Annotated in this window: 47 protein-coding genes and 1 pseudogene (1 of these 48 running past the window's edge); 23 read left to right on the top strand and 25 right to left on the bottom strand. The window is 34.0% G+C overall.

Features of this window, described 5'->3' with window-relative positions; genetic code table 11:
- The 4 genes from CSW08_RS17875 to CSW08_RS17860 all read left to right on the top strand — a co-directional run.
- Window positions 1-528, top strand: partial view of an ABC transporter permease gene (locus CSW08_RS17875; RefSeq protein WP_106661286.1) — the 3' portion only. Its footprint begins 708 nt before the window's first position; the window shows 528 of its 1,236 coding nt (coding positions 709-1,236); the start codon falls outside the window, past its left edge; its stop codon occupies window positions 526-528.
- A gap of 69 nt (window positions 529-597) precedes the next feature.
- Complete coding sequence (locus CSW08_RS17870) at window positions 598-1,197, top strand: SprT-like domain-containing protein (protein ID WP_106661285.1); 600 nt, start codon at window positions 598-600, stop codon at window positions 1,195-1,197.
- A 64-nt stretch (window positions 1,198-1,261) separates the two neighbouring features.
- Window positions 1,262-2,341, top strand: coding sequence for a mannose-1-phosphate guanylyltransferase (locus CSW08_RS17865; RefSeq protein ID WP_106661284.1), 1,080 nt, complete (start codon window positions 1,262-1,264; stop codon window positions 2,339-2,341).
- A 70-nt stretch (window positions 2,342-2,411) separates the two neighbouring features.
- On the top strand, window positions 2,412-3,872 hold the full coding sequence (locus CSW08_RS17860) for a DUF389 domain-containing protein (protein WP_106661283.1): 1,461 nt from the start codon (window positions 2,412-2,414) through the stop codon (window positions 3,870-3,872).
- Here CSW08_RS17860 and CSW08_RS17855 read toward each other — a convergent pair whose 3' ends face one another.
- Together CSW08_RS17855 and CSW08_RS17850 are read right to left on the bottom strand one after the other, a co-directional pair.
- On the bottom strand, window positions 3,873-4,640 hold the full coding sequence (locus CSW08_RS17855) for an ABC transporter ATP-binding protein (protein WP_106661282.1): 768 nt from the start codon (window positions 4,638-4,640) through the stop codon (window positions 3,873-3,875). It abuts the gene before it with no gap.
- Window positions 4,640-5,377 (bottom strand): MlaE family ABC transporter permease, encoded by a 738-nt coding sequence (locus tag CSW08_RS17850; protein WP_106661281.1) that lies wholly within the window; start codon window positions 5,375-5,377, stop codon window positions 4,640-4,642. Before CSW08_RS17850 ends, CSW08_RS17855 begins: the two co-directional genes overlap by 1 nt.
- A gap of 109 nt (window positions 5,378-5,486) precedes the next feature.
- Between CSW08_RS17850 and pafA the strand changes: the two genes are divergently transcribed.
- Together pafA and CSW08_RS17840 are read left to right on the top strand one after the other, a co-directional pair.
- Window positions 5,487-7,157 (top strand): alkaline phosphatase PafA, encoded by a 1,671-nt coding sequence (gene pafA, locus CSW08_RS17845; RefSeq protein WP_106661280.1) that lies wholly within the window; start codon window positions 5,487-5,489, stop codon window positions 7,155-7,157.
- A 1-nt stretch (window position 7,158) separates the two neighbouring features.
- A complete protein-coding gene (locus CSW08_RS17840; protein ID WP_106661279.1) occupies window positions 7,159-7,968 on the top strand; it encodes a DNA/RNA non-specific endonuclease in 810 nt (269 codons plus the stop codon).
- 95 nt (window positions 7,969-8,063) lie between these two features.
- Here the strand turns inward: CSW08_RS17840 and CSW08_RS17835 are convergent, their stop codons facing one another.
- Together CSW08_RS17835 and CSW08_RS17830 are read right to left on the bottom strand one after the other, a co-directional pair.
- On the bottom strand, window positions 8,064-8,912 hold the full coding sequence (locus CSW08_RS17835; protein ID WP_106661278.1) for a glycosyltransferase family 2 protein: 849 nt from the start codon (window positions 8,910-8,912) through the stop codon (window positions 8,064-8,066).
- A 15-nt stretch (window positions 8,913-8,927) separates the two neighbouring features.
- A complete protein-coding gene (locus CSW08_RS17830; protein ID WP_106661277.1) occupies window positions 8,928-9,455 on the bottom strand; it encodes a methyltransferase domain-containing protein in 528 nt (175 codons plus the stop codon).
- A gap of 195 nt (window positions 9,456-9,650) precedes the next feature.
- Here CSW08_RS17830 and CSW08_RS17825 point away from each other — a divergent pair, with 195 nt between their 5' ends.
- Window positions 9,651-11,114, top strand: a complete 1,464-nt coding sequence (locus CSW08_RS17825) for a lipopolysaccharide biosynthesis protein (protein WP_106661276.1) — start codon at window positions 9,651-9,653, stop codon at window positions 11,112-11,114.
- Here the strand turns inward: CSW08_RS17825 and CSW08_RS17820 are convergent.
- Complete coding sequence (locus CSW08_RS17820; protein WP_106661275.1) at window positions 11,098-12,156, bottom strand: 3-oxoacyl-ACP synthase III family protein; 1,059 nt, start codon at window positions 12,154-12,156, stop codon at window positions 11,098-11,100. The genes CSW08_RS17825 and CSW08_RS17820 overlap by 17 nt on opposite strands.
- A 101-nt stretch (window positions 12,157-12,257) precedes the next feature.
- Window positions 12,258-15,107 (bottom strand): aminomethyl-transferring glycine dehydrogenase, encoded by a 2,850-nt coding sequence (gene gcvP / locus CSW08_RS17815; protein ID WP_106661274.1) that lies wholly within the window; start codon window positions 15,105-15,107, stop codon window positions 12,258-12,260.
- 123 nt (window positions 15,108-15,230) lie between these two features.
- On the opposite strand from gcvP, the gene CSW08_RS17810 reads away from it, so the two are divergent.
- Window positions 15,231-16,064 carry a UbiA prenyltransferase family protein gene (locus CSW08_RS17810; RefSeq protein ID WP_238987311.1) on the top strand — a complete coding sequence of 278 codons (834 nt, stop codon included), beginning with the start codon at window positions 15,231-15,233 and terminating at the stop codon, window positions 16,062-16,064.
- Here the strand turns inward: CSW08_RS17810 and CSW08_RS17805 are convergent.
- From CSW08_RS17805 to CSW08_RS17785, 5 genes are all read right to left on the bottom strand, one after another.
- Complete coding sequence (locus tag CSW08_RS17805; RefSeq protein WP_238987310.1) at window positions 16,052-16,315, bottom strand: hypothetical protein; 264 nt, start codon at window positions 16,313-16,315, stop codon at window positions 16,052-16,054. The genes CSW08_RS17810 and CSW08_RS17805 overlap by 13 nt on opposite strands.
- A 2-nt stretch (window positions 16,316-16,317) precedes the next feature.
- The gene (locus CSW08_RS17800; protein ID WP_106661272.1) at window positions 16,318-16,869 is read right to left on the bottom strand and encodes a sigma-70 family RNA polymerase sigma factor; all 552 of its coding nucleotides are present in this window, start codon (window positions 16,867-16,869) and stop codon (window positions 16,318-16,320) included.
- Window positions 16,870-16,973: 104 nt separating this feature from the next.
- Window positions 16,974-19,022 carry a M3 family metallopeptidase gene (locus CSW08_RS17795; protein WP_106661271.1) on the bottom strand — a complete coding sequence of 683 codons (2,049 nt, stop codon included), beginning with the start codon at window positions 19,020-19,022 and terminating at the stop codon, window positions 16,974-16,976.
- Window positions 19,023-19,168: 146 nt separating this feature from the next.
- Window positions 19,169-19,651 (bottom strand): 5-(carboxyamino)imidazole ribonucleotide mutase, encoded by a 483-nt coding sequence (gene purE / locus CSW08_RS17790; protein WP_106661270.1) that lies wholly within the window; start codon window positions 19,649-19,651, stop codon window positions 19,169-19,171.
- A gap of 81 nt (window positions 19,652-19,732) precedes the next feature.
- Entirely contained in the window at window positions 19,733-20,887 is a 1,155-nt protein-coding gene (locus tag CSW08_RS17785; RefSeq protein WP_106661269.1) for a 5-(carboxyamino)imidazole ribonucleotide synthase, read from the bottom strand.
- A gap of 126 nt (window positions 20,888-21,013) precedes the next feature.
- On the opposite strand from CSW08_RS17785, the gene CSW08_RS17780 reads away from it, so the two are divergent.
- From CSW08_RS17780 to CSW08_RS17760, 5 genes are all read left to right on the top strand, one after another.
- On the top strand, window positions 21,014-22,123 hold the full coding sequence (locus CSW08_RS17780) for an adenylate kinase (RefSeq protein ID WP_106661268.1): 1,110 nt from the start codon (window positions 21,014-21,016) through the stop codon (window positions 22,121-22,123).
- Window positions 22,124-22,159: 36 nt separating this feature from the next.
- Window positions 22,160-22,522, top strand: coding sequence for a four helix bundle protein (locus tag CSW08_RS17775; protein ID WP_106661267.1), 363 nt, complete (start codon window positions 22,160-22,162; stop codon window positions 22,520-22,522).
- A gap of 33 nt (window positions 22,523-22,555) precedes the next feature.
- On the top strand, window positions 22,556-23,554 hold the full coding sequence (obgE, locus tag CSW08_RS17770) for a GTPase ObgE (protein WP_106661266.1): 999 nt from the start codon (window positions 22,556-22,558) through the stop codon (window positions 23,552-23,554).
- A gap of 91 nt (window positions 23,555-23,645) precedes the next feature.
- Entirely contained in the window at window positions 23,646-24,167 is a 522-nt protein-coding gene (locus tag CSW08_RS17765) for a DUF4136 domain-containing protein (RefSeq protein ID WP_106661265.1), read from the top strand.
- A 75-nt stretch (window positions 24,168-24,242) separates the two neighbouring features.
- Window positions 24,243-24,965: an SDR family oxidoreductase gene (locus tag CSW08_RS17760; RefSeq protein ID WP_203226925.1), complete on the top strand. Its 723-nt coding sequence runs from the start codon at window positions 24,243-24,245 to the stop codon at window positions 24,963-24,965.
- A 194-nt stretch (window positions 24,966-25,159) separates the two neighbouring features.
- Here CSW08_RS17760 and CSW08_RS17755 read toward each other — a convergent pair whose 3' ends face one another.
- From CSW08_RS17755 to CSW08_RS17735, 5 genes are all read right to left on the bottom strand, one after another.
- A complete protein-coding gene (locus CSW08_RS17755) occupies window positions 25,160-26,575 on the bottom strand; it encodes a T9SS type A sorting domain-containing protein (protein WP_106661264.1) in 1,416 nt (471 codons plus the stop codon).
- Between the two features lie 2 nt (window positions 26,576-26,577).
- A complete protein-coding gene (locus CSW08_RS17750) occupies window positions 26,578-27,078 on the bottom strand; it encodes a hypothetical protein (protein ID WP_106661263.1) in 501 nt (166 codons plus the stop codon).
- 47 nt (window positions 27,079-27,125) lie between these two features.
- Complete coding sequence (locus CSW08_RS17745; protein ID WP_106661262.1) at window positions 27,126-27,596, bottom strand: hypothetical protein; 471 nt, start codon at window positions 27,594-27,596, stop codon at window positions 27,126-27,128.
- 59 nt (window positions 27,597-27,655) lie between these two features.
- The gene (locus CSW08_RS17740; RefSeq protein ID WP_106661261.1) at window positions 27,656-28,033 is read right to left on the bottom strand and encodes a DoxX family membrane protein; all 378 of its coding nucleotides are present in this window, start codon (window positions 28,031-28,033) and stop codon (window positions 27,656-27,658) included.
- Window positions 28,034-28,108: 75 nt separating this feature from the next.
- Window positions 28,109-34,495: an alpha-2-macroglobulin family protein gene (locus CSW08_RS17735; RefSeq protein WP_203226924.1), complete on the bottom strand. Its 6,387-nt coding sequence runs from the start codon at window positions 34,493-34,495 to the stop codon at window positions 28,109-28,111.
- Between the two features lie 229 nt (window positions 34,496-34,724).
- On the opposite strand from CSW08_RS17735, the gene CSW08_RS17730 reads away from it, so the two are divergent.
- The 3 genes from CSW08_RS17730 (at window position 34,725) to CSW08_RS17720 (ending at window position 38,740) form a co-directional block, all read left to right on the top strand.
- A complete protein-coding gene (locus tag CSW08_RS17730) occupies window positions 34,725-35,681 on the top strand; it encodes a tetratricopeptide repeat protein (protein WP_106661260.1) in 957 nt (318 codons plus the stop codon).
- Window positions 35,682-35,833: 152 nt separating this feature from the next.
- The gene (locus tag CSW08_RS17725) at window positions 35,834-37,189 is read left to right on the top strand and encodes a UDP-N-acetylmuramate--L-alanine ligase (protein WP_106661259.1); all 1,356 of its coding nucleotides are present in this window, start codon (window positions 35,834-35,836) and stop codon (window positions 37,187-37,189) included.
- 162 nt (window positions 37,190-37,351) lie between these two features.
- Entirely contained in the window at window positions 37,352-38,740 is a 1,389-nt protein-coding gene (locus CSW08_RS17720; protein ID WP_106661258.1) for a hypothetical protein, read from the top strand.
- A 186-nt stretch (window positions 38,741-38,926) separates the two neighbouring features.
- Here the strand turns inward: CSW08_RS17720 and CSW08_RS17715 are convergent, their stop codons facing one another.
- The 3 genes and pseudogenes from CSW08_RS17715 to CSW08_RS17705 all read right to left on the bottom strand — a co-directional run bounded on the left by CSW08_RS17715 (window position 38,927) and on the right by CSW08_RS17705 (window position 41,724).
- Window positions 38,927-39,991: an alpha/beta hydrolase gene (locus CSW08_RS17715; RefSeq protein ID WP_106661257.1), complete on the bottom strand. Its 1,065-nt coding sequence runs from the start codon at window positions 39,989-39,991 to the stop codon at window positions 38,927-38,929.
- An 18-nt stretch (window positions 39,992-40,009) separates the two neighbouring features.
- The gene (locus tag CSW08_RS17710) at window positions 40,010-40,783 is read right to left on the bottom strand and encodes an NIPSNAP family protein (RefSeq protein ID WP_106661256.1); all 774 of its coding nucleotides are present in this window, start codon (window positions 40,781-40,783) and stop codon (window positions 40,010-40,012) included.
- Window positions 40,784-40,837: 54 nt separating this feature from the next.
- Window positions 40,838-41,724: pseudogene (locus tag CSW08_RS17705) on the bottom strand (dienelactone hydrolase family protein).
- A 71-nt stretch (window positions 41,725-41,795) separates the two neighbouring features.
- On the opposite strand from CSW08_RS17705, the gene radC reads away from it, so the two are divergent.
- From radC to CSW08_RS17685, 4 genes are all read left to right on the top strand, one after another.
- On the top strand, window positions 41,796-42,494 hold the full coding sequence (gene radC, locus CSW08_RS17700; protein ID WP_106661313.1) for a RadC family protein: 699 nt from the start codon (window positions 41,796-41,798) through the stop codon (window positions 42,492-42,494).
- An 83-nt stretch (window positions 42,495-42,577) separates the two neighbouring features.
- On the top strand, window positions 42,578-43,879 hold the full coding sequence (locus CSW08_RS17695) for a polysaccharide deacetylase family protein (protein WP_106661255.1): 1,302 nt from the start codon (window positions 42,578-42,580) through the stop codon (window positions 43,877-43,879).
- Entirely contained in the window at window positions 43,869-44,558 is a 690-nt protein-coding gene (locus CSW08_RS17690) for a YjjG family noncanonical pyrimidine nucleotidase (protein WP_106661254.1), read from the top strand. Before CSW08_RS17695 ends, CSW08_RS17690 begins: the two co-directional genes overlap by 11 nt.
- Window positions 44,559-44,651: 93 nt before the next feature.
- The gene (locus tag CSW08_RS17685) at window positions 44,652-45,509 is read left to right on the top strand and encodes a hypothetical protein (RefSeq protein ID WP_106661253.1); all 858 of its coding nucleotides are present in this window, start codon (window positions 44,652-44,654) and stop codon (window positions 45,507-45,509) included.
- An 88-nt stretch (window positions 45,510-45,597) separates the two neighbouring features.
- On the opposite strand, the gene CSW08_RS17680 is transcribed toward CSW08_RS17685, so the two are convergent.
- Complete coding sequence (locus tag CSW08_RS17680) at window positions 45,598-46,875, bottom strand: replication-associated recombination protein A (protein ID WP_106661252.1); 1,278 nt, start codon at window positions 46,873-46,875, stop codon at window positions 45,598-45,600.
- Window positions 46,876-47,042: 167 nt separating this feature from the next.
- Here CSW08_RS17680 and CSW08_RS17675 point away from each other — a divergent pair, with 167 nt between their 5' ends.
- Window positions 47,043-47,768: a rhomboid family intramembrane serine protease gene (locus tag CSW08_RS17675; protein ID WP_106661251.1), complete on the top strand. Its 726-nt coding sequence runs from the start codon at window positions 47,043-47,045 to the stop codon at window positions 47,766-47,768.
- A 53-nt stretch (window positions 47,769-47,821) separates the two neighbouring features.
- On the opposite strand, the gene rlmB is transcribed toward CSW08_RS17675, so the two are convergent.
- From rlmB to CSW08_RS17650, 5 genes are all read right to left on the bottom strand, one after another.
- Complete coding sequence (rlmB, locus tag CSW08_RS17670) at window positions 47,822-48,559, bottom strand: 23S rRNA (guanosine(2251)-2'-O)-methyltransferase RlmB (RefSeq protein ID WP_106661250.1); 738 nt, start codon at window positions 48,557-48,559, stop codon at window positions 47,822-47,824.
- A gap of 66 nt (window positions 48,560-48,625) precedes the next feature.
- The gene (locus CSW08_RS17665) at window positions 48,626-49,363 is read right to left on the bottom strand and encodes a hypothetical protein (protein ID WP_157831532.1); all 738 of its coding nucleotides are present in this window, start codon (window positions 49,361-49,363) and stop codon (window positions 48,626-48,628) included.
- Between the two features lie 29 nt (window positions 49,364-49,392).
- Entirely contained in the window at window positions 49,393-51,333 is a 1,941-nt protein-coding gene (locus CSW08_RS17660) for a S8 family serine peptidase (RefSeq protein ID WP_106661248.1), read from the bottom strand.
- A gap of 77 nt (window positions 51,334-51,410) precedes the next feature.
- Window positions 51,411-52,844, bottom strand: a complete 1,434-nt coding sequence (locus CSW08_RS17655) for a RagB/SusD family nutrient uptake outer membrane protein (protein ID WP_106661247.1) — start codon at window positions 52,842-52,844, stop codon at window positions 51,411-51,413.
- 11 nt (window positions 52,845-52,855) lie between these two features.
- Window positions 52,856-55,975, bottom strand: a complete 3,120-nt coding sequence (locus CSW08_RS17650) for a SusC/RagA family TonB-linked outer membrane protein (protein ID WP_106661246.1) — start codon at window positions 55,973-55,975, stop codon at window positions 52,856-52,858.
- Window positions 55,976-56,401: 426 nt separating this feature from the next.
- Between CSW08_RS17650 and CSW08_RS18320 the strand changes: the two genes are divergently transcribed.
- Both CSW08_RS18320 and CSW08_RS17645 read left to right on the top strand, forming a co-directional pair.
- A complete protein-coding gene (locus CSW08_RS18320) occupies window positions 56,402-56,836 on the top strand; it encodes a transposase (protein WP_203226826.1) in 435 nt (144 codons plus the stop codon).
- Window positions 56,836-57,671 (top strand): IS3 family transposase (locus CSW08_RS17645; protein ID WP_203226825.1); only part of this gene is annotated, 836 nt, incomplete at its 3' end. The genes CSW08_RS18320 and CSW08_RS17645, both read left to right, overlap by 1 nt.

Genomic DNA, 57,671 nt, shown 5'->3' with positions numbered 1-57,671 from the left:
AACGACCTTGACAATAAAGGCATTGAAATTTTTAAAGCCATTCCCTCAACGCTTGATGCCAAAACCATCAGTGAAAGCTATTATTCCATTTTTGAATGGATTAAAATATTCGATAAAAACATTTACGGCATTATAGGCATCATGATTTTAGTCGCTGGCATTAACATGATAACCGCTTTGCTGGTGCTGATTTTAGAGCGCACGCAAATGATTGGTATTTTGAAAGCCTTAGGCAGTAACAATTGGAGCATAAGAAAGTTGTTTTTATATAACGCCTCTTATTTAATTATTCTAGGCTTATTTTGGGGAAATCTGTTGGGCTTAGGCTTGCTATTTGCCCAAAAGCAGTTTAAACTCTTCCCGCTAGACCCTAGTGTGTATTACGTAACCGAAGCTCCAGTGTATATTAATTTCACCTATATTTTAGGCTTAAACATTGGCACCTTAGTATTGTGTTTATTGATGCTTTTGGTGCCTTCTTATATTATTACTAAAATATCTCCGGTTAAGGCGATTAGGTTTGAGTAGGCTAAAGGTAATATCCTCGTTTCCCAAATCCATGCTTTCATGCTAATAGAATAATTGTATTTTTGTGCCATGCAAAACACGCTTCAAGATTTTATACCCATAAGGGCACTAAACCCTGTTTTAGAACTTTTAAAGCATGAAAATTTAACGGTTACCGTGAAGAATGAGCGTAAAACACGTCATGGTGATTATAGGCAATTGCCTAATGGAAAACATCAGATAACAGTGAATTCCAATTTAAATCACTATCGATTTTTAATTACCCTTATACATGAAATCGCCCATTTTGAAGCTTATAAAACCTGCGGAAAATTTATAAAACCCCATGGTGTAGAGTGGAAACGTACCTTCCAGCATTTAATGTTGCCATTTTTAAATCCAGATGTTTTTCCTTCATCACTCTTGCCCTTATTGGCAAAGCATTTTAAAAATCCTAAAGCGACCAGTGATACCGATACTAAATTGGCATTGGCATTAAAACAATACGACCAACCTAATGATAAAACATTTATTTTTGATGTACCGTTTGGAAGCATGTTTAAATTATACAATGGTAAGATTTTTAAAATGGGACCATTGCGGGTAAAACGTTACGAGTGTTTGGAGATTAAAACAGGAAAGTTGTATCTTTTCAATCCGAATGCAGAAGTAGAACTAATTGCTTTATAAAGTAGGAATCAAATAAAAATATATAAACACATTCTTAACTAATGGGAATGAGAATACATTTAATATGAACAAAAATTATTACGCTATATTAATGGCAGGCGGAGTAGGATCTCGGTTTTGGCCAGTAAGTACAGAAAGCTTTCCAAAGCAGTTTCATGATATGTTAGGAACTGGCGATACGCTTATTCAAAAAACATTTCACCGTTTGGCACATTTAATTCCGAAAGAGAACATTTTCATTTTAACCAATGAAAAGTATAACGATTTGGTATTAGAGCAACTTCCTGAAGTAACCCAGCGCCAAGTGGTTTTAGAACCGGCCATGAGAAATACAGCACCATGTATTTTGTATGCCTCATTAAAAATACAAAAGGAAAACCCAAATGCGGTGATGATTGTGGCGCCCAGCGACCACTGGATTGAAGATGAAATAACCTTTTCTAAAAACGTGGAACAAGCTTTTGATTTTTGTTCAAAAAATGATGCCCTTGTGACGCTTGGTATTCAGCCAACTTTTCCAAACACCGGTTTTGGTTATATTGAGTTTGATAAAAATACATCTGATACCATCAAATCTGTTAATCAGTTTAGGGAAAAACCCGATTATGAAACCGCTAAATCATTTATAAAACAAGGGAATTTTCTTTGGAATGCCGGTATTTTTATGTGGAGTGTTAAAAGTGTGGTGGAAGCTTTTAAAACTAACCAACCTCGTTTGTACGGTCTTTTTGAAAATGGTATGCATGCTTATAATACAGATGGTGAGGACGAATTCATTCTACAGAATTATCCAAAGGCTGATAATATTTCGGTAGATTATGCCATCATGGAAAAATCCAGCAATGTATATGTCATTGGGGCAGAATTTGATTGGAACGACCTAGGAACCTGGGGTAGTTTATATGATAAATTGGATAAAGATAATAGTGGGAACGCCGTTGTTAATGCTAGAACTTTAACAGAAGATGCCTCGGGAAATATGATTAGAACCAAAAAGAATAAAATTGTGGTTGTTGATGGTTTAAACGATTATATTATTGTAGATAAAGAAGATGTGTTACTTATTTATCCGAAATCCAAAGAACAGGATATTAAAAAAGTGTTACAAAAAGTAAAAGATGCTTTTGGAGTAGAACATGGTTAAAAATGGATGTAAATCCGGATAATTTATTTTTTATATTAGTGTCTTGTGACTAAAAATGAGTTCTATATAAATGGAAGAAAACAAATTCAATTTTTCTGATGATGAAAACGGAAAAGAAGCATCGGTTGAGCAATCCAAAAAGAATTTAAAAAAGGAAGCTCTAGGGTTGTTTTTAAGTATAAATAAGTTTCTGAAAGAATTATTAGATTTTAGAGAGGATACCGACAGGGATGCCACAATACAGGCTATAAAAAACGACATTCCTTTTAAAGGCGCCACAGCTTGGATTTTAATATGTTCTGTTTTTGTGGCTTCCATAGGTTTAAATGCGAATTCCACTGCAGTTGTTATTGGAGCCATGTTAATATCCCCGCTAATGGGGCCTATTTTAGGGGTTGGTTTGTCTATAGCGATTAATGATGTTGATACATTAAAGCGATCACTCATTAATTTGGGTATTATGATTGTTCTTAGTTTACTAACGGCATTTTTGTTTTTTTATTTATTTCCATTAAGTGAAGATACCTCAGAACTTTTAGGGCGTGTAAAACCAGATATTCGCGATGTATTGATTGCTTTTTTTGGTGGTTCTGCATTACTTATCGCTCGAACTAAAAGAGGTACCATAGCGTCTGCCATTTTTGGAGTAGCTATTGCCACCGCTTTAATGCCGCCTTTGTGCACAGCAGGTTACGGCTTGGCTAAAGGTAACTGGCAATATTTTGGTGGGGCCATGTATTTGTTTTCCATTAACACTATTTTTATTGGTCTTGCGACTTTCATCATTTTAAAAGTATTACGCTTTCCTATGCTTAAGTATGTTAATTCTGCTAAGCGGAAACGTATTGGGAGATTAGCTTCATTGCTAGCCATTGTGGTGATGATTCCAGCCCTTTGGACGTTTATAAATGTATTGGAAGAGAGTAATTTTATGAAAGATGCCAGAGCGTTTGTTACGAATGAATTAACGGCATTACCTCATTCTGAATACATTAAAAAGAACGCTATTTATAATTATACAGATGGTAAAACAACCATAGAACTAAACACATTTGGTCTTGATGACATTCCTGAGACTGCTATAGAACTACTAAGGGTAAGGATGAGTGATTATACTGCATTGAAAAATACCGAACTAATTTTTAATCAAAACAAATCCAGAAATTTAGATAGCTTTAAATATATGGAGGAGTTGCGCTCAAGAGATTCCTTGGATTTATTATCCCAAACTCAAAAAATCACATTTCTGGAAACTAAATTAAAGCAGTTGTCAAAGTATGAGCGTAACCAAATTCCTTTTGATGATATAGCAAAAGAAGTGAAAATAAATTACACCAATTTAGATCATTTTTCGTATGCTATTGAAATAAAAACCAATTTCACTAAAATTGATACTATTCCTGTTTTTGAGGTAAAATGGAATAAATCTTTAGAGAAAGAAGCTGCAATTTTAAATGAAAGGCAAAAATTGGAAAGATGGTTAAAACAACGTTTATCTTTAGATACTTTGGTGGTTAGGCGCGTGTATTAATCACTGTTTTTCTTCAATATACATTTGGCGTACTTTTTTCATTAATTCTGAAGAATACACAAAATCGGTAACAACCTCATTATCGGTTTTAAATATGGTGTCTTTAGATCCTTCCCAAGCTTTTAAGCCATCTTTTAAGAACACGATTTTTTCACCAATTTCCATAACCGAATTCATGTCATGGGAATTAATAACGGTTGTAATATCGTATTCATCTGTAATTTCCTTTATCAGATTATCAATAATAATAGCCGTTTTTGGGTCTAGACCGGAGTTGGGTTCATCACAAAATAAATATTTAGGATTGTTTACAATGGCACGCGCAATGGCAACACGTTTTTGCATGCCGCCTGAAGCCTCACTGGGCATTTTATGATGGGCATCAATGAGGTTAACACGCTTTAAAACAAAATCCACCCTATCTTCCATTTCACTTTTGCTTTGCTTGGTAAACATTTTTAAAGGAAACATAACATTTTGTGCAATGGTCAAAGAATCAAATAGGGCACTACCTTGAAATACCATGCCAATCTCACCTCTTAAATCACGTTTTTGGTCTTCTGTTAATTCTGAAAATATTTTACCATCATAAGAAATACAACCCTGTTCATACGGAAAAAGACCTAATAAGCACTTTATAAAAACCGTTTTACCCGAGCCGCTTTGTCCAATAATAAGATTGGTTTTCCCTTTTTCAAAAGTGGTGCTAATGCCTTTTAAAACTTCTACGCCAGCAAATGATTTATGTAAATCTTTAACCTCTATCATTAGCTCAACAACATTTGGGTTAGTAAATAATTTAAAAGAATAATAACCACACTGGTCCAAACAAATGATGTGGTACTGGCCTTTCCAACTTCTAGAGCACCACCTTTCATATAAAAACCATGAAAGGAGGGAATAGTTGCTAAAATAAAAGCAAATACAGAGGTTTTAATAAAAGCGTAGGCAACGTGAAAAGGTTTAAAATCTAATTGGATTCCTGCAATATAGTCCTCCGCAGTACTAAAACCACCATAAACACTGGCGACCATACCTCCAAAAATTCCTAAAAACATAGCGATGGAAATCACAAACGGGTATAATAGTAAGGAAATAAATTTTGGAAACACGAGGTAGTTTAAAGAATTTATACCCATAACTTCCAAAGCATCAATTTGCTCTGTAACACGCATAGTACCTATGCTAGAGGTGATGAACGACCCTACTTTTCCCGCCATGATTATGGATATGAATGTTGGTCCAAATTCTAAAACAATAGATTGCCTGGTAGCAAAACCAACTAGGTTTTTAGGAATTAAAGGATTGCTAATATTTAATGCTGTTTGAATGGCAACCACACCACCAACAAAAAATGATATAAAAGCAACAATGCCTAAAGAGCCAATGATTAAATCATCTATATCTTTTAAAATCAATTGTTTCATGACCCCCCATTTGGTGGGTTTTCGAAACATTTCGACAATCATTAAAAAATAAGTGCCAATATTGTGTAGGTATAACATATCAAAATTTAATAGTGCTAAAGTAAAAAAAAGTTAGAGGTATTTAACCTTAATTTTAAATTAAGATATTTTTAAAACTGTATTTTTGACAATCGAATAATAAGTAGATATGAAAAACATTTTATACCTGATAGTCGTTTTTGTTGTGAGCCTGTCTTGCAAAGCTCAAAATAATGTTTCTAAAGTAGTGGAAACAAATACCTCAAATCCGAAATTGGTCGTTGGCATAGTTGTAGATCAAATGCGATATGATTATTTAACGCGTTTTTATAATAAATATGGAGAGGGTGGTTTTAAGCGTATTATAAACGAAGGATTTAACTGTAAAAACAACCATTTTAATTACGTGCCAACAAAAACGGGACCAGGACATGCCTCTGTTTTTACAGGAACTACCCCTAAATATCATGGGATCATTGGTAATGATTGGTACGATAAAAAGTTGAAACAAAAAGTGTATTGTGTAGAAGATGATTCGGTTACGTCTGTTGGTTCCAATGACGCAGAAGGCAAAGTATCTCCACACAGGTTATTAACAACAACGTTTGCTGACGAGAATAGATTATTTACCCAAATGCGTGGAAAAACTATAGGGATTGCTTTAAAAGATAGAGGTTCTGTTTTGCCAGCGGGACACACAGCGAATGCTGCTTACTGGTTTAATTATGAAAATGATGGAAATGGTAATTGGATTTCGAGTTCTTTTTATATGAATGAAATGCCTAAATGGGTTAAAGATTTTAACGATTCAAATATCACGGAATCTTATTTTAAAGAATGGAATACCTTATATGACATTAATACTTATACCGAAAGCGGCAGCGATTTAAACACTTTTGAAGGTGGTTTTAAAGGGAAGGAAACAGCGACGTTCCCTTACGATTTGGCTGGTTTGAAAGATGATAATGGCGGGTTTAATATCATTGCCGAATCGCCTTATGGTAATAGTTTAACGTCCGATTTTGCCATTGCAGCCATTAATGGAGAAGAATTGGGTGCGGATGATATTACAGATGTTTTAACAGTTAGTTATTCCAGTACTGATAAAGTAGGACATAATTTTGGACCAGATTCCAAAGAAATTGAAGATACCTATTTACGTTTAGATAAAGATTTAGAACGTTTATTAAATGCCTTGGATAATAAGGTTGGAAAAGGAAATTACACCCTATTTGTAACGGCTGATCATGCAGCTCCAAATGCTATAAATTATATGAAATCTGTTAAAGTGCCTTCTGGGTTTTTTAATGAGAGTGTTATGCAAAAGGAATTGAATGCATTTTTAAATGGTAAATATGGTCTTTCTAATGTTATCCTTAGCAGAATAAATAATCAGTTGTTTCTTGATTATCAACAATTGGAAGAACACAAATTAGATTTACAAACAATAAAAAAAGAAATTGCTCTAAAATTGTTAAGCTATGAATTGATTGATAAAGTGTATGTTACATCAGCAATTAATCATTTTGAAAATACTTCGGGAGATATAGAATTGTTGTTAAGTAACGGGCATAATCAAAAGCGATCGGGCGATATTTTATATGTATTTGATCCTTTTGTTCTTAATAGTGCCTCTTGGAATAAAACTGGTACAGACCATGGAACCGGATTAAATTACGACACCCACGTACCACTTTTGTTTTTTGGTAAAGGTATTAAACACGGTGAGACACTTCAAAAAACGGAGATAACCGATATTGCTCCAACCATGTCGGCACTTTTAGGAATAAGTTTCCCAAATGCTTCCATAGGTAAACCCTTAGAATTTGTTTTAGAATAGTTTGAACAAAAAAACGATATATTCTTTAATTGCTATTGCCCTTGTTTTAAGCATATATGGCTACGAGCATTTTTTAAAAGGTGAAGAGAAAACCATATTGGTTGATTCAGGCAAAAAACCTAAAGATGATACTAACGAATATTTTCTTCCAACAAGTACAACGGGACAAGTAATTCATCACCAAGGGTACTCGTTGTCGTATAGTGAACCGTACGAGCAAGCCGAATGGGTGGCATACGAATTAAAGAAAGCACATCTTTCCAACAGTCATTTTAAACGCCCTTATTTTGAAATTGATGAGGCTGTAAAAACGGGTGCAGCCGATTGGAGAAATTATAAAAATTCTGGTTATGACCGCGGACATCTTTGTCCTGCAGGCGATAGGAATTACAGTGAGTTTGCGCACGATGAAACCTTTTTAACCAGTAATATTAGTCCACAACAACATGATTTCAATTCTGGAATTTGGAATCGGTTGGAGCAAAAAGTACGCTATTGGGCTAGCAAATATGATGGCGTTTTTGTGGTTACGGGCGGTGTTTTAAAAGGACAAATGAAAACGATTGGTTATGAAAATGTTGCTGTTCCCAATCAGTTTTATAAAGTGTTGATTGATAATAATACCGGAGACACCAAAATGATTGGTTTTTTAGTGCCACATGAAGCATCCAATAAACCATTGTATGAGTTTGTGGTGCCTGTTGATTCTATTGAAGCATTAACAGGCATTGATTTTTTCCCAGAATTGGAAGATATTTTCGAAAATAGACTGGAAGCGTCTAGTAATTATAAAGATTGGAGTTTTAATTAGGTTTGTTAGTTGTTAGTTGTTAGTTGTTAGTTGTTAGTTGATGGTTCTTGGTTGTTTGTCATCCTAAACTTGTTTCAGGATTTCAAATAAATGAATTACTTCATTTTATTCAACATCCCTTTCCAACGTAAATTTCTAATGAATTTGCCTTCTTCTTCCGTAACTAAAAAGTCTGTATTATTTTTTTTCGCTTCAAAATAACCCGCCATATAATCCTTAAATAAATCAAACCTTCTTTTTTTATACGCTAGTTTTATGGCTGAAATTAAAGTAATCGTAAAGCCATACCGCATTTTGTACATGGCTTCGCCTTGCAAATATTTTGATGCTTTGTTATAGCTTATTCCAGTAGGTTTTAAGTGTTTTACCTTTAAAGAGTCATCGGTTAAAAGTTCCCAGCCATAATATTTGGCAAGCAGTTCGTCCACCGTATCCCAACCCATGGATGGTTTTAATTTCCCAATTTGCAGAAAACATTCTTTTCTATAAGCTTTTAAGGCCCCTCTTATATGGTCTTTTCGGGTTAAGTTTTCTAAAATCCAATGCCCATTTTTTTCTATATAGCAAAATCCAGCGACCATACCTAGTTTGTCATTTTTCCTAAAATGTATGGAAAGTTGCTCTAGATAGTTATTCGGGAAGATTAAATCGGCATCAAACTTACAAATCACATCATAATTACTGTCTAAAACCGCATATCCTTTATAAAATGCATTGATGATTTTTGAACCCGGTAAATGTTCGTTTGTGGATTTAGAATTGATTAACTCAATCCAAGAATATCTAGTACGATAGGCTTCTACAATATCTCGAGTGCCATCCGTAGAATTATCATTTACCACCACAATACGTTTTGGTTTTAATGTTTGTTTCACTAAAGAATCGAGGGTTAAACCAATCGAACTTTCTTCGTTATGCGCTGGTATGATGATATAAAAATTCAAAAAATGAAATGTATTTTAGTGTTTGATTTTTTCTGCATAAACAATGTAATATCTAGGCGTAAAAAACCTTAAAATCGGTCTTAAACCCAATTTTTTAGTTGGGTTCGTCCATTTTTCAGTAGCGATGATTTTCCACCCGGTTTTTTCCAATAGCCAATCAAATTGCCAATCTTCAAATTCATGATAATGCCTATCAAGCATATCGGTTTTACTTCTATATGCAGGTGAAAACCATAATTTAAGGGGCACGCTTGCAACAAGTTTATCTGTTGGAATAGATTTTAAAACTGTAAAGGGTGATAATAAATGTTCGAAAATCTCAAAAGCGGTAACCACTTGGGCCTCAGAATATTTTATGGCAGACGTATCAATATCCAAATCCTCACCCAAAGTATTACTTACTTTATAACCATGTTCTTGCATCACTTTTGTAAACGGATTTTCAACACCTAAATCTAAAATAGTTTCAGTATTGGAAATGTATTTTTTTAAGAAGTTAATGGTATGTTTATAGCGTTTATCTGGATAACTGTTCTGGTACATTCGTTATATTTATTTCAAAGATATTAAATAAGCAGAAATTGAGCAGGTAAATCAATTTCATATTTAAAATGTTTTATATTATAAAGTATTCAAAGTAATTATAAAAAGTGTATAGTTTTATTAGAAACCTTTACTTTTGAAAGTATTAAAAATAAATGACGTGTTTGATTATTACAAGTTATTCAAAACCAACTTTTGAAAAGAAATAAAACACATAAACAAGTCTTTTGGTTCACCATAATTAATTATGTTGGTGTAGTCATAGGCGTTATTTCTACGGTATTTATTTATCCTTATGACAAGGAGTTTCTTGGCATGGTTCGTTATGTTGATAGCATGGCGCAAATGCTTTTTCCTATAATGGTTTTTGGTGGTGCACAGGCACTTATTCATTTTTATCCGTCACTCACGAAGCATAATAAAAATCGACTTTTTAAGTATGGTATTGTTACTGTTTTGGGCTTAAGTTTGGTGATTTTGGTAGTTCTTTTATTTGGAAAGACATTTATTGATTGGGATAATTACAAATATGTATTTTATGCGTTTCCTCTAGCATTTTCCTTAGCTTTTGTTGAATTATTTAAAAGGCAGGCCACCAATATTGAGAAATTGGAAATACCTACTTTGTATGAAAAAATAATTCCGAAAGTCAGCCTACCCATCATATTCTTGCTTTTAATAGCTGAACATTTAGATAAAATAAGTGCGTTGGTTGCATTTATCGGTTCTTATTTTATTTTACTTCTGCTAATGGTCCTATATGTATTGAGGCATTATAGATTACATAGCGGTTATAATTTTAAATCGCTTTTTAATGAAGTGCCCAAAATGGAATATTATAAATACAGTTTTTATAGTTTTTTAGGGAGTTTTGGTGCGCTTTTCGCTTTTAGAATAGATGCTTTTATGATTCCAGAGTTTTTATCTTTTGAAGCCAACGGAACGTTTAATATCGGAGTGGCGTTGGCAACATCATTAGCCATACCAGCGACTGGTATGTTTGCCATTTATGCCCCTAAAATCTCGGCTTATTTAAAGAATGACGGTATTGTTGAATTAGGAAAAAAATATATAGAAACGGCTAAATTGTTATTTTTTATTGGTGCCATTTTATACACCGCTGTTATTTTGGGAATTGAGTCGTTTTTTAGAATGTTGCCTACGTATGATAATTTGGTAGATTCCATTCCCATAATTATGCTCCTTGGTTTCAATGTGCTTTTTAACATGTCCACAGGTTTTAATTCTGAAATTATTTCTTATTCAAAATATTATAGGTTTAACATTATTGCGATACTTGTGTTATCTGTATTAAACATATGTTTAAATCTATTCTTTTTAACACAAACCAATCTGGGAATTATAGGTGTAGCCTATGCGTCTTTAATTGCTATGATAAGTTTTAACTGTTCCAAATTGATTTTTATTCATAAGAAATTTGGAATTCTACCTTTCGACAAAAACTATTTAAAACTTATTGGAATGGTGAGTGTGGTGTTTTTGATATGTTATTTACTGCCCGAAAACTCAAGTACAGTTTTAAACCTACTGTTAAAAGTAGGCTTAAATACATGTGTCATTATTTTGGTGACTTATAAAATGGAGTGGGTTTACAGCTTAAATTATTGGGTTGATAAACTAATTAAACCTGATAAATAATCGCATTAATATTCATGCCGGCACCCACGCTTGCAAACATAATGATGTCTCCTTTACTTATAGATTGATTTTCGAGTTCGCCTTTTAGAATTCTATCGAATAAAGTTGGGATGGTTGCGACACTGGAATTGCCCAGTTCTGTTATGGTCATGGGCATAATGCCTTTAGGCATATCCATATTATATAACTTGAAAAAACGTTGAACGATAGCCTCGTCCATTTTTTCATTGGCTTGATGAATCAGTATTTTTTTAAGGTTTTTAATATCTACACCACTTGAATCCAAACAGGATTTCATAGCAGCAGGAACATTTGTAATGGCGAATTCGTAAATTTTTCTACCATACATTTTTATGTAACGCCTTTTGCTTTTTGATTCTTGATTATTGGTTTCGCCAAAATAAATATAGTGAGCTTCATCAAATGCATATGTAACAGTTTCATGAGCAAGAATACCGCCTTCCAAATTCGTGGATTCTACAACAACGGCACCAGCACCATCGCTATAAATCATGGAATCCCTATCATGTTTATCAAGAATTCTAGATAATGTTTCAGACCCGATGACCAAACATTTTTTAGCCATGCCTGCTTTAATAAAAGCACTTGCTTGAATAACGGCTTCTACCCATCCCGGACAACCAAATAAAATATCATATCCAACACATTTAGGATTTTTAATTCCCAATAAATGTTTTACTCTGGAAGCCATACTTGGTACGGTGTCACTTTGGTGGGAATCATGCCTCACATCACCATAATTATGAGCCACAATAATATAATCCAATTCTTCCGGATTTATCTTAGAATCTACAATGGCACGTTCAGCAGCAAAAAAAGCCATGTCCGATGAATTCAAATGGGGTTTAGCATAACGTCGTTCCCGTATACCTGTAATGGCCTTGAATTTTTCAATAATAATGGTGTTTGAATGATTTATTGTTGAACCATCACTATTTAAGAATTCATGGTTTTGGAAGTTCTCGTTTTTCTCGACAATGTCTGGAATATAGCTTCCAGTTCCGGTAATTTTGATATTCATAAAAGAGAATTTGCCTAAAATAATTTTATTGTTGCAAGATAGTTTGTTTTGATTAAAAGTAAATTCAATCTTGTTTTATTTTACGATGTTCAAAGTCGATTTTAAGCTTCCATATAGACTTCGATTGGGGCACAGGTACAAATTAGGTTTCGGTCTCCATAGGCATCATCTACACGTCTTACACTAGGCCAAAATTTATTGTTTTTTACATAGTCTAGAGGATAAGCTGCTGTATTTCGGGAATATGGAAAATACCACTCATTGGCTGTTAGCATCTCTAAAGTATGTGGCGCATTTTTAAGCACATTATTGTCATCGTCTTTAGAAGCATTATCAATTTCTTTTCGAATGGAAATCATGGCATCACAAAATCTGTCCATTTCAGCCTTACTTTCGCTTTCGGTAGGTTCAATCATTAATGTGCCAGCGACAGGAAACGATACGGTTGGCGCATGAAATCCATAATCCATCAAACGTTTTGCAATATCAGTCACTTCAATGCCGCTCACCTTAAAAGCTCTGCAATCTACTATCATTTCATGGGCAGCTCGTCCGTTTTCACCAGAGTATAAAGTATCGAAATAACCTTCCAGTCGGCGTTTGATGTAATTAGCGTTTAATATCGCAATTTTAGTCGCTTGTGTTAAGCCTTCGGCACCAAGCATTTTTATATACCCATAAGAGATTAAACACACTAAAGCAGATCCAAAAGGTGCTGCTGAAATGGCCGTTATTGCTTTTACTCCGCCTACTTTTTTAATAGGATTACCCGGTAAAAAAGGGGCCAATTGTTTGGCTACACATATAGGGCCAACACCTGGGCCACCACCACCATGGGGAATGGCAAAGGTTTTATGTAGGTTTAAGTGGCACACGTCCGCACCAATATTTCCAGGATTTGTTAATCCGACTTGCGCATTCATATTGGCACCATCCATATACACTTGGCCACCATGATCATGAATAATTTTGGTGATATCTTTTATCGCAGACTCGTAAACTCCATGTGTAGATGGGTAAGTAACCATTAAACATGATAGATTATCTTTATGAAGTTCTGCTTTTTCGCGTAAGTCGTCAACATCTATATTGCCTTCTGGAGTTGATTTTGTAACCACAACCCGCATGCCAGCCATTACGGCACTTGCCGGATTTGTACCATGGGCAGATGACGGAATCAAACAAATATTTCTATGATGATCCCCTCTAGATTCGTGATAGGCTTTTATGACCATCAATCCTGCAAACTCACCTTGTGCACCAGAATTTGGTTGTAATGATGTAGCAGCAAAACCAGTAATTTCGGTTAGTTGGTCTTCCAATTCTTTTAAAACCGTTAAATACCCTTGCGCTTGTTTTGATGGCGCAAATGGGTGAATATTGGTCCATTTAAACCAACTTAATGGCAACATTTCTGAAGCAGCATTTAATTTCATAGTGCAAGACCCTAATGAAATCATGGAATGGTTCAGTGATAAATCTTTACGTTCTAATAACTTTATATAACGCATCAATTCTGTTTCAGAATGATAGGTATTAAATACATCTAGCGTTAAAAAATCGGATTGACGTTGTAAGGCTTCAGCAATATTATTGGCTTCGGTAATGGATGAAATTATAATTGTTTCTTTTTTTGCAGCTTCAGCAAATATTGAAATTAGATAATTAATATCTCTTATGGCCGTCGTTTCATTTATGGAAATAGTAACGGTTTCACTATCTGGGTAATAAAGATTCACCTTTTTTTCTTTAGCGATTTTCTTTATTTTTTTAGCATTGGTTTTTATTTGAAGCGTATCAAAATAAGACGTGTTAATTTGATTGTAACCTAATTTTTCCAAAGCTTTTGCCAAAGTGGTCGCTTTGTTGTGAATTTTGTCCGCAATAAATTTCAAGCCTTTCGGACCATGATAAACCGCATACATACTTGCCATAACCGCCAACAACACTTGCGCTGTACAAATATTCGACGTGGCTTTGTCACGTTTAATATGTTGCTCTCTAGTTTGCAGTGCCATACGCAAAGCTCTGTTGCCATCAATATCTTTTGTAACGCCAATGATACGTCCAGGTAAATCACGTTTATAAGCGTCTTTAGTTGCGAAATAAGCTGCGTGAGGCCCGCCATAACCCATAGGGATTCCGAAACGTTGGGTGGTACCTAATACAACATCCGCTCCAAATTTTCCGGGAGCTTCCAGTTTAATTAAACTTAAAATATCGGCAGCTACTGCGACTTTAATTTGAGCATTTTGAGCTTTGCTTATAAAGGTTTTAATATCCGTAACTTGTCCGTCTTTGCCAGGATATTGTAAGATAGCCCCAAAAAATTCCGAAGAAAAATCAAAAGTAGCTTCGTTACCAACAATCAGTTTTATACCAATAGGAATGGCTCTGGTTTCAAGTAACGAAAGCGTTTGTGGCAATATATTTTCTGAAACAAAAAATTTATTTACTCCAGCTTTTTTTTGATCACGTTCACGAACAGCAAATAGCAAGCTCATGGCTTCGGCAGCAGCGGTACTTTCATCAAGCAACGATGCATTGGCGATTTCCATACCTGTTAAATCCGTAATCATGGTTTGGAAATTAAGCAACGCTTCCAATCTTCCTTGTGCAATTTCAGCTTGATAAGGCGTATAGGCTGTGTACCAACCTGGATTTTCTAATATATTTCTTTGTATAACGGCAGGCAGAATGGTTGGGTGATAGCCTAAACCAATATAGGTTTTGTAAGCTTTATTTTTTTTAGATAATTCATGGATATGAAGCAAATAGTCGTGCTCGGTCATGGGAGCATCTAAATGCAACGCTTTTTTTAATCGTATATCACTTGGAACGGTTTCATTAATGAGTTGGTCTAAAGAGTCTACTCCAATGGTTTTCAACATTTGGATTTGGTCATTTTCATTCGGACCAATATGACGCAGGGCAAAAGCGTTTGTATTCATATAAATTGATAGAATTAAGGGGCAAAATTACGCAATTAATGATGCCTATTTCAGTGCTTAAAATGAAAGTTTTTAACCATTTGAATACGTTATTAACACTTTACTTATTTTTGTAAGATGACCATGTTAAAAAAGCTTTTTGATTTTTACATAAATAGTAGTATCCATGTGGCATTATCTGTTTTTTCACTCACATGGATTACACTATTGGAATACGATATTCCTTATGATACAGATGTTCTTTATTTTGTTTTTTTTTCATCTATAACGGGCTATAATTTTGTAAAGTATTTTGGGATATCCAAATTTCACATAAGGTTGGCAACCTGGTTAAAAGCCATTCAAGTGTTTTCGTTTTTTAGTTTTTTAATGTTGTGTTATTATATACTTAAATTAAATACGGCTAGCTTGCTTTGTATTGTTGGGTTCGGACTTGTAACGTTCTTTTACACTATGCCTTTTTTGCCAACACGATTTTTTATAGAAAATCAGTATAACCTAAGGCGTATAAGTGGCTTAAAAGTGTACTTTATTGCTTTCGTTTGGAGTGGCGTGACCGTTTTTCTACCATTAATAAACAATGATCGTTCTATAGATGGGGATGTTGTAATAACCAGTATTCAGCGGTTTCTTTTTGTCATCGTTTTAATGTTGCCATTTGAAATAAGGGATTTGCAATATGATAGTTTAAAATTGGCCACCATTCCGCAGAAAATAGGCGTGCGGTGGACTAAAATTATCGGTGCATTACTTTTAATATGTTTTTGTTTTTTAGAATTTTTTAAAAATAACGTCACATTAAATTACCTCATTGTTTTATTTGCGATTGCTTTAATAACGATGCTATTTGTAATTGTTTCTAAAAAGAATCAGGGGATATACTATAGCTCTTTTTTTGTAGAAGGATTGCCAATCTTATGGTTGATAATGCTATTGTTTTTGAATTATTTTAACTGATCTTTTAAGGCTTTTTCAAATTCTAGTTTCATAGCTTCTTTGCACTTTTTATCCAAACATTCAACTTTAGCTTTATGAATCGTCGTGGACAGCTTTTTATTGTTTTTTGAATATTTTCTACAAGTTTTACAATAGATTAAATGAATGTAGAGCTTTAATTTTTCCCAAAGAGACGCTTCTTTATATTGGGATTTATCGCAAACATGATGAGCTTCATTGCAAGGAACCATAATTTTCATTTTTTTACTCATAATTAAAACCAATTTTTTTCTAAGCAACTTGCCATAGCAGTTCTAGCACGGTGAATTATAACCCAAAGGTTAGACGGATTGATGTTCAATTCTTTACAAATATCCTCAGTTTCATAGCCTTCAATGGTTTTCATTCTAAAAACTTCGGCTTGTTTTTCGGGTAATTTGCTTAGGCAATCAAAAATGGCATCGCCAAGTTCGCTATTCTGCATGAGGTCTTCGGCAGTTTTATCAAACGGGTCTGCAACACGTTCTTCAAGCCAATCGCCTTCGCTTTCATCATCATTATAGGTGATTCTAACTTCAGCTTTCCCTTTGTTGGAATTTATTTTTCGGTAGTGGTCTATTATTTTTCTTTTTAAAATGGAAATAAGCCAAGTGCGTTCGCTGGCTTCACCCTTAAAATTCTTCATGGATTTTAACCCAGCCAAAAACGTGTCTTGCACCAAATCTTGCGCCATATCCCTGTCACTTACACGTGTGATGGTGTAATTGAATAGGTAATCGGAATATAAATCAATCCATTTATTTGGATTTAATTGATGTTCTGGCATTGCAGTGCGATTTTTTTGGTAATCAAAAATAAGGTAAAAATTTTATATTCTTTATCATCTAATAGTCTAACAATCTAAGTAGTCTAATTATCTAACAATCTAAATTAAATCAACCCTGCCCGTTTCAACAAGGCCTCGGGTTTTGGTTCTTGTCCTCTAAAACGTTTGTAAAGCACCATCGGGTCTTCTGTGCCGCCTTGCGATAACACGTGGTCTTTAAATTTGGTTGCTACATCTTTATTGAAAATACCTGATTCTTGGAAGTATTCAAAAGCATCAGCATCTAACACTTCTGCCCATTTATAGCTGTAATAGCCAGACGAATAGCCACCCTGAAAAATATGGGAAAACGAGGTGCTCATACAATTTTCAGCAACATCTGGAAACAATTGTGTGCCAGCAAACGCTTTATTTTCAAATTCCTTTACAGATTTTATAGATTCGGGCGATTCGCCACCGTGCCAACTCATATCCAATAAACCAAAACTTATTTGACGTAAGGTTTGCATGCCTTGTAAAAAGGTAGCCGATTCTTTTATTTTTTCAACCAAATCCATCGGGATCACTTCGCCAGTTTCATAATGTTTGGCAAATAACTCTAAAGCGTCTTTTTCGTAACACCAGTTTTCCATAATCTGACTAGGTAATTCCACAAAATCCCAATACACACTGGTGCCAGATAAACTAGGGTAGGTGGTGTTGGCCAACATGCCATGTAAGGCGTGACCAAATTCATGGAACAGCGTAGTCACTTCATTAAAAGTTAAAAGCGATGGTTTACTTTTCCCTGCCTTCGCAGGGATGGGCTTGGTAAAGTTGCAAACTATGGAAATATGTGGTCTTTCAACATTTCCGTTCTTAACATATTGATGTTTATAAGAAGTCATCCATGCGCCATTCCGTTTTCCCGCCCTTGGGAAAAAATCAGCGTAAAAAATGGCAATAAACTCATCATTGCTGTTTGTAACTTTATAAGTCAGAACATCTTCATGGTATTTGTCAATAGTCTGTATTTCTTCAAAATGCAGATCGAACAATGTATTGGCAACAGTGAAAGCGCCGTTTATGACGTTTTCCAGTTTGAAAAAAGGTTTCAGTTGTTCATCATCAAGACTGAATAATTTTTGTTTTAATTTTTCAGAATAATAAGTGCCGTCCCATTTTTCAAATTGTTCAATACCATCTAATTCTTTGGCAAAATCTTGTAGATTTTTAAACTCTTTTTCAGCAGCCGGTTTTGCTTTTACAAGTAATTCATTTAAAAAATCCTTAACTTTTTCTGGCGTCTTTGCCATACGTTCTTCCAATACAAAATGTGCATGAGTTTTGTAGCCTAACAGATTGGCGCGTTCGTGTCTTAGCGTTGCAATTTGTAAAACAATGTTTTGATTATCTAAATCGTCATTATGAAATCCTTTTTTTCCAGCAGCAATCGTTATTTTTTTACGAAGCTTTCTATTATCGGCATAGGTTACAAAAGGTATATAGCTTGGATAATCCAATGTGAATAGCCAACCATCTTTTTCTTTGGATTCTGCCAATTGCTTTGCGGCTTCAATCGTGCCTTCTGGAAGTCCTGATAAATCCTTTTCATCAGTAATTAACATGTCGAACTTATTGGTTTCTGCTAAAACATTTTCGCCGAATTTTAATTTTAACTGACTTAATTTTTTGTCAATTTCTCGTAATTTTTCTTTTTTGTCGTCAGGTAAATTAGCACCGTTTCTTGAAAAACTTTTATACTTTTTATCAAGAAGTGTTTGTTGTTCGGTTGTTAAATGTAATGTGTCTTTTGAATCGTAAACAGATTTTACACGTTTAAAAAGGGCTTCATTTAAAGTAATATCATTACTGAATTCCGATAAAAGCGGTGATACGTCTTGGGCTATTTTTTGGATGGTATCGTTTGTTTCGGCGGAATTCAAATTAAAGAAAATACTGGAAATCCTATCCAATTGCTCCCCCGAAAACTCTAAAGCTTCTATAGTGTTTTTAAAAGTTGGATCTTCAGGAGTATTTACAATCGCATCAATTTCAACTTTAGCATTTTCAATAGCTTTTTTAAAGGCAGGAAGAAAGTCATTATTGCTAATCTTTGAAAAAGGAGCTGTATTATATAGAGTTTGGTAATTTTTTAATAATATATTTTCCATTTCGATAAAAAGTGTGTTAAAAAATAAAATTTATTATGTATGCATAATAAATTTTTTATATTTTTGTAGTCTAAATTAGTTTTTAAAGAGTGACTAACTCAAATAATTACTTGATAGTAACCTCGAATTTAATTATTCGAGGTTTTTTATTTTAAGTCTTTAGCCGATGTATTCACAGCCTCTTTTAGTGCGTTTTTATAGTCAATCACTTTGTTTAAAATGTCTGGATTGGAAGTTCCTAAAATTTGGGAGGCTAAAATACCTGCATTTTTAGCACCATTCAAAGCCACAGTCGCCACTGGCACACCTCCTGGCATTTGAAGAATGGAAAGTACAGAATCCCAGCCATCAATAGAATTACTACTTTTTATGGGTACACCAATTACAGGAAGCGGTGATAACGACGCAATCATACCTGGTAAATGGGCTGCGCCACCTGCACCAGCAATGATAACCGAAAAACCTCTTGTGTGGGCATTTTTGCCATAGTCAAATAATTTTTCAGGTGTTCTGTGTGCCGAAACAATATCAACTTCTACATCAATATTAAAATCTTTTAAAATATCAATTGCGTCTTGCATCACTGGCAAATCGCTTTTGCTTCCCATGATTACTCCTACTTTATTCATAAAATTCCAAATTTAAAATTCCAAATACCAACTTTCGCATTAATTTGAAATAATTGGAATTTGGTTCTTGTTTTTTGCGATTTATTCACTTATAACTTTAATAGTATTTTTAACTTGTTCTGCAATTTTTCTTGCTTCTCTTAAATCTTTATTTACAATAGTTACATGTCCCATTTTTCTAAACGGACGGGTTTGTTTTTTACCATAAATATGCGGTGTCACACCATCCATTTTCATAATGGCTTCAATATGCTCATAAACAACATCGCCAGAATAACCTTCAGCACCCACTAAATTCACCATAACACCACCAACTTTACTCTCGGTTCTTCCTAGAGGCAAATTTAAAATAGCACGTATATGTTGTTCAAATTGCGAAGTATAACTTGATTCTATGGTATGATGTCCCGAATTGTGGGGTCTAGGAGCAACTTCGTTTATTAAAATTTGGTCGTCTTGGGTTTGGAACATTTCCACTGCCAATAAACCAACATGATTAAATGCTTGTGATGTTTTTAAGGCAATATCCGTTGCTTTTTTTGAAACCTCATCAGAAATCCGAGCAGGACAAATAACATATTCTACTTGGTTGGCTTCAGGATGAAATTCCATTTCTACAACAGGATATGTTTTGGTCTCGCCTGAAGCATTGCGAGCAACGATAACCGCCAATTCATTTTTAAAAGGCACCAATGTTTCAGTAATACATTCCACATTTGGTAAGTTTTCTAAATCCGTCATGGATCTTACAATTTTCACGCCTGTGCCATCATATCCAAATTGAGCACGTTTCCATACGAAAGGGAAAGATAAACTTTCATGGTCAAGGGCTTCTGTAATTTCAGAAGTAAACGCAAAACGCGAAAATGACGCTGTAGGTAAATCATGGTCAATATAAAACAATTTTTGTGTTGCTTTATTTTGAATGGTTCGCAATGTTTTTGATGCTGGATATACTTTTACGCCTTTTTTTTCTAAATCTTCCAGTGCATCTACATTAACGTTTTCAATTTCAATGGTAAGTACATCAACTTGTTTTCCGAAGTTATAAACGGCATCATAATTCATGAGATCACCCAAATGAAATTCATTGCATGCCATTTTACAAGGGGCATCATTGTTAGCCTCTAAAATACAGGTATATATGTCAAATTTTCTGGTATCGTAAAGCAGCATTTTTCCTAATTGTCCGCCACCAAGAATACCAAGTTTAAAATTTGAAGAAAAATAATTCATACATTGTTTTTAATTGAAACTATCCAAAGGATACGCAAAAATACATTTAATATCCTAAATCATAAATCAAAAAATGGGTATTCGTTAATCTATTGATTATCTTTGCCTCTTTAAAATTCAAAACAGGTGATAAATCTTCACAACAAACAGTTTAAGCCTTTTATTTCTTCCGAAGAAATTCAAAACTCCATAAGTAATATGGTTGATAGGATATCTAAAGATGCAGGAAACGACATTCCAGTATTTGTTGGGATATTGAATGGATCGTTTATGTTTGTAAGCGATTTTGTAAAAAAGTATCCAAAACCTTGTGAAGTTACCTTCATAAAATTGGCATCTTATGAAGGTGTTAGATCTACAGAAGATATTCAGCGTTTGATAGGTCTTACTCAGAATTTAGCAGGACGTACCGTAGTTGTTTTAGAAGACATTATTGATACCGGAAACACATTGGCGGAAGTACATAGAATTTTTAAAAATGAAAACGTAAAATCACTTAAAATCGCCACACTTTTTTACAAGCCAGAAGCCTATAAAAAAGATTTTAAAATACATTATATAGGAATGAAAATCCCAAATAAATTCATAGTTGGCTATGGTTTGGATTATGACGGATTAGGAAGAAATTTACCAGAAATATATCAAATAAAAGAAACACAATTCATGACAAATTTAGTATTATTTGGCCCTCCAGGAGCAGGAAAAGGAACGCAAGCAGAATTTTTAAAAACAAAATATAATTTAGTACACATTTCTACTGGCGACGTTTTTAGATTTAATATTAAAAATGAAACTGCTTTGGGAATGTTGGCCAAATCTTATATGAATAAAGGCGAGTTGGTTCCAGACCAAGTAACTATTGATATGCTTGAAGCCGAAGTAGAAAAAAATGCCTCTGCAAACGGTTTTATTTTTGATGGTTTTCCGCGTACTAATGCACAAGCAGAAGCTTTGGATAAATTATTGGAAAGTAAAGACTCCTCAATCAGTGCCATGGTTGCTTTAGAAGTTGAAGACGATATTTTAGTGAAACGTTTGGTAGAACGAGGAAAAACGAGTGGAAGACCCGACGATGCCGATGAAACTATTATAAGAAACCGAATTACAGAATATTATAATAAAACGGCTATTTTAAAGGATTACTATTCCGCTCAAAATAAATATTTTGGCGTTGATGGTGTTGGCAGTATTGAAGATATTACGGTTCGTTTAAGTAAAGTTATAGATAACCTTTAGTTTGGGTGATTTGTTTAAAAGTTTAATCGTGTAATTGTGTATTTACATTCATTTGAAAAACTGAACATTTGGAAAGAATCAATTGATTTGGTTGAATTAATCTATGAAGCCACAAATAAATTTCCAAATGAAGAAAAATTCGGAATGATAAGTCAAATGAGAAGATCATCCGTTTCAATTTCTTCAAATATAGCAGAAGGTACTTCAAGAATAACCAATAAAGATAAAGCTCACTATTCAACCATTGCATTTAGTTCAACTATGGAATTATTATGTCAAGTAATTATTCCAAATCGATTAAATTATATTAGTGAAGCAGAGTATTTACTCTTAAGGGAGCGGATCTTGAAAGTTTCTAATATGATTAATGCGCTCAAAAAATCGCAGCTAAACGATTAAACAATTAAACGATTAAACAATTAAACTCATTTCATGACAGAGGGAAATTTTGTTGATTATGTAAAAATGTTTGTTACTTCAGGAAATGGAGGCAAAGGTTCTGCGCATTTACACCGCGAAAAATTTATAGAAAAAGGAGGGCCCGATGGTGGTGATGGTGGTCGTGGTGGTCATGTGATTCTTCGTGGTAATTCAAATCTTTGGACTTTATTACATCTTAAATTCAAAAAACATATTAGAGCAGGTCATGGGGAACATGGGGGCAAAAGTAGAAGTACAGGTGCCGATGGGGAGGATTTTTATGTAGACGTGCCTTTAGGAACAGTAGTCAGAGATACCGAAACCGATGATATTATTTTTGAAATCACCGAGCATGGTGAAGAAAAAATCATTGCGGAAGGCGGGAAAGGCGGACTTGGTAACTGGAATTTTAGAACATCGACCAATCAAACACCACGTTATGCACAACCCGGTATGCCACATGAGGAAAAGCATATCACTCTAGAATTAAAAGTATTGGCAGATGTTGGTTTGGTAGGTTTTCCTAATGCTGGTAAATCAACCTTGTTATCTGTTATTACTTCTGCAAAACCAAAAATAGCGGATTACGAATTCACCACATTGAAACCTAATTTGGGAATTGTGGAATATCGTGATTTTCAAACCTTTGTTATGGCCGATATTCCCGGAATTATTGAAGGTGCTGCGGAAGGCAAAGGCTTAGGGCATTATTTTTTAAGACATATTGAACGGAACTCTATTTTATTGTTTTTAATCCCAGCCGATGCCCAGGACATTAAAAAACAATATGATATTCTACTCGATGAACTTCGTAGGTACAATCCAGAAATGTTGGATAAAGATCGCTTGATTGCTATTTCAAAATGCGATATGTTGGATGACGAATTAAAAGCAGAACTCAAAGAAGAGTTGGATAACGAGTTGCCAATTCCATTTTTGTTTATTTCTTCGGTTGCGCAGCAGGGAATCACACAGCTTAAAGATGTTTTATGGAAAATGTTGAATGGTTAATATTTAACGTTTACTTCTTTCTTCCATCCAAAGCACAAAAAGCTTTATTACGGAATAATTTTTCATTAACTTTAATAAAAAATTACTCCAAATGAAACGATACTTATTAATTGGAATGACATTATTTATGATGTCCTGTGCACCCATTCGTGTGAATTACGATTATGAAAGAGGCACGGATTTTACCAAATACAAAACCTATCAATATTATGGCGATATGGAAACGGGTTTGAGTGAATTGGACACCAAGCGCCTTTTGGATGCGATTGATTTAAAAATGAAAGAAAAAGGGTTTAGCATATCTGAAAACCCCGATTTTTTGATTGATATAAAAAGCAATGAATATAAAGAGGTACAACGTAATAATGTGGGCGTTGGTTTAGGCGGCGGTGGCGGCAACATGGGTGGTGGTGTTTCTATAGGGTTGCCTATTGGTCAAGCCAATGCGAATCGTCAGATTATTATTGATTTTGTTGATGAAAAAGGTAAAGGTCTTTTTTGGGAAGCCATCAGTGAATCTGTTTTTACGCCAAATGCAACACCAGAAAAACGGGAAGCACAATTACAGGCAGTCACCGAAAAAGTATTGGCACAATATCCACCAAAGCCATAATTTTATAATTATCATAACATATTAAATTCTACTATTGATTTTTCATTTTGTAGCTTTACAAAAAGCAAAATAATAATGAATTCAATACAAAATAAAGTAGCTCTTATAACGGGAGGTACTAAAGGCATCGGTTACGGAATCGCAGAATCTTTAATGAAAGAAGGTGTTCATGTAGCCATTACTAGTAGAAGTGCATCGTCTGCCGAACAAGTCGCCAATGAACTTAATTCCAATTCAAAAACAGAAGCCAAGGCGATTGGTATTCTTGCAGATGTAAGGGATTTTGAAAGTCATCAACATGCCGTTAAAACGGTTTTAAAACACTTTAATCAACTCGATATTGTTGTTGCCAATGCAGGTTTAGCACATTTCGTCAGCCTTGAAGATATGACATTGGAGCAATGGCAAGAAACGATTGATACCAATTTAACAGGTGTGTTTTATTCAATAAAATCGAGTGTTGAAGCCTTAAAAAATTCTAAAGGGTATTTTATAAGTATTTCAAGTTTAGCTGGCACGAATTTCTTTGCCAAAGGGTCTGCTTATAATGCCAGTAAATTTGGCGTTACAGGATTTACACAAGCTGTAATGTTGGATTTGCGTAAATACGATATTAAAGTCAGTACCATCATGCCAGGATCTGTGGCGACACACTTTAACGGACATACACCCGATGATAATGACGCTTGGAAAATCCAAAAAGAAGATATTGGCGAGTTGGTAGTTGATTTAATTAAAATGAACCCAAGAACCTTACCAAGTAAAATTGAAGTTAGACCCACGATGCCTCCGAGTTAGTTTTTAGAATATTAATTAACTTGTTTTTGAAATTTTAAGAAATTGTCATGTAGAGTATTTATGGAGCAGCGGAACAAATTTGATCGAGAAGCATAACAGCTTATGACGGTTCTCGATACAAAATTCTGAAAAAGAATTTTACTCTAACTGACATTCGATAACGATAAAATTTAAAAATAACTTATTAGATACAACTAGTTTTTAACCACTTTTTTACTGGCAATTAAAACATTGTTGGCGTAGAAATTTACTATATAAATCCCTTGGCTTAAATAACTAATGTCTATTTGCTGAGGTTCGTAATTAGAAATTGTAACCGTTTTTACTTTTTTCCCTTCCAAACTAATAAAGTCAACTTTTAAATCCGTGTTTAAAGAGTTTTCAATGTCAATGGTCACAAGACTATTGGATGGATTTGGGTATATGGAAATATTGAAATTATTAACTTCACTAGTTATATCTTCAATCCCTAGTGCGGAATTATCAATGCTCCAAGTAACGGTGTAAACATGAAAAGCATCATGATTATCAACTTTTAAAAATGGTGTAGCATCGGTGACGGCAACGGTTAACGTGTTTATTCCTGAAGTTAAGTTGGTTTCTGAAATGGTAATAGCATCAACGTTAACGGCAAATTCAGCTGTGTTTAGTGTCCAAGTGCTTTCTAAAGTATTCGGAATGGGATGTATTAAATCTAATTGAAAATCAGCGGGAAAAGTTGGATTGTTTATGGAGTTGGAAACCGGCGTATAAGAATCAATTGGCGATACCATGGAATGGATTTTTTCAATCATACCTTCTTTGCAAACCGAACAAAAAGTTTTGTCGATGCTTTCCATGATACAGTTTTGGTGCGGTTTATACCAATCGGCACAATTGCCCGTGACACAGGTGTATTGATAAACACCTACACCATTACTGCTTATCCAATTTTTCCATCTAACAGAGCTAGGATTGGTTTCTTGAGTCATATTTATGGCTTCGGCAGCTAAAATATCTCCGGGATAATATTCATCTTTTAAATTAAATAAAGAGTGTCCCAATTCGTGGATTATAACTCTACTGCCCCAAGAACCTTTATAAGCCATTGGGAACAAACCACCGCTTCCACCATATTCTAGTGAATTGACTAAAATTAAAGCTTGGTCGTATGTTGGGAAATTCGTGGCCAACACATTCATTATTTTTGCTTGGGTGTTATTGGAACTATAACCATCAATTTCATAGTAAAGTAGCCTGTGATTTCCAAAGGAATCATAAGTAGCATTGAAATACGTATCCACATTACGAATTGGGGACGCTGGTTCCGTAACATTTGTTGCGGTTCCTGGATGGTCTGCACCACTTTCGTTGGATGGTACTTTTATAATATACACGTTAAAATAATTGGCATATTCTTTAAAAGGAGATTGGTTGAACATCTCGGTCACAAAGTTTGTAGCGTCGGTTTTAAATTGTGCTAATTCACTAGCTTGGTAGCCTTCACTTAAAATGACTAGATTGATACGTTTGTCATCGTCTCCCGAAATTTTAATGGCTTCCACATCAAAAACTTGAGCATGTATGTATTGTAAACTAAAAAATAAAACGATGGGTAAAATATGTTTCATTTTCAATCCAGCTTTGTGGTGATTAATGGGCGACTATTTTGTAACGAATCTATAATGTCGCTAATGATTATGTACTTTGTTTTATCATGTAAAGCTAACCTTAATGACAGCGGCGCACGGTTTAACTCTATTTTTTTGCTTTCAAAGATAAGAGAATCATTAACGTATTCAATTATTTTCGATAAAGGGTTTTCTATAATAACCGTTTTAATTTCTATGGAATCCTTATCTAATTGAGTGCATTTTAAGTCGCCCACAGCACTCGTTTTAAGATATGTCTCGGTATTATTTTTTAGTTTCCCATCGGTAATTATTTTGTTTATAAATTGAATATGTTTGTTACCATTGGCATCTTTAGAAATGGTATAATTTAAAAAAATAAGTTTTGGAGGTATTGCCTCATTAATGGTTTCATTTACCTCTATGGTTTTTTTTGAAGCGCATGATATTTGTAATGCTAATAGTGCTATTAATAAAAGATATGGATGTGATTTTTTATACACAGTTTTGCCAAACGTATTTTAATTTATTTGTTTCATTGTTTTACAACCTAACTCAAACCAACTTTTAGATTCTTTTGATGGAAAACAACTTTTCCGTTGTATCCTTCTACTATTATTCCGATTTTACATTTTTCGGGAATACTTTTACCGAATTCTTTTTCTGCTACTTGAAATAGGTCAACTCTGTAGTCATTTAGCAAATGAAATGCAGTAGATAAAACCATTCCACGAGGGTCTTCACTTTCGTCTGCTAAATATTTTATTAAAGTGTGTTCTTCAAAAAGTGACCTTTGATCAGTCAATCCATCTAATTCATCATCAGCTTCAAATTCGTCTTCCACAATATCTGTTGGCATTCTTGGAATTTTATAAAATTCGGAAAGTTTTTCGAATGCAATCTCCGCTTTTTCAGTCAGAGTTTTTTCAGTCGATTCAATCTCAATAATTAAATCATTGAGTTTTTTATCTTTATTTATCCAATTATCTACCGGGTTTTTTTCCATATGTTTCCAACTCATTTCATCAAGGTAAAGTTAATCATAAAAAAAGAGGCTTTTAAGCCCCTTTTATGAAAATTTTATCCAGCAAGTAAATCCTTATACTTGTTTTTATAACTGTATAAAGCCATAAGGTTTAAAATAAAAACAGCGAATCCAGGGGCTATGCCTTCAGGATTTAAAGTGACGTGAAAAAGAATAATGTTTACAGAAACGCTCATTAAAATAAGCGCCATTAAAGCTCCATATTTATTTAATATTAAAGCTATACCAGCTAAAATTTCCACAATGGCAACTAAGGTTATCACTTTAGCCGACATTAAAGCGCCAAAATAAGCACCAGCTGCTTCAGACATGCCTTCTGGTGCTGGTAAAAAATTTAAAAATTTATTAAGTCCAAAAATAAGGACAAAAAGGCCTAAAATAATTCTAACTGCCACAAAAACTTTTGCATTCATAATGATATATTTATTAGTTGTAAGTTGAAATATAGTGAATTAATATTAAAATGTGATTCACTTTATCGAATCGACTTAATCCACTAACAAACGTACACCTTCACTATGACTACTAAATTCTGGAGCATACATGCTTTGAATGGTGGTGATGCCATTGCTCATATTGCCCGCATTATTTATTCTTAAATCGTATTCAAATATAAAAACACCTTTTGGTAAATAATCGAAAAAGAAGTTTGTCGACGCATCTTTCGTGCTTTCATAATACCCCAATCCATCTTGCCATTTGTATTGGGAAATCACATTTACAGGTTCCAATCCAGCTGCGCGCATGTCTTTCATATGAATAAATTCCATGGCTCTATCGCTTTGTAGTTCTATGCGAACCCTAACTAAATCACCGACTTTTAGATTGGTGCCATCCCGATAGCTATCGGGAGTGATTTCCGAAATTTGTTCACCAGTATCCGTATTCTTTTTAAGGAATAGCTTTTTCTTCAATTTAAGTGGTGTTTCTGCCGAAGTTATCTTATCTAAATCCTCAAAATATTGCCAATATAAACTGCCCCAAGCAATACCTTCTCCTTTTTTGGTCAGGGTCACGTCGGCCATGTTTGGTTTAATTTCTTGAGAACTCCATGACGTTTTATAATAGCCTGTTCCAGCTTCTATTTTAACATCTTCGAGTTTAGAAGGTTCTATTTTTTGTCCGCCTAAAACCACATCAACTGCATCAGTCACCGATAACCAATCGTTACCTTGTAGCAATAATGCATACACGGCTTCTGTAGTAGCTTTGGTGGTTTTCCATTGATTGGTCTGTTTGTTTTTAAGTAACCATATTTTTAAATTATCAATGGTTTTGTCCCGATAGCTATCGGGATCAATTTCGGCAAAAGCTTCAATCATCAACGCTTGCGTTTCAATAGGCGCTTGGTACCAATGCCAAGAAGGGGTGTTTTCTTTCCAATACATACCTAATTCTTCATTGCTCATACTGGTTTCTTTCAACGATTTTAAAATTTTAGCTGACGTTGATTTGTCATTCAATCGTTCAGAAACCAATGCCATGAGTCCTTTTGAATACAACGAACGACTCAACCAATATTTTTGGATTTGCGTTTGGTAATATTTGGTAATGTCTTCCACTTCTTTAGATTTTTTAACCTCAGGAAAGAAGCTTCGCATATATAAATAATGCAATTGTGTGTAACTTAAATGATCTTTGTTTAAATCGACTTTAGCATCGTATTTTCTAATGTCTTTATATTCTTTTACAAATTCATCGTCTAAATAGTTGATGGCTTTTTCAAGCATTTTTGATTCAGAAGAAGACCCTTCGATGGAGCCTGTCCTGAGCGAAGTCGAAGGGCTCAGGGTGACACCTAGTTTATTCAAATGTCCAAAACCGGTAATGATATGTTGGGTGATGTACCTGTTTTCTCGTCCGCCATTAAACCAAGCCCAAGCTCCATTGGATAGTTGATTGTTTTCAAGTTTACGCATAGCCGATTGCAATTCGTTATTCATTTTGTTCAAATCAAATAATAAAGCAATGCGTTTTTTCTGTTCAGTTTCACTTTGTGCATCACGCAACCAAGGTGTTTCTTGAATAAGAATAGATTTTAATTCTTCATTCTTTTCAAGATTGCTTATCAGCGCATCTTGAGACGCCCATTGATTAAACACTTCCTGAATTCTTGGATTTGAATTCGCTATATGACTCGCTAAGGCATTGGCATAATAACGCGAGAAGGTTTGCTCGTTGCAATCATACGGATATTCCATTAAATAAGGCAAGGCTTGTACCGCATACCACGCTGGATTGGAGGTGATTTCCAAGGTTAATTTATGGTTTTTAAGGCTTGTTGAGGTATTTGTTTTTAGCTTATCTAAAGTAAAAGTTCTAGTTTCGTTACTGCGAATCCACATAGGTAGAGTTTCGGTAACTAACATGCGGTTACTTAAAACAGGAAGCGCATTTTGTTCTCCATCACTAAAATCGCCAGATTGCGCCATGATTTTATATTGAACGGCATCTATATCATCAGGGATTGTTAGGTTCCAGGTGACTTGGGTGTTGCCTTTGGCATTAACAATAAAAGCCCCCTCTAACTCCCCCGAGGGGGGAGGACTGAGTAAGTTTGCGGTTATGTCTTTTCCTGTTATAGCATCGGTTAACATTAAAAAAGCTTGACCAGAAAGTTGTTTGTCCGTTAAATTGGCGATTTTTGTACTGATGCTTATTTGGTCGCCTTGACGTAAAAAACGAGGTGCATTTGGGATCACCATCAATTCTTTTTGCGTAACGGTTGTTAAGATTTTAGTCGCACTTTCTAAAGTTTTGGTATGAGCCAATAGTTGCAGTTTCCATTGGGTTAACGCTTCTGGTGTGGTGAAACTGAAAGTGACATTGCCGTCTTTGTCGGTTTGTAATTGCGGAAAAAAGAACGCAGTTTCTTGAAGGTTTTTACGAATTTGAACGGTGTCGAGGATTGGTTTTTCAGAAGTTTTAATTTCTTCATTCAATTTCATGTCCATCTCATCTTCAGCATTTAGTTGTTCTGAAACTACAGAAGAAACAGCACCTGTTAGGGAACTTTTTCTCATAGTTGCATAACCAACAGTTACAACTTCATCTAGATGTTGGGCATCTTCAACTAAAGAAATAATTAAACTATTGTTATTAGCAATATTAATTTCCTTAGAAACATATCCTATGTAGCTGAATTCTAATTTATCATTAGTATTTGCTTGAATTGAAAAATTGCCATCAAAATCTGTTGAAGTTCCTGTTGAAGTTCCTTTTATTAAAATAGTTACACCTGGCAATGGATTTCCGCTTTCATCAAAAACAGTTCCTGAAACAAATCCCTTTTTTATAGAATCATCATATTTAGATTCGGTTTTAAGTCTTAAAGATTTAATATAATTGTCATATTGCCATTTATTAAAATTAAAACTAAACCCAAACCAATCTAATTGGTCATAATATTGCTGTGGATAGTTAGTATTTGGATTCGGTTCATTATAAACCCTGAAATTTTTTGTTCCAAAACTTTGGTATGCATTCCTGCGATTGTTTGAATAATATGTGGGTTTGTTGATAGGATTAAAATCCCAAGTATGAGGTTTAAACTGGTCTAAAGAGGCATCGTACATGCTTGCTAATAATTCCGAAGATACTTTATCACCTTGTGGTCCTTTAATTTTAAAACTCCAAGTTTCATCGGTTCCGGGTTGTAATTTGTTACGGAATGTGGTAGTTTCAATATCCAAATCCGTTTTTGGATAAGGAACCATAATACCTTCTGCACCCGATTGAAAACTATTAAAGGCCGCAAAACTGTAATTGATTGCAAACCCACCAACATCGTCTGTGGTAATAGGAATACTAATGGTCTTTTTGTTATTATTTAATTGAATGATTTGAGTTTGAACGATCTTTTGGTTTTTTTCAATGGATACGGTGACTTTTAAATCCTCAGCAGCAGAAGCAAACGTAACCAAAGCGGTTTCTCCAACTTTATAAGTCGGCTTATTGGAGGTAACGCTAAATAGCTGATTATCGGCCATAGTTTTATCATCATCACTAAACAACATAGTTTTTATTTCATCTTTAACCACTTGTCCGAATTTGTCTTTGCTTTCCAAAGTGATGATGTATTGCCCAGATTCCCATTTTTTAATGTTTCCTAAAGGCAGTTCTTTGGATGTTTTGGTATCAAAGGGTTGTTCAAAAACTAAATCACCTTTTTTCCAATTGCTTGAATCGTGTTCATTGTTATAAGCATCATGTGGAAATAGATTTTTAAAAGCCTCTTCTGAAAAATCTTGATAATCTGGTGCCGCCCAAGGTCTGATTCGTAAAACGGACTTTGGTGCTTGTAATTTATATATTTTAATAACTCCAGTTGCAGGCACAAATTCACCATTAAGGTTTTTAGTATCGATGTGTATTTTTTGGTCTTTATCGTTTTTATCCAATTTATCAGCAATAGTCATAGTAGCCACTAAAGCATGGTATCCAACATTAACAATCGATGTGGCACTTCTAGTTTCACCATTTAAATCGGTCACATCCACCGTAATTTCATAATTGAAAATGGGTAAACTGCTTTTTTCAACGCTTTGGTCAGGGATGGCTTTAAAAACAATTTCAAATTCACCCTTTTCGTTAGTTATGCTTTCACCATGGGTGATTTCTTGTGGTTCACTATTAAACCAAGGGCGTGACCAAAAATACCATCGTGGATATTCCACTTTTCTATGTACACGGTACACCACTTTGGCATCGGTAATATTGCTTCCGGCGTAAGCCAAAGCTGTTCCTTTAATGCTTACGGAATCGTTGACTTTATAGGTTTCGGTAACAGGGTTAAATTTGGTTTCGAATTTCGGACGTTTGTATTCTTCAACAGAGAAATAATGTTCTGAGAAAAAATCTTCTTCATCACCATCAAATTCTATGTGATATTCTCCATTTAATCCAGAATTTGGTAATATAAATTCGCCTGAAACTGAGCCAAATTCATTGGTTTTAAATTCAAGTTCTCCAATTTCATCATCATTTACATCGTATAACGTGGCATAAACAGGTTCGTTTGCTACGACTTCCGATTTGAAATTATTAGGATTAGTTTTTATCGCAATAGCTTTAAAGTAAACGGTTTGGCCAGGACGGTAAATGCTTCTGTCTGTAAACAAAAAGGCTTTGTATTTGGTTTCCGCTTTTTCCCTTTTATAATATTGGCTTACATAATAATTGCCGAAATAAGCGGTATCGTTGCCATACTTCACTTTTATGTTCACATCTCTGTAACGGTCCTTGGTTTTCTCAATGTGGGTTTCGCCCAAATTATTTGTAGACAGGTTTTCATATTGAATGCTTCGGTTATTGTTTTCAGTAAAACTTAATTCTACTTCAGCGTTCACAATAGGTTTTCCGTTATTTCTATCAATAATTTGAAAGATTTTATGGTCTTCAGTTTCAGTTTCAACCAAGGCTAAATTGGTGACTTGAATGGTAGAAAAAGCAAATGTTTCATCATCTTTTTTTGTTGAAGCAAAAATTAGGTACGTGCCGTTGTTGAGTTTTGGGATAGCAATTTCAGTAGAGTGATTTTGAAAGTCATTTTCGTTTCGGAGTTTGCTTTCCCATTGATTAAAAGCATCCAGTTTTTTAATAAAAGCGAGTTGCTCTTCTTTTTGGTAAACTTTATTGAATTGTTCTAATTGGTTGCGTGTTAATTCGAATATTTTAAATTGAAGCGTATCTAAATTTTTATAACTGACCAATAAACGGGCATGCTGTTGAATTGGTAAAAAATGCTCGGTAGTAATTTCTAATGTTAGTTGTTCGATTTGTTGTTTTAAAATGGCGCATTTTTCAGCAGCTTTACTTTTTGGAAATTTTTCAATCACAGCATTGCAAATAGCTATGGCATCTTTTGCTTTCCAACGGATATCTTCGTTTATTTTTGGCTGATATTGTTGACTTTGCTGGTAATAGATAGAAGCAATTTCAAAATCATATAATCCTGAAACTTCGTGTTCTTTTAGTTTGTCTGATTCAAATTTTAAAGCTTGTAACAGTAAAGATTCCTTATCGTTAAAAATGCTAATTTCATTAACGAATTTTAAACGCTCTATATTCACATCCGCCAAAGCGAAAGGCTCTTTGTCTTTTAGATGAAATTGAATGATGTCTTGATAAATTTTTAAAGCATGCAACTGTAAAGACGTGGAATCCTGGGATTTTAATTCTAAACCAGAAAACGATAAAACATTACCTAAATACTGTGGATTATCAATTTCAAATTTATATGCAGGTTTGGTAATATGGGTTTCATTGGTTTTATAAAAACTCAACGCTTCATGATTTAAAAAATCAAATAACGTTGGTCGGTAAATTTTGGAGTCTTTTTGAAGATTTAAAATGGCATCAAATTGGGCTAAAGGCTCCAATTGAAGCATCAATCCGTTATGTAACGAGCTTTGATATTGTAGATGTATTTTATTAAAAAGCGTGTGTAAATCCCAAGTTCTAAAGTCCTCGGCATTTACTTTTTCCTCTGTTTTGGTTCTATTATAAAATTGATATCTATTTTGATTAAAATATTGCCAATATAAATTAGCGAGCATATTTTGTAATATGTTTTTTGTTGGGAATGCGCTAAGCTCAATTTGTTTCTTAAAATCGGTAATGATTTTTAATTGGGCATCTTCTTCTAAAACCAAGGCAAACTTGCTTTTATAAAGCATGGTTTTTATAAGTTGAGGTTCGTTGTTGTCTTTTGTTGCTTGTTTCTCTATATCCTCAACGATTTTTAAAGCCGATTTTGGTAGACCTTCTAATTCAAATTTTTCAACCTGGCTCCACAAATTCACATAATTTGGTGTTTGCGCTTGTGAAAAATTAGCTAGAAGGATTATTATTAATATAGATGTATATGTCTTCATGTTTCAAATTTTGCTACAAGTTACTTTCAAAAGTTATTCCAAAAAACAATAAATGTGGCAAAGTTATTGTTGGGTGAGTGAAGATAGCTATTTTAACAGTGAAGTGGCTGAATCAAATTTATCATTTCATTAATAATTTTTAATAAATTAAAGCCTTAAATTGCACTGATGAATATGATTAGATTTATCTTATAAAGATTTAAACGACGATTGATTAATATGTTTGCCCATGAAAAAATATTTATACCTACTCTTATTTTTACCGACTCTAGCGTTTAGCCAAACGACAAAAGATAGCATAGCAAAACTTCTCAGTAGGAAGCAATATATAGAAGCGGAGTATGCCGCATTTAATTATCTTAAAGTCAATCCGCAAGATATGCAGGTGAAGGAATTGCTTGGTGATTCTTATGGCTATCAAAAAAAGTGGAATGAAGCGATTTCAGTTTATAAACAGCTTGTAGATTTTAAAAAGAATAATGCCGAATACCAATATAAATACGGTGGTGCTATGGGTATGAAAGCTTTGGCTGTTAATAAGATTGAGGCATTAGGGATGGTAAGCGATATTAGAGAAGCCTTTTTAAAAGCTGCTGAATTAGACCCTAAACATACCAATACTCGTTGGGCGTTGGTGGAATTTTATATGCAAATACCTGGACTTATAGGAGGTAGTCAAGACAAGGCACTTAAGTATGCTGATGAACTTTATAACTTATCTAAAGTTGATGGCTATTTGGCAAAAGGCTATATTTATGAAACTGATAATGAACCAAATTTGGCTGAAAAATATTATAAATTGGCCATTAAGGAAGGTGGCTCATTATGGTGTTACGATAAATTAACAACGTTCTACGAAAAGCAAAAGCAACCAGAAAAAGCTCTTAATAATCTAGAGGAAGCCAAAAGTAAACACAAGCGTAATGCACTTCACTATCAAATAGGTAAGGTGGCTGCGGAATATAATATTGAATTACATAAAGGAGAACAATGTTTAATCACCTATATTGAGAACTATTCTCCTAATGATGGTGTTCCAAAAGCATGGGCATACTACCGTTTGGCACAAATTTATTTGCTTAAAAAGGATAAGAGAGAAGCTTTGAAACACATTGATTTAGCTATTTCTGAATATCCTAAAATGAAACCCTTCAACGAAGAGAAACAGAAAATTTTGAAGATGTAATAAAGGGTGTTTCTCTTGTCGATAGTTATCGTGAGGGCATGAGTAATCGCTAACGCACTTCAGTTTTTAGCTAAAATTCCTTGGTTTTCAACAAAAAAACATTCGTGTATTAATGGCAAAAAAAGTATATTTGAGTCATTCAAAATAGATACATGAACGTACATTTTATAGCTATTGGCGGTTCAGCCATGCATAATTTAGCCTTAGCATTACACAATAAAGGATATCAAGTTACAGGAAGCGACGACGAGATTTTTGAACCTTCAAAATCCAGATTACAAGCAAAAGGGTTGTTACCAGAAACCTATGGTTGGTATCCAGAGAAAATCAATTCAAATTTAGATGCTATTGTTTTAGGGATGCACGCCAAGGCCGATAACCTCGAGTTGTTAAAAGCTCAGGAATTAGGTTTGAAAATTTACAGCTATCCAGAATTTTTATACGAACAATCCAAAAACAAAACCCGTGTGGTTATTGGCGGAAGCCATGGTAAAACCACAATTACATCTATGATTCTTCACGTGATGCATTATCATGATAAAGATGTGGATTATATGGTGGGCGCCCAATTGGAAGGGTTTGATGTGATGGTGAAACTAACGGAAGAAAACGATTTTATGGTCCTAGAAGGTGATGAATATTTAAGTTCACCAATTGACAGACGGCCAAAATTTCATTTGTACAAACCCAATATAGCTTTGTTGAGCGGTATTGCTTGGGATCATATTAATGTATTCCCAACGTATGATAATTATGTGGAACAGTTTCGCATTTTTGTAGATTCCATAGTAAATGGTGGCAGTATAACCTATAATGAAGAAGATCTAGAAGTAAAGCGTGTTGTCGAAGCTAGTGTGAATGCCATTCGGAAATTACCATATAAAACTCCGAACTATACCGTGGAAAACGGACAAACACTTTTAGAAACTCCAGAAGGCCCTTTGCCGATTGAGGTTTTTGGAAAGCATAATTTGAATAATCTGGCTGGAGCCAAATGGATTTGTCAGCATATGGGCATTGATGAAGATGATTTTTATGAAGCCATTGCCACCTTTAAAGGAGCTAGTAAACGTCTGGAAAAAATCGCCGAAAGTAAAACAAGTGTTGCTTATAAAGATTTTGCCCACTCACCTAGTAAAGTAGAAGCCACTACCAAAGCCGTAAAAGAACAATACAATAATAGAATTCTGGTGGCATGTTTGGAATTGCATACCTATAGCAGTTTAAATGCCGAATTTTTGAAAGAATATAAAGGCGCTTTAGATGCTGCCGATGTTGCGGTGGTGTTTTATTCACCCCATGCCGTTGAAATTAAAAAGCTTAAGGAAGTCACCCACGAACAAATAGCCAACGCTTTTGAACGTGACGATTTAATTATTTACACCAATCCAGACGATTTTAAACAATTTTTATTCTCGCAAGATTTTAATAATAAAGCCTTGTTATTAATGAGTTCTGGTAATTATGGCGGACTCAATTTTGATGAGGTAAAAACTTTATTTGAATAGTTTTGTCATTGACTTCGTCGAATCTTCGATTTCCTGTGAAATCGGAGATTCACGAATACCTATTCTAAAATAAGAATCAATGAGTAAGGCAGAAATCTATTTTATCATTAGATTGTAACTTTTAATAATGGGTTTATACTCATACTTTAAGTGCAATATATAATGAAATTAACAAGACGTTTTTATGATTCTTCAGTAAATTTTAGGAGTATTCCTAATGAGCGTCTTGTTTTAAGCCTTGCTATTGGTTTAGCTTCAGCATTTACCATTTATGCTTTTTTTTATGTTTTGAGAGAGTCCTTTAGAATAGTGTCTTTTGGATTTGGTATTTTTCCAAATATTCTAAGTGAATCAGATAGGAGTTTTTACAATCTGTTTTTTGCAGGTTTATCCCTGATTTTTGCAAACTCAATAGCTCTTAATTTAATTATAAGTAAACCCCAAAATATATTATCGAGGGTTAATCCTAAAAGAAGAAGAATACTAAATGAACAGATCTTTTTAAATTTCAATTTTTCTTATTGGTTTGCTAAAATAGGTTTGGTTTTTGGAGTTTTTTCAATGTGCGGTATGGATTTTGATTTTTTGCCATACTTTATGCCTTTTTCTTTATTATTATTAGTTGTACTCTATTTAGAGTCCTGGAAAACATTAAGTATGGTTTTTAAAAAGAATCGATTTAAGTTTCAATTGCTTCATTTTCTAGTTTTTCTATTACTTACGTTTTGCTTAAGTAGATTAAACATTATTAATTATAAAGCTATAGATGAATTATCATTAAAGTATAATCCAATAATAGATTTACCATATTCAAATTTCTCCAATGATGAATGGAGAGAATTTAGTTATGAAATAGGTTTTAAGCTTAAAATGGGTGAGAATAACGATTTAGAGATTTTCACTGATGATAAGAAAAAAATTAATTTTAATGATTTTGTAAATTATGTCTCAAAAGAAAGGGCATCTTTAAGAGAAGAATTAATGTCATTTTTAACAGTACGCATTTCTGCGGATAGGGATATAAATCTTAAATATGTGAAAATGCTTGAGGCAGAATTATATATGTTAAATATAAATAGAGTTGTTTACAATGTTCATAATGATGATTTATTATCTGCTAGATATGAAATCAAGGGGATAAGTAAAAAAATCACTAAATCTGTCTTAGATTATAAAGTTAATTTAGAGATTCCCTATCCTCCAAGACCACCAGTTGAACCGGAAAATATTTCATTTATTGATACCTTAAAAATTTCTTTCAATGATCAAATTAAAATAAATGGATTAGTTATTCCAAATAATAAGTTAGTAGGATACTTTAAAAATCACATTAGCAAAAAAACACTTTTTTTATACTTTTTTGAAACAGACACCAATTATCAAGACTATATAACTGTTTTAGCTTCTCATTTTATGGCGGCTAGTGAATTAAGGAAACATGAACAAACCATTTTTAGAGACTATGAATGGAAATATGATAAGTTATATAGAGATGAGCAATATAAATTAGTAGAAAAGTACCCAATGATTATTTTGGAAAAACTCAATTAAAACACTTAAAGAACTTTTACCTAACTTTTAAAATAAAGTTTTTCTTTTAAATGAGTTCTGTAAATTATTGCGGACTAAATTTTGACGAGGTAAAAACCCTAATTGAATAGTTTTGTCATTGACTTCGTTGAATCTTCGATTTCCTCCGGAGGCAGGAATCTATTTTTTAACTAAAGAATGATTAATCTATTCCTTAATTTTATTTAAGGTTTGTGACCCTCCGTAGGTAATTAAATCAAGACCTTCAACGATATTATTAGCTTCCTTAAAATGAATATTAAAGAATTGGAATGTTGCATAAAAATGTGTTTCTGAATTTGCTAAAAGCGGGATACTATTACCATGAGCATATAATTTCAACTCATTATTTTCATTTTTTATTTCCGCTTTACCGTCACCCAATTGATATGTTCCAACATATTTATTCAAAATAGCGTCACTTAATTTTAATTGGTTTCTTTCAAAAACATATTGTAAACCTCTTGAATAGGTTTCACTTTTTGTTCCTGAATGACCTGTGTTTTCTAATACTTTAGAATGTAACCTAACATTTTTATACTGCCTGCTCTTCATCTTATTAGCAAATGCTTCAAAATTAGATTTACCACTTTCCACATCGCCAACGGTCATATAAACACTAATAGGTTTAGCAGATTGTTTTTCGGAAAACACTTTTTCAAAACCACTTAAAATACCATTATCCCCACCCAAAGCAGGGCTTGCGGCGAGGTAACCCGTAAACATATCAGTATGTGTGAACAATGCGTATAAAGTTAGCAGCCCTCCCAAAGAACAGCCCATTAGGATTCGATTGTTATCAGCTTTGTAATTACTTTCAATAAAAGGGAATAATTCTGTTTTCATAAAATCTAAAAACAAATCGGCACCACCAATGGCGTTGGTTGGTATGTAATCTCTTGCTCGAAGCATGTCTGGATTCGGATTTTCTCCACCCCAAGTAACCCCTACAATGATGGCTTCTGGAACAAAACCATCATAATATTGTTCACCATATATGGCGGTTACCAAGGAAAAATCCCATTGAGAATCCATTAAATAAATAACAGGGTATTTTTTGGTGCTATTTTCATAACTAGAAGGCAACACAATATGTAGTTCATATTCTTGCCCAGAAACAATATTAGACGTTAGTTTTCTTATTTGAGAACCAGAAATGGTTACTTCTGGGTATTGTTGTGCATTTAGTGTGAAAGCACTAATTAAAAACAGGAGGGTTACAAATTTTTTCATTATTAGTTTAGGCTGTTATTAGTAATCTGAATATTCAGTTGGAGTAAAGAATATAATATCTGCTTTCGAAACATTGTTTTTGTATTCGGTCTTAGCACTTAATACTTTCCATTCTGGAGAGGAAAAGAATGCTTTCCATAGTTCGTCGCGACTAGCTTGATTAGAGAATGTCGTCATATACATAAGGTTGGGCATTTTATCCCCAGAAATAACTTCTCCATAAAAAACGGCATTAAAGTTAAGGCTGTCAAATAGTTTAATTTCACCACCTTTATTGAACATCTCAATTTTGTTTTTTAGAATAGCTTCTGTAGAGGCCTCATAGCTTCTCAATTCGTAAACCCGTTCATCTCTTGGACCGGTCAACGGTGTTGGAGTTACATGAGGATGCTCAGAGAACGCTTGTAATAATGTGGATTCTATACGTAAATAAGGCTTTTTATTAAAAGGTGCGTTTAAATAATTAGCTCCAGCGGTTAAATAATGGTTGTCTTTTAATAACTGGTTATCCAAACCTGCGAATTGTTCCAATGATGTAAACGGAATTAAAACCATCACTTTCTTTATGGAATCAGAATCTATCGTCTTGGGTTTAAAAACGCCGACAGATTTTATTCCGATTCTTTTTAAAGCAGGCAAATAAGCATCTTTTAGAAAGTTTTCGGTAGTTTCCATTTGTTGCTCGGTGTTCATCAAATAGGTTTTTATTTGATAAATGTCCCTATGTTGTGCATAAAGTTGACTGCTTAATAGAATTAATGGAATAAAAAGAAGGAGTGCTGTTTTTTTCATATTTGGGTTTAGTTGGTTTAATTATATGAGGTGAATATAATATTATATTTAGATTTATTTGAGCTTCTCCTTAAAAAATGCAATCGTTCTACTCCAAGCCAAATTGGCAGCCTCTTTGTCAAATCGTGGCGTTGAGTTATTATGAAATCCGTGGTTTACATTTGGGTAAAAATGCACGGTATATTCAATGTTATTTTCTTTTAGGACTTTCTCATACGCTCGCCAACCTTCATTAACTCTGGTATCTAGCTCCGCATATTGTAACAATAATGGTGCTTTAATTTGAGCTGCTTCTTCGGCTGTTGGCTGTCCACCATAAAAAGGTACGGCCGCTTTAAGGGTGGGTACTTTTACTGCCATCATATTGGCAATCCAACCACCAAAACAAAAGCCCACCACACCAATATTACCATCACAGTTTTCATGGTTTTTAAATAATCAAAAGCAGCGATAAAATCCTCCAGCATCTCATTTCTATCGCGTTTACTTTGCATCGTTCTTCCTTCGTCATCATTACCAGGGTATCCTCCCAAAGGGGATAAGGCATCAGGAGCTAAAGAGATAAAACCATCTAAAGCTGCACGTCTTCCAACATCCTCTATGTATGGGTTTAATCCTCTATTTTCATGCACTACAACAATGCCAGGCAATTTGCCTTTTGTGGCATCAGGTTTGGATAAAAGACCTTTAATGGCGCCACCTCCTTTAGGGGATTGATATGTAATATAACCGGAATCTAAGTTGGGGTCGTCTGGTTTTACCATCAAATTATCAAGGTAATTTGGTGTTATAAAGCTTAATAGTGAAGTTACTGTTAAACCACCAATGGCATACAGTGATAGTTTTTCAACAAATTGACGACGGTCAATTTTATTATGGGCATAATCATCATACAAGTCAAAAACCTCTTGACTAATATCTTCTTTTTTTAATGGTTGCATATTTAATAGTATTTGTAAAATTTCAGTTTGCGATTGCTCTTTATAAAAATACAATATTTATATTTATACCTATGCAAGAAAAACCAACTTCGTTTTCCATAAAGAATTGGAGCCAAGACGATCAACCAAGAGAAAAACTACTTTACAAAGGTAAAGCCACATTAAGTGATGCAGAGTTGTTGGCGATTTTAATAGGCTCTGGTAACAGGGAGGAAAGTGCTGTAGCTTTATGCAAACGTATATTCGCAAGTGTCAATAATAATTTAAGTGAGCTAGGAAAATTATCGATCGCACAATTAATGGAGTTTAAAGGCATAGGGGAAGCTAAGGCCATAACTATTGTAGCGGCTTTAGAATTGGGAAGGCGAAGAAGAGGCGAGGAGGCTTTGGAAAAGAAAAAAATAAGCTCTAGCAATTCAGCTTTTGAGTTGATGCAGCCCATTATTGGCGAATTAGAACATGAAGAATTCTGGATTATTTTTTTAAACAACTCAAACAAAGTGATCCATAAAAAGCAACTTAGCAAAGGAGGCATAACTGGTACCTTGGTTGATGTGCGTTTAGTTCTTAAAAACGCTTTGGAAGTGGGCGCAACAGGATTGATATTAGCGCACAATCATCCATCTGGCACATTAAAGCCTAGCGAAGCTGATAAACAAATAACAAATAAATTGAAAACCGCATCTGATAGTTTGGATATTAAGGTTTTGGACCATTTAATTATCACCGAAAAAGCATACTTTAGTTTTGCTGATGAAAGCTTGCTTTAAGTAATTTACGGAAACAAAAATAAATGCAAATGCCTTATTAAGACATAAGTTGATTACTTTTGATACTTAGATTTTAATATTTAATGCTACTAGTATACACACATAAAATAACACCTCGAGTAAAATATATTTTTAAACATATTTGCACAAGGGTTCTTGGTATAGATGTTTCTTTTACAACAACTATTGAAGAATTTATTGCACACGAAAGTTTAAAAATGTCCTACACCAAACAACCATTGGGTACTGAATTTTTTATAAAAAGTCACGATATTTTATTTGAACAAGGTTTATCGGATATAGATTTTCATGTGCATAATTGGGGCTCAACAAAGGGCTTTTTTTCTAATGGAGAAAAAGGTGCGCTACCATTTGATATTTTTGCTTCATCATTTTATTTATTATCCAGATACGAAGAGTATTTGCCACATGTGAAAGACGAGTACGGTCGGTTTTTAGCAACCGAGAGCGTTGCCTATAAATATGGTTTTTTGCACCAACCCATTGTAGACATTTGGTCATATAAATTTAAGGACGCTTTACAGAATTTTTTCCCAAAATTTCAATTCCCCATTAAAGCATATAGTATAAGGCCCATTATAGATGTTCCCTCAGCATATCTTTATAGATTAAAAGGGATTATGCGAACTGTTGGTGGTATTTTTAAGGATGTATTTCAGTTTAATTTTAAGGGACTGTACACTAGGTTTATGGTGCTTTTCGGATTAAAGCACGATCCATTTGACACATTTAAATACATTATAAATAAACAAAAACAAACCAAGCATAAATTTTTATTCTTTTTTTTAATTGGTGCTTATTCCACCTATGATAAAGGCATTAGCGTTAATAAAAAGAAATTTGTTTCACTAATTAAACAAGTGGCAGATTATTGTAAAGTAGGTTTGAAAACATCCTTTTTTTCAACTGAGGATATTTCCATTTTAAAGAAAGAAAAACTGCAAATGGAAGCTATTATAAATACAGCTCTAGTTGCTACCCGGCAATCTTTTTCAAAACTCAATTTGCCAGAATCATATAGAAATCTTATAGATTTAGAAATACAGGAAGATTACACCATGGGGTATGTAAACCACATTGGTTTTAGGGCAGGATCTTGCACGCCTTTTTTGTTTTACGATTTAGATTATGAGGTACAGACACCGTTAAAAGTGTATTCATACCATTTAATGGACTACTCTCTTTTAAAAACCCAATCACTTTTAGATAAAAAGATAGTATTGAATGATATTATTTCTGAAATAAAAAAAGTAAATGGCGAGTTTGTTCCTGTATTTCATAATTATACATTTAGTGATATAGATACTTGGAAAGGATTTAAGGAATTGTTTAATATTATTTTAGATTCCGCCTATGAAGATTAAAGGTATTACCGATGTGTTTTTTGATTTGGATCATACACTATGGGATTTTGATAAAAATTCGGCTTTAACTTTTGATAAAATATTTAAAATCAATCAGATAGAAATTAATTTGAATGATTTTTTGGTTCATTATAAAGCCATTAATTTACAATACTGGAAACTTTATAGAGATGAAAAAATAGACAAAGACGTATTGCGCTTCGGAAGGTTAAACGATACGTTTTCAGTATTAAATCATACAGTTGAAAAGGAGATTATTCAAAAACTATCAACAGATTACATAACCTATCTTACAGATAACAATTATTTATATGACGATGCCATTACCATTTTAGAATATTTGCATAAAAACTATAATCTCCATATTTTATCCAATGGTTTTGAAGAAGTTCAATCTAAAAAATTAACAAAGTCTAACATATTACATTACTTTAAAACAATTACCAACGGTGAAGATATTGGTGTGAAAAAACCCAATCCGCAAATTTTTCATTATGCTATTGAAAAGGCAAACACAAACATAGCAAATAGTATTATGATTGGCGATGGTTATGAAGCCGATATTTTAGGAGCTTTAAATATAGGGATGGATGTTATTTTTTTTGATGAATTCCAAAAGCCTGTGGAGTCTAATATAAAGAAGATCAATAATTTAATAGAGATAAAAAAGTATTTATAATCAATTCTTAATAAAATTTTTAATTTCGCAAAACATAAATACTATACAAAGTGTATATTTACAAATTAGCATATAACTATATATTTAATAAAAATGAAAACTAAATTTTTATCGTTGCTTGTTGTCTTTTTCTTGGTGGCAAATGCATTTTCCCAGTCAAATTTAAACAACTACAAGTATATTATTATTCCTGAAAAGTATGAGTTTTTAAAAGAAAATGATCAATTTCAATTAAATTCATTAACAGAATTTTTATTCAATAAATATGGTTTTCAAGCTTTTATGGAAGGAGAAAATTACCCCGATGATTTAAATGCAAATAGATGTTTAGCATTAACTACAGATGTTATAAAGGATTCAAGCATGTTTAAAACAAAATTGCAAATAGAATTAAAAAATTGCAATGGCTTAACTGTTTATACAACAAAAGTTGGTGAGAGTAGGGAAAAGGATTTTAATAAGGCCTATGCCGAAGCATTGAGAAATGCTTTTAAAGAATTAGAAACCAAAAACTATAAGTATGTTCCGATTAACAATGGTTCGGAAGTTATTGTAAAAGAAACAAAAAATCAAACAGAGGTCGTTAAAGAGATTGCAAAATTAAAAGCCGAAATAGAAAACCTTAAACAAGATAAAGAAACTCAAGTTGTTATAACAGAGGAGCCTAAAGAAAGTGTTCCCATGGTTGAGGTTCCAAAAGAAGACATCTTAAAAGTTATATCTGCAAGTGAAAATGTATCTGGTGTTTTATATGCTCAGGCCATAGAGAATGGTTTTCAGCTCGTTGATAGTTCTCCAAAAGTGGTTTATAAAATAAAGAATACGTCGTTAGAAAATGTTTTTATGGTAGAAGGAAAAAATGCCACTTTATACAAAAAAGAAAACAATTGGATTATGGAGTATTATGAAAACAATGTTTTAAAACAAGAAGTCCTGAACATTAAATTTTAATAATACGTTTAGTTGTTTGTCGTTTAGCTGTTAAGTAGTGAAAAAATAAAATTTTGCACACCCAATACCCAACACCCACACCTAATACCTAATACCCATACTTTCCTTTCCAACGTTGTTTTAAAAAGTCACGATGGGCATTTTCCCTTGAGTTATTTCCAGGGTCATATAATTTGGTGTTTTTTATCTCATCTGGCAGAAACTCCTGATTGGCAAAATTATTCTCATAATTATGGGCGTACTGATAATTTTCTCCATAACCTAATTCTTTCATTAATTTGGTCGGGGCATTTCTAATTTCCAATGGAACAGATAAATCACCCGTTTCTTTAACCAGTTGTTGTGCTTTCCCAATAGCAACATATGCCGCATTGCTTTTTGGTGAACAGGCCAAATAGGTAGCACATTGGCTTAATATAATTCTAGACTCTGGATACCCAATAATGGAAACGGCTTGAAACGTATTGTTGGCAATAACTAATGCTGTTGGATTCGCGTTTCCAATATCTTCACTCGCCAGGATTAGGAGTCTTCTGGCAATAAATTTTACATCCTCACCACCTTCAACCATACGAGCCAACCAATAAACAGCGCCATTCGGGTCGCTGCCACGAATGGATTTTATAAATGCCGAAATAATATCATAATGTTGCTCACCAGTTTTATCGTATCTCACCGTATTGTTTTGAACTTTTTCCAAGACCAATGCGTCAGTAATTACAATACTATCGGATTCTTCCGAATTCACTATCAATTCAAAAATATTCAATAGTTTTCTGGCATCGCCACCAGAAAGTCTTAAAAGCGAGGAGGTTTCTTTAAGGTTTATGTTTTTTTTAGACAAATAGTCATCATGTTTAATAGCACGCTTTAAAAGTGTCTCTAAATCGTTTTTTTCAAAAGCATTTAATATATATACTTGGCAACGCGATAAAAGTGCAGGAATCACTTCGAAACTTGGGTTTTCTGTGGTGGCTCCAATTAATGTTATCCAACCTTTTTCAACAGCTTGCAATAATGAATCTTGTTGCGATTTGCTAAATCTATGGATTTCATCAATAAATAAAATAGGGTTTTTGGTAGTAAACAAACCGCCACTTTGTTTGGCTTTATCAATAACATCCCGAATATCCTTTACACCAGAATTTATGGCGCTTAATGTATAAAATGGCCTGCCAGATTCAGTGGCAATAATATTGGCAAGCGTTGTTTTCCCCGTTCCTGGTGGTCCCCAAAATATCATGGACGGAATTAAACCTTGTTTAATGTGCTGTGTTAATGCACCATGTTTGCCAACTAAGTGCGTTTGGCTCACATAATCATCTAAAGTTTTAGGTCTTAAACGTTCAGCTAAAGGTTCATTCATAGTGTAAAGTTAAAATAATTCCTGCGAAAATCGGATTCTTCTTAATTGAAGTTTTTTAATAGAGCCAAAACCTTAAACCCAAAACCCAGAACCCAGAAACTTGAACTTTTTAATGCCATTTTAGCATCAACTCAAAATTTGGTTAACTATTTGTTATCTTTAAATTTATGAAACAACATGAACATTTTAATTTTTCAACAGGAGTCGTAGCTTATCCGTTACTTTTTTTGCTGTTTATATGGATGGTATTTTGGTTTGAAGTGCGTTTTGGTTTTAATTTCTCAAATTACGGTATTTATCCACAGACTTTAAAAGGATTAAGAGGTATTGTTTTAGGGCCGTTTGTGCATGGAGACATTCAACATATTTACCATAATAGTATTCCGTTGTTTGTTTTGTCGATGGCGTTGTTTTATTTCTATAGACCTATAGCTTGGAAAGTTATTGTATTCGGTATTCTTATGTCTGGTTTTTTCACTTGGAGCATTGGGAGGCCATCTTATCACATTGGTGCCAGTGGATTGATATATGTATTGGTGAGCTTTACTTTTTTTAAAGGAGTTTTTTCAAAATATTATCGCTTGGTAGCCCTGTCTTTATTGGTTGTTTTTCTTTACGGAAGTATGATTTGGTATACATTACCCATTGAAGAAGGAGTTTCCTGGGAAGGACATTTATCAGGTCTTGTTACCGGTTTTTTATTTGCTATGTTTTTTAGAAGTAAGATTGTTAAACCGAAAAAATATGCTTGGGAGCAAGATGGTTACAATGAAGCAGATGACCCTTTTTTAAAACATTTTGATAAAGACGGAAATTTTATAGAACACATTCCTCCAGAAATAGAGCAGGAGCAACCTGCTGTAAACTATACGTTCAAAGAAAATAAGGAATAATGTTCATTTCTGGAAAAAGTCTGGGATTCTAACCATCCAAGAAGTCTAATAATCTAACCAAGTCTTTGCCTAACCGCTTCATATAAAAAAGCCCCACAAGCCACAGAAACGTTTAAAGATTCTATCTCACCTAACAATGGCAGTTTGGCCTTTGCATCTACAATTTTTAAAATGGAAGGGTTGATGCCTCTATCTTCCGAACCCATAATAATGGCGCAAGGTTCTTTAAATGATATATCGTATAATGTGCTCTCCGTTTTTTCTGTAGCAGCAACAACTTTAATGCCGGACGCCTGCATATAATAAACAGCATCTTTAATATGGTCGACTTTGCAAATAGGAATTTTAAAAACAGCACCGGCACTTGTTTTAATAGTATCGCCATTTACGGGAGCGCCACCTTTTTTTTGAATAATGATTCCATTTACACCAGTACATTCAGCAGTACGGATAATAGCTCCAAAATTACGGACATCACTCAATTGGTCCAATAATAAAAATAAGGGTGTTTTGCCAGATTCCAAGACAGTCATCATTAACTCTTCCAAATCATGAAATTCAATAGGTGATATGTGTGCAACAACGCCTTGGTGATTCCCTTTTGTAAGTCTGTTTAATTTTTCAACTGGAACATACGATGAGTTTATGGAGTGTTGTCTTAAAACGGCTTCTAATTCACCAAATAAATCACCTTTCAATCCTTTTTGAAGAAATACTTTATCTATGGTTTCTCCCGCATTCACGGCCTCAATAACAGCGCGTATTCCAAAAATTTGTGTTTGTTCTTGCATGGGGTAAAGGTATAAAAAAAGAGGTCGCCAATGCAACCTCTTTATCATGTTATAAATTAATGTTTTTTAATTGGTGTCAAATACATTAGATTGTGTGGCACCAAAGCTTCCACCATCAGAAACTTTTACAACACCTCCAATTGTTAGCGTGTATGAACCTAAATTTGTACCATCAAACATGCCATCGCCATATTGATCAGTTACAACTAATGTATAATCTCTACCTGAACATAATTGAATGCTTTCACTTGCAGAAGCACGGCCAGCGTAAGTGCCAATAGGTTTAGAAGCTACGATGCCTCCTAAAGCATCAGTTATTCGCCAACCAGTTTCTTCAGAGTAGAAATCAAATACAAAAGCTAAGGTAGCTGTAACTTCAGAACAGTTTTGACTATAATTAACTTCAGTAGCAGCACCTACAAAAGTATCTGCATCAGCTGCGAATTCAATTAGGATATTGTTTATACCAATGCCCAAATCTACATCAGATAAGTTTACAGCTAAAGAGCCTTCATTAGTTCCTCCCGGAATGGTAACGTTTGAAGGTACAAGGAAAGAACCTGCTGCTGCATTTGTTCCATCTACCGAAATATTAAATGTTCTATCAGAGGAAACAATATTACCTGTATATACTGGGATAACAACAGTTGCTGAACCTCCAGGATCTATACCTACTGTATATTCTGTATCACCAAAGGAGATGTATTCTATTTCTGAAATAGCAATTGTAGAATCATTTTCACATCCTGTCATTACTATGAGTGAAAGGAATAACATTAAAATAGTTTTTATTGTTGTTTTCATAATTATTTGTTTAATATGCAATTAGCATGTTATTTTAATATAATTTTTTGATTATGTATTGAATTTTTATTTTTTATTTTTAAAAAATAAACACCTCTAGAAAATTGTTTTGTATTAAAAGCATATTCTAAATTAGAACCATCAGTATTAATTTTTTCTTGAAAAACGTTTCGCCCATTATTGTCAAACAGTGATATTTCATATAAACCAGAAACTGAGTTAATTTGTATATTGATATAATCGTTAGCAGGATTTGGCCATATAATGACTTTTTTAAATTTTAATTCTGGATTACTTAAGGTTAAATCTGCTCCAGTTATGATTAGAGAAAATGCTTGAGCACCATTTACCAAAGTTCCTTTATGGGTTACTGTTAGAGTATATTGACCTGTTGCAGGAACATTGATATCTATTCTTTCAATGTTATCGACATTATTGTCTCCTTTAATGGCAGGCCCGGTGACATTTGTATTATCTAACTTCCAAGGAGTAAATGTAGTAGCATTTGAATCTTCCAATCTTAAATCTAAATCGTTAACTAATCTGGGCGTAAGCACATTATTTGGACTTGATGAACTAGTGCCTGCAGGATCTGTCCAGCAAATAGTAGCTTTTAATTTGCTCGAACCAGATGCAGCGAAATTATAAGTGTAGTTATCACCATTAGATAATGTTAGCTCTCTAATAATCGCAAAACCATCCGAAGCATCTTTTATTGTATTGGCAGCATCCTCAGCATTCAATAAGCCCCAACCAAAAATAGGGTCAGGTCCCACTTTAGAATTGTCATCAAGTGCCGTATGGCATACTAGGCCCTTAGCAGTGGCAGCTCTCATATAATTTGAATTAAGCCTATTATAATATTCTTGTAATAAAATTAACGTGCCAGCTACATTTGGTGATGCCATTGATGTACCGGAAAATGTTGAATATTGTGAATCTGAAGAAGATATTGAAGAATATACATTTGTGCCATCAGCGGCAATATCTGGCTTAATTCTAAAATCATCTGTTGGGCCTTGACTACTGCCAGAATTAATAGGAAAATTAATGAGTTCCCCAGATACTGAAACAAATGGATTTACATTAGCGACAACCAAATTATTTTTAGAAGTTTTATTTCCTGTAAGTTTATCATACCCTGTAGCTAAACCACCAGTGTAAGTTTTGTTACCCTCGTTACCAGCAGAGTTTACGGCCAGATAATAAGGAGCGGCAAATGCTACTTCATCCCAAATTCTTGCATCTGATGTGTAAGCACCGATATCTGCAGATGATACTTGTTGAGAGTCACTGTCATTAAATATAGGGACTCCATAAGAATGATTAGATATTAATAAGCCATTAGAAGCTTCGGTTAGAGCCTCTTGGTCATCCAAAAGCCAATCAAATGATCTTAAAGTTGCTTTTGGTGCCATTCCTTTAGCGTCACTATCCGCTCCTTTTCCTATTAGTGTGCCTGCAACATGTGTAGCATGATCACTTATTGGGCCAAAAAAGGGACCTAAAAACTCAGGATACACAACTCGTGACTCAGGAATTGTCTGATCATCTTTAAATTCGTCATGAGTACCACGTACACTTTCTTCATCCCATACACCTATATTCATTCCAGAACCATCTAAATTTAAACCTAAGCTACCTCCTGTTTGTAATTTATCTGTTTTAGTAGCCCTAGCACTATTGACGTTATGTGTTGTTCTATATACAGGACGACCATCAACGATATCGTATATGCTATATGTTTTACCACCAGATTTCAAACTTTTACTAAATAATTGATTGTTATTTAAAAAATCAGCAATTTTACGCTCTCTTTCTAAAAAAGCATCACTTAAGTCTTTCTTTAATTTATTGATATATGCTAAATCATATGTTTCAGATATTCTATTTCTCTCGGCTTCTGTTTGGGCGACGAGAGCGAAGTTGATTATGCAAAGCAAAAAGACCAAAAGTATTTTTTTTCCCATTTTTGAAACAAAGATTATCAATCATGTAATAGTTCTTTCTAGAGCTATTACATGATTGGTTCCACTATCAAATAACATTAATTATTAATACTACTATCTATATTTGGGTTTGCATCAATTTCTTTCTGAGGTATTTTCAAGAAGAAAAGCTCGCTATCCGCAGGTACGTTTTTAACGATTCGGTGGGTAGCATCTCGAATGATTGCTTTGCTGTATCTTTTGGCATCAAACCACTCAACTCCAATTTCTCCATAAAGCTCTTTTCTTCTTTCTAATAAAATTTCATCAAGAAGAGCTGGCCCTGTATTTGTGGACATGACAGCGTTTGGATCTCTTTCTTGCTGCAAAGCAAAAAGCAAATTTTTAGCATTTGTTTGATTTATATAATATTGCGCTTCAGCATCAATTAATACCATTTCAGATTTTCTCATTATGGGCAAATCAGCATCAAATGTAAATGCGAATTTGGTGGTAATAAATTCTCTGTAAGGCGTTGTTGAATTATAAATATCAAAAAATAGTTTTCTAACATCAGTATCAGAGAACGTTTCAACAAAAAATTTATTAACATAGGTTGCTTGATACGATAATGTTAAGTGGTCTGTCATAACATGAGGGGCGGCATAGTAAAAATTTGATTCAACATTATCTTGGTACATACCCCAAATCCACTCATCATCTTCTTGATTGTTAAAACCAGTCCCCCAATTGGTAGAGATTACTGCCGTTGCGGCATTACCTCCGTAGGCTGCTTTTGCAGCTGTAGAAGCTAATTCCCAATCATCTTGTGTGACTAACAAAACATTAGCCAAAATACCATTGGCAACTGCTTTGTTGATATAACTTTTCCCAAGTCTTGTATCTGGTAAATCTATAATAGCAGATTTTAAATCTTCTAAAATCAAATTATATACATCGCTTAGGGGGCTAGTAGGGTTGCCTTCAGAATCCCCTGTGGCAGGTTCAGTGTAAATAGGAAGTCTAGAAATACTTCTATCATTGTTATAATTAGGTGCAAATTCAAGTGCCAGCTGGAAGTAATGAAATGCTCTAAGTGTTTTTCCTACAGCGATAAACTCTTTCTTGGAGGTTTCATCCAAACCGCTTTCTTGTACGCCTTTAATCAAAACATTTGCTAGATTAATATTTTCGTAGTTGTAATCCCAATTAAATATGGTACGTCTATAATTAGGTTCTCTGTTGTCGTTATCATAATCAAATTGATACCAGCTAGCTGCTTGTATTATATCATTGCCCTTTACGGTACGAGCAAAGAATAGTGCGTAAAGACCCCCTGTGTCCACAGTTGTATATTGAGATCTAAAATTTCTTAAAATCCCTGTTATGTATGACTCTACAATTGCTCTATCAGAGAATACCACATCTGAGGTAATTCCATCAGTGGCTTTAGGTTCTTCTAAAAATTCTTTGGAACAACTAGTGGTTAAAACTATAGCCGCTAGAAGTAGAAGACATGTATTCTTCAAACTTAAATTAATTTTATTTTTCATCTTTTCTTTTTTTAAAATTGTAAAATAGCACCAGTAGTTATGGTTCTAGATAATGGAGATCTATTAGAGGTTAAACCATTAAATGCCTGTTCTGGATCAATTCCTTTATGAGATTGGAAGGTTAGTATGTTATCTGCTTGGACAAATAATCTTACACTTGAAAACCCCATTTTACTTGTTGCTAATTCAGGGATGTTGTAACCAAAAGTTAAACTTTTTAATCTTACATAATCATTATCAAACAAAAATCTAGTTGATCTCGACGCATGGTCATTGTTGTCTGTAAGTAGTAAAGGATAATCCGTAATATCTCCAGGTTGTTGCCATCTGTTTTTTGTATCAACATGTGTAGGAGTTCCAGCATATTGCCCTTGGTTTATTAATCCAGAATAATCCGTATCTAATAAAGTTCCTCCAAAGCTAAAGTTGGCAAGAATATTTAAATCAAATTGTTTATACCGAATATAATTAGAAAAACCACCTATAAGCTTAGGTAATGAAGATCCTTGTTGGTAACGAGTGGCTTCGCTGTATTCCTTTGTAACTTCTCTGCCAATTACTTCGCCATCTGTGTCTAAAACATCTTTATACCACATACCGTAACCGTCAGCAGGATCAACACCGGCCCATTCTTCAATGTAAAAATCAAACAAAGAGTTGCCTACTTTCCATAATTTAGATCCGTTTAAAAATTCATCAGTAGTTAATTCAGTAATTTCGTTTTTATCCATAGAAAAGTTAAGACCTGTGTTCCAAGTAAAATCATCATTATTTACATTTCTTGAATTAAGAGAAAACTCCCAGCCGTAATTTTTTACAGCACCCACGTTAGTTGTTATAGTACTAACACCAGTAGATGATGGTAAGGGTTTATCGTAAATTAAGTCTACGGATTCTTTAGAGTAATAATCCACAGTTCCTGAAAGTACACCATTAAATAATTCAAAGTCAACACCTATATTAGACGATGCTGTTTTTTCCCAGCTAATGTTAGGATCAGCAATACCAGATAACAAAATTCCTGTATTGCCTTCATTATTCCACCCCAACCCAAATAATGGTTGATAAGGGAAAAAACCAATACCTCTATTATTTCCTAGTTCTCCATAAGAACCTCTAAACTTTAAATAAGTTAACACATCATTATTTTCCAAAAACGATTCATTGGAAACAACCCAAGATGCTCCTACAGAGAAGAAATTACCCCATCTAACATCAGTGGCAAATCTCGTTGAACCATCACGTCTAAACGAACCCTCTAAATAATATTTTTGGTCAAAATTATAAGCTAATCTGGCTAAATAACTATTCAGTCTTTCAGAAATTAAATTACCTGAAACATCTTCAGGATTGGTTCGCCCATCCATAACTTCAACATTTGGCAAAAATCCTGTTCCTTGCGCCGCTAAATCATCTTGTTCGAATGTGTAAGCTTCTGTAATTAGGTCTAAAGAAAAATTATGCTTGTCAAAGTTTTTCACATAATTTAATGACTGTATGGCATTTAAGGTTGTTGTAATATTTCTTTCTTGCGAAACCCTACCGCCAATACTGGATGCAAAACTAAACAGATCATCATCAAAACTATAAGAGTCAAACAAATAGTTTTCGTAGCTTATATTAGTTCTAAAGGTTAATCCTTCAAAAATTTTGAATTCAGCAAACGCATTTCCCAAATAATTAGATCTTTTTCTTTTTTCCTTTCCTAAATTAATACTAGCAAGAATATTTTCACCACCTCTTTGAGGTCTCGTGCTGTTTACTGATTGGCCTGGAATAAAACCATTACCCAAGTCGTAGAAATTATTTCCCGAAATATCTGTTAATAATTGTCCATTAGCACCCCTTGCATAAACTGGATAAGCATTAGCAACACCATAAATCCAAGAAATGACTTGAGTCGTACTACCGCTGGTTTGATCTGGGTTTCCTGAATTGGATCTAGAAAAACTAGTGTTAAAACCCAATTTAATATAGTCATTTATTTGGGACTCTATATTTAAACGTGCAGATATTCTTTCAAAATCTGATTTTATAACTGGGCCTTCTTCGTTTAAGTAATCAAACGACATAAAATAAGTGGTTTTGTCATCTCCACCTGATAAATTTACGTTATGGTTCACCCTTAAAGCATCCCTTCTAATAACTTCTTCTTCCCAATTGGTATCCCAAAGTTTTGGACTTGTTGTTAAATTTCCATTTGCATCAACAGGATTGGCAACATTATAAGGATTGTATCCAAAACGATCAACAAGACTATTGGACGCATTTAAAGCAGCATTAGCTGCACTTTGCCCAAGACCATATTGATTGCTATTTTTTAATGCCTCCCAGGTATATTTAAACAAGTCATCTGTGCTAGCCAAATCATGTAGCCCTACAGTTGGGTTAGATAAGCCTATTTGCGTTCTAACAGTTACTCTTGGAGCTGAATTTTTTTTACCTTTTTTTGTTGTAATTAAGATGACACCATTGGCACCTCTAGATCCATACAAAGAAGTTGAAGATGCATCTTTGAGAACTGAAATAGACTCTATTTGATCTTGGCTTATGGTGTTTAAATTTCCATTAAAAGCAGCACCATCTAATACTATTAATGGTGATTGATCTGCATTTATACTTCCAAAACCCCTGATACGAATTTCAGGATTAGTTCCAGGTTGTCCACCAGCAGTGATAAGGTTAACACCAGGTACTGCTCCTTGAAGAGCCCTTAAGGGTGATGTAACTTGTTGGTTTTCTATGACATCACTGCTAACGATACCCACAGAACCTACGATGGATTGCCTTGTTTGTGTACCGTAGGCAACAACAACAACCTCTTCAAGAGAAGTCGCGTCTTCCGACATGGTTACATTAATTGTATTGGAAGCCCCTATAACAACTTCTCCGGTAACATAACCAACAAAACTAAAAACCAAAGTAGCTCCTTGGGTAGCTCTGATTGAATAAATACCATCGAAATCTGAGGAAGTACCTGTTGAGGTTCCTTTTACTATAACGGTTGCTCCAGGAAGCGGTAAACCACTCTCATCAATAATTGTTCCCGAGACCGTTTTTTCTTGTGCGAACGTTAGTTGCACGACAAACGCTAGTAATAGCGTTAAAATTCCACTAAACTTTGTTTTCATTTTATAAATATTTGAATTAGTCAGGCCAAAAATCTTAAATAAAAGTTAATAAACCTATAAATTGGAGTTAAAATTTCAATGTTTTTTTAAAATCACTGAGAATTCAATAATGCTTTTTACACAAAATGTAGCTGCAAAACTTAAGTGAATTTTAGAGTTGGATAAGTTAAATCTCAAGTTTTCTCTTCACATTGGCGTAACGAAGTTTTAAAATTCTGAATCTGTTAGTATTCCAAAACCATATTCATATCTATTGAGATGTAGATACAATAACTTTAAAACCTGATACTTAACTATTGAATCGAGATTTTGATGTATTCCAGTATTTAAATCGGAATTATTAAATCCACCATTGCAATGGTTCTAATATTTTGACATTTACATCAGTGTCTTGTCCTGAAATAGCGATACACAAAAAGTATCCTTATGGAAAACCACCAAGAAAACCGCTATGTAAAGCGTACACAGAAAGACTACACAATGTCTTTTAAACTACAAGTAGTTCAGGAAATTGAACATGGCAAGTTGTCAACTCATGAAGCTTGCCGCAAATATGGGATCCAGGCACGTTCAACAATAGTTGAATGGTTAAGAAAATTTGGTAGCTTTGATTGGGAAAACAAAACGCCCTCCAATATGCCAAAATCCCCTGAACAAAAAATAATGGAACTGGAAGCAAAGGTCAAGCTACTTGAAAAGCAAAAAGCATTTTTAGAACAGCAAGCTTTCGTTGCCGATAAGAAGGCCATCATATTCGATATGATGATTGATATTGCCGAAAAAGAATATCAAATTGACATCCGAAAAAACTCGTCACCCGAACAATCGACCATTTTAAAGAACAAGAAAAACAAACAGTAATGTTTGCCTGTACTTTGTTCGGGGTAGACAGACAGGTTTATTATCGAAGTATAAAACGTCGCATTATCAAGCAGGACAAGGCAGCATTGGTTGTGAAAATGGTTTTAGAAATCAGAACACAAATGCCAAGGTTAGGAGCCAAAAAGTTGTACTATTTACTAAATCAAGATTTAAAAACATTGAAAATAGGAAGGGATAAATTTATTGATATACTAAGGGCCAACCACTTATTGATCGTTCCAAAGCGTTCGTACCACATAACCACAAACTCACACCATCGCTTTAGAAAGTACAAAAACCAACTACTGGATTTACAAATAACCAGGCCAGAACAGGTTTGGGTGTCGGACATCACTTATATCGGAAAACGAGAGAAACCTTGTTATTTAAGTTTGATAACTGATGCTTATTCAAAGAAAATAGTGGGCTATAATGTGTCTGATAATTTAAATACAGAAAGCAGTTTGGTAGCTTTGAAACTAGCTGTTAAGCAGAGAGGAAACACGGGATTACCGTTGATACACCATTCTGACAGAGGATTGCAATATTGCGCCAATGAATATCAAAAAGAACTCAGTAAGCACAAAATAAACCCAAGTATGACCCAAAACTCTGATCCCTACGAAAATGCTGTGGCAGAAAGAATAAACGGCATCTTAAAGCAGGAATTCAATATTGACAAATACAACAAAGACTTACCAATTATGAAGCAAATAATTAAAGAAACAGTAGCGATTTATAATGAAAAAAGACCGCATTTATCAAATCATATGCTGACTCCAAATCTAATGCACCAGCAAAACAAACTTAAAATGAAAACCTATAAAACTAAATA

Source organism: Confluentibacter flavum, from assembly GCF_002843175.1.
GTDB lineage: Bacteria > Bacteroidota > Bacteroidia > Flavobacteriales > Flavobacteriaceae > Confluentibacter > Confluentibacter flavum.
The sequence above is the reverse complement of the archived record's forward strand: the minus strand, read 5'-3'. Positions and strand labels throughout refer to the sequence as shown.

Excerpts from the sequence above, each read along its gene's own strand:
- CSW08_RS17725 (WP_106661259.1), top strand. The coding sequence starts at position 35,834 with ATGAACGTACATTTTATAGCTATTGGCGGTTCAGCCATGCATAATTTA.
- CSW08_RS17860 (WP_106661283.1), top strand. The coding sequence starts at position 2,412 with ATGGAAGAAAACAAATTCAATTTTTCTGATGATGAAAACGGAAAAGAA.
- CSW08_RS17755 (WP_106661264.1), bottom strand. The coding sequence starts at position 26,575 with ATGAAACATATTTTACCCATCGTTTTATTTTTTAGTTTACAATACATA.
- CSW08_RS18320 (WP_203226826.1), top strand. The coding sequence starts at position 56,402 with ATGGAAAACCACCAAGAAAACCGCTATGTAAAGCGTACACAGAAAGAC.
- CSW08_RS17695 (WP_106661255.1), top strand. The coding sequence starts at position 42,578 with ATGCTACTAGTATACACACATAAAATAACACCTCGAGTAAAATATATT.
- CSW08_RS17675 (WP_106661251.1), top strand. The coding sequence starts at position 47,043 with ATGAAACAACATGAACATTTTAATTTTTCAACAGGAGTCGTAGCTTAT.
- CSW08_RS17685 (WP_106661253.1), top strand. The coding sequence starts at position 44,652 with ATGAAAACTAAATTTTTATCGTTGCTTGTTGTCTTTTTCTTGGTGGCA.
- CSW08_RS17765 (WP_106661265.1), top strand. The coding sequence starts at position 23,646 with ATGAAACGATACTTATTAATTGGAATGACATTATTTATGATGTCCTGT.
- CSW08_RS17660 (WP_106661248.1), bottom strand. The coding sequence starts at position 51,333 with ATGGGAAAAAAAATACTTTTGGTCTTTTTGCTTTGCATAATCAACTTC.
- CSW08_RS17665 (WP_157831532.1), bottom strand. The coding sequence starts at position 49,363 with ATGAAAACAACAATAAAAACTATTTTAATGTTATTCCTTTCACTCATA.
- CSW08_RS17745 (WP_106661262.1), bottom strand. The coding sequence starts at position 27,596 with ATGAGTTGGAAACATATGGAAAAAAACCCGGTAGATAATTGGATAAAT.
- CSW08_RS17800 (WP_106661272.1), bottom strand. The coding sequence starts at position 16,869 with ATGCCAGAACATCAATTAAATCCAAATAAATGGATTGATTTATATTCC.
- CSW08_RS17785 (WP_106661269.1), bottom strand. The coding sequence starts at position 20,887 with ATGAATTATTTTTCTTCAAATTTTAAACTTGGTATTCTTGGTGGCGGA.
- CSW08_RS17760 (WP_203226925.1), top strand. The coding sequence starts at position 24,243 with ATGAATTCAATACAAAATAAAGTAGCTCTTATAACGGGAGGTACTAAA.
- CSW08_RS17865 (WP_106661284.1), top strand. The coding sequence starts at position 1,262 with ATGAACAAAAATTATTACGCTATATTAATGGCAGGCGGAGTAGGATCT.
- CSW08_RS17805 (WP_238987310.1), bottom strand. The coding sequence starts at position 16,315 with ATGAGTAAAAAAATGAAAATTATGGTTCCTTGCAATGAAGCTCATCAT.
- rlmB (WP_106661250.1), bottom strand. The coding sequence starts at position 48,559 with ATGCAAGAACAAACACAAATTTTTGGAATACGCGCTGTTATTGAGGCC.
- CSW08_RS17730 (WP_106661260.1), top strand. The coding sequence starts at position 34,725 with ATGAAAAAATATTTATACCTACTCTTATTTTTACCGACTCTAGCGTTT.
- CSW08_RS17740 (WP_106661261.1), bottom strand. The coding sequence starts at position 28,033 with ATGAATGCAAAAGTTTTTGTGGCAGTTAGAATTATTTTAGGCCTTTTT.
- CSW08_RS17710 (WP_106661256.1), bottom strand. The coding sequence starts at position 40,783 with ATGAAAAAAACAGCACTCCTTCTTTTTATTCCATTAATTCTATTAAGC.
- obgE (WP_106661266.1), top strand. The coding sequence starts at position 22,556 with ATGACAGAGGGAAATTTTGTTGATTATGTAAAAATGTTTGTTACTTCA.
- purE (WP_106661270.1), bottom strand. The coding sequence starts at position 19,651 with ATGAATAAAGTAGGAGTAATCATGGGAAGCAAAAGCGATTTGCCAGTG.
- CSW08_RS17690 (WP_106661254.1), top strand. The coding sequence starts at position 43,869 with ATGAAGATTAAAGGTATTACCGATGTGTTTTTTGATTTGGATCATACA.
- radC (WP_106661313.1), top strand. The coding sequence starts at position 41,796 with ATGCAAGAAAAACCAACTTCGTTTTCCATAAAGAATTGGAGCCAAGAC.
- CSW08_RS17870 (WP_106661285.1), top strand. The coding sequence starts at position 598 with ATGCAAAACACGCTTCAAGATTTTATACCCATAAGGGCACTAAACCCT.
- CSW08_RS17830 (WP_106661277.1), bottom strand. The coding sequence starts at position 9,455 with ATGTACCAGAACAGTTATCCAGATAAACGCTATAAACATACCATTAAC.
- gcvP (WP_106661274.1), bottom strand. The coding sequence starts at position 15,107 with ATGAATACAAACGCTTTTGCCCTGCGTCATATTGGTCCGAATGAAAAT.
- CSW08_RS17655 (WP_106661247.1), bottom strand. The coding sequence starts at position 52,844 with ATGAAAAATAAAATTAATTTAAGTTTGAAGAATACATGTCTTCTACTT.
- CSW08_RS17715 (WP_106661257.1), bottom strand. The coding sequence starts at position 39,991 with ATGAAAAAATTTGTAACCCTCCTGTTTTTAATTAGTGCTTTCACACTA.
- CSW08_RS17650 (WP_106661246.1), bottom strand. The coding sequence starts at position 55,975 with ATGAAAACAAAGTTTAGTGGAATTTTAACGCTATTACTAGCGTTTGTC.
- CSW08_RS17795 (WP_106661271.1), bottom strand. The coding sequence starts at position 19,022 with ATGGAAAATATATTATTAAAAAATTACCAAACTCTATATAATACAGCT.
- CSW08_RS17680 (WP_106661252.1), bottom strand. The coding sequence starts at position 46,875 with ATGAATGAACCTTTAGCTGAACGTTTAAGACCTAAAACTTTAGATGAT.
- CSW08_RS17820 (WP_106661275.1), bottom strand. The coding sequence starts at position 12,156 with ATGAATATCAAAATTACCGGAACTGGAAGCTATATTCCAGACATTGTC.
- CSW08_RS17810 (WP_238987311.1), top strand. The coding sequence starts at position 15,231 with ATGTTAAAAAAGCTTTTTGATTTTTACATAAATAGTAGTATCCATGTG.
- CSW08_RS17720 (WP_106661258.1), top strand. The coding sequence starts at position 37,352 with ATGAAATTAACAAGACGTTTTTATGATTCTTCAGTAAATTTTAGGAGT.
- CSW08_RS17850 (WP_106661281.1), bottom strand. The coding sequence starts at position 5,377 with ATGTTATACCTACACAATATTGGCACTTATTTTTTAATGATTGTCGAA.
- pafA (WP_106661280.1), top strand. The coding sequence starts at position 5,487 with ATGAAAAACATTTTATACCTGATAGTCGTTTTTGTTGTGAGCCTGTCT.
- CSW08_RS17855 (WP_106661282.1), bottom strand. The coding sequence starts at position 4,640 with ATGATAGAGGTTAAAGATTTACATAAATCATTTGCTGGCGTAGAAGTT.
- CSW08_RS17735 (WP_203226924.1), bottom strand. The coding sequence starts at position 34,495 with ATGAAGACATATACATCTATATTAATAATAATCCTTCTAGCTAATTTT.